Origin of the sequence: Streptomyces albospinus, assembly GCF_014648695.1 — a bacterium.
Classification (GTDB): domain Bacteria; phylum Actinomycetota; class Actinomycetes; order Streptomycetales; family Streptomycetaceae; genus Streptomyces; species Streptomyces albospinus.
Window position 1 is genome coordinate 124302 of the sequence record NZ_BMRP01000006.1, and the last position, 57206, is coordinate 181507.

At 72.3% G+C, this 57206-nt stretch carries 50 protein-coding genes and 1 pseudogene; 27 read left to right on the forward strand and 24 right to left on the reverse strand.

The features are described from left to right. Window positions 1-120: 120 nt before the first annotated feature. The 3 genes from IEZ17_RS11200 to IEZ17_RS11210 all read right to left on the reverse strand — a co-directional run bounded on the left by IEZ17_RS11200 (window position 121) and on the right by IEZ17_RS11210 (window position 3882). Complete coding sequence (locus IEZ17_RS11200) at window positions 121-1383, reverse strand: NAD(P)/FAD-dependent oxidoreductase (protein ID WP_189299041.1); 1263 nt, start codon at window positions 1381-1383, stop codon at window positions 121-123. Window positions 1384-1579: 196 nt separating this feature from the next. Then, a complete protein-coding gene (locus IEZ17_RS11205) occupies window positions 1580-2947 on the reverse strand; it encodes a deoxyguanosinetriphosphate triphosphohydrolase (protein WP_189299044.1) in 1368 nt (455 codons plus the stop codon). Continuing rightward, complete coding sequence (locus IEZ17_RS11210) at window positions 2944-3882, reverse strand: sirohydrochlorin chelatase (RefSeq protein WP_189299046.1); 939 nt, start codon at window positions 3880-3882, stop codon at window positions 2944-2946. Before IEZ17_RS11210 ends, IEZ17_RS11205 begins: the two co-directional genes overlap by 4 nt. A 160-nt stretch (window positions 3883-4042) precedes the next feature. On the opposite strand from IEZ17_RS11210, the gene IEZ17_RS11215 reads away from it, so the two are divergent. Next, window positions 4043-6187: a molybdopterin oxidoreductase family protein gene (locus IEZ17_RS11215; RefSeq protein WP_189299048.1), complete on the forward strand. Its 2145-nt coding sequence runs from the start codon at window positions 4043-4045 to the stop codon at window positions 6185-6187. A 36-nt stretch (window positions 6188-6223) separates the two neighbouring features. On the opposite strand, the gene IEZ17_RS11220 is transcribed toward IEZ17_RS11215, so the two are convergent. Both IEZ17_RS11220 and IEZ17_RS11225 read right to left on the reverse strand, forming a co-directional pair. After that, window positions 6224-7234 carry an adenosine deaminase gene (locus tag IEZ17_RS11220; protein ID WP_373299786.1) on the reverse strand — a complete coding sequence of 337 codons (1011 nt, stop codon included), beginning with the start codon at window positions 7232-7234 and terminating at the stop codon, window positions 6224-6226. A 95-nt stretch (window positions 7235-7329) separates the two neighbouring features. Further along, a complete protein-coding gene (locus IEZ17_RS11225; protein ID WP_189299052.1) occupies window positions 7330-7791 on the reverse strand; it encodes a gamma-glutamylcyclotransferase family protein in 462 nt (153 codons plus the stop codon). 202 nt (window positions 7792-7993) lie between these two features. On the opposite strand from IEZ17_RS11225, the gene IEZ17_RS11230 reads away from it, so the two are divergent. Then, window positions 7994-8701, forward strand: coding sequence for a SanA/YdcF family protein (locus IEZ17_RS11230; RefSeq protein ID WP_189299054.1), 708 nt, complete (start codon window positions 7994-7996; stop codon window positions 8699-8701). A 45-nt stretch (window positions 8702-8746) separates the two neighbouring features. On the opposite strand, the gene IEZ17_RS11235 is transcribed toward IEZ17_RS11230, so the two are convergent. Both IEZ17_RS11235 and cutA read right to left on the reverse strand, forming a co-directional pair. Continuing rightward, a complete protein-coding gene (locus IEZ17_RS11235; RefSeq protein ID WP_189299056.1) occupies window positions 8747-10099 on the reverse strand; it encodes a trypsin-like serine peptidase in 1353 nt (450 codons plus the stop codon). A 1-nt stretch (window position 10100) separates the two neighbouring features. Then, window positions 10101-10475, reverse strand: coding sequence for a divalent-cation tolerance protein CutA (cutA, locus tag IEZ17_RS11240; protein ID WP_189299058.1), 375 nt, complete (start codon window positions 10473-10475; stop codon window positions 10101-10103). 444 nt (window positions 10476-10919) lie between these two features. On the opposite strand from cutA, the gene IEZ17_RS11245 reads away from it, so the two are divergent. Both IEZ17_RS11245 and IEZ17_RS11250 read left to right on the forward strand, forming a co-directional pair. Next, entirely contained in the window at window positions 10920-11285 is a 366-nt protein-coding gene (locus IEZ17_RS11245; RefSeq protein ID WP_189299060.1) for a cupin domain-containing protein, read from the forward strand. Window positions 11286-11362: 77 nt separating this feature from the next. Continuing rightward, entirely contained in the window at window positions 11363-12190 is an 828-nt protein-coding gene (locus tag IEZ17_RS11250; protein WP_189299062.1) for a class I SAM-dependent methyltransferase, read from the forward strand. Window positions 12191-12292: 102 nt separating this feature from the next. Here the strand turns inward: IEZ17_RS11250 and IEZ17_RS11255 are convergent, their stop codons facing one another. Continuing rightward, complete coding sequence (locus IEZ17_RS11255; RefSeq protein ID WP_189299064.1) at window positions 12293-13081, reverse strand: sulfite exporter TauE/SafE family protein; 789 nt, start codon at window positions 13079-13081, stop codon at window positions 12293-12295. A 76-nt stretch (window positions 13082-13157) separates the two neighbouring features. Between IEZ17_RS11255 and IEZ17_RS11260 the strand changes: the two genes are divergently transcribed. Next, window positions 13158-14060 carry an aldo/keto reductase gene (locus IEZ17_RS11260; protein WP_189299066.1) on the forward strand — a complete coding sequence of 301 codons (903 nt, stop codon included), beginning with the start codon at window positions 13158-13160 and terminating at the stop codon, window positions 14058-14060. A gap of 25 nt (window positions 14061-14085) precedes the next feature. On the opposite strand, the gene IEZ17_RS11265 is transcribed toward IEZ17_RS11260, so the two are convergent. Further along, window positions 14086-14451: a hypothetical protein gene (locus IEZ17_RS11265; protein WP_229852153.1), complete on the reverse strand. Its 366-nt coding sequence runs from the start codon at window positions 14449-14451 to the stop codon at window positions 14086-14088. A 166-nt stretch (window positions 14452-14617) separates the two neighbouring features. Between IEZ17_RS11265 and IEZ17_RS11270 the strand changes: the two genes are divergently transcribed. The 4 genes from IEZ17_RS11270 to IEZ17_RS11285 all read left to right on the forward strand — a co-directional run bounded on the left by IEZ17_RS11270 (window position 14618) and on the right by IEZ17_RS11285 (window position 19002). Beyond that, the gene (locus tag IEZ17_RS11270) at window positions 14618-15478 is read left to right on the forward strand and encodes a helix-turn-helix domain-containing protein (RefSeq protein ID WP_189299068.1); all 861 of its coding nucleotides are present in this window, start codon (window positions 14618-14620) and stop codon (window positions 15476-15478) included. Continuing rightward, window positions 15475-15762, forward strand: a complete 288-nt coding sequence (locus IEZ17_RS11275) for a DUF397 domain-containing protein (protein ID WP_189299070.1) — start codon at window positions 15475-15477, stop codon at window positions 15760-15762. The genes IEZ17_RS11270 and IEZ17_RS11275 overlap by 4 nt, the downstream gene beginning before the upstream one ends. Window positions 15763-15771: 9 nt before the next feature. Next, window positions 15772-16959, forward strand: coding sequence for a M20 metallopeptidase family protein (locus IEZ17_RS11280; protein WP_189299072.1), 1188 nt, complete (start codon window positions 15772-15774; stop codon window positions 16957-16959). 90 nt (window positions 16960-17049) lie between these two features. Continuing rightward, the gene (locus tag IEZ17_RS11285) at window positions 17050-19002 is read left to right on the forward strand and encodes a glycoside hydrolase (RefSeq protein ID WP_189299074.1); all 1953 of its coding nucleotides are present in this window, start codon (window positions 17050-17052) and stop codon (window positions 19000-19002) included. Between the two features lie 80 nt (window positions 19003-19082). Here IEZ17_RS11285 and IEZ17_RS11290 read toward each other — a convergent pair whose 3' ends face one another. After that, window positions 19083-19739 (reverse strand): response regulator, encoded by a 657-nt coding sequence (locus IEZ17_RS11290; protein ID WP_189299076.1) that lies wholly within the window; start codon window positions 19737-19739, stop codon window positions 19083-19085. Between the two features lie 43 nt (window positions 19740-19782). After that, a complete protein-coding gene (locus IEZ17_RS11295; RefSeq protein ID WP_189299078.1) occupies window positions 19783-21111 on the reverse strand; it encodes a sensor histidine kinase in 1329 nt (442 codons plus the stop codon). A gap of 310 nt (window positions 21112-21421) precedes the next feature. Here IEZ17_RS11295 and IEZ17_RS11300 point away from each other — a divergent pair, with 310 nt between their 5' ends. The 6 genes from IEZ17_RS11300 (at window position 21422) to IEZ17_RS11325 (ending at window position 27842) form a co-directional block, all read left to right on the forward strand. Further along, window positions 21422-22789: an NAD(P)/FAD-dependent oxidoreductase gene (locus IEZ17_RS11300; protein WP_189299079.1), complete on the forward strand. Its 1368-nt coding sequence runs from the start codon at window positions 21422-21424 to the stop codon at window positions 22787-22789. Window positions 22790-22791: 2 nt separating this feature from the next. Beyond that, a complete protein-coding gene (nirB, locus tag IEZ17_RS11305; protein WP_189299081.1) occupies window positions 22792-25419 on the forward strand; it encodes a nitrite reductase large subunit NirB in 2628 nt (875 codons plus the stop codon). Beyond that, window positions 25416-25817, forward strand: coding sequence for a nitrite reductase small subunit NirD (nirD, locus tag IEZ17_RS11310; RefSeq protein WP_189299083.1), 402 nt, complete (start codon window positions 25416-25418; stop codon window positions 25815-25817). The genes nirB and nirD overlap by 4 nt, the downstream gene beginning before the upstream one ends. A gap of 140 nt (window positions 25818-25957) precedes the next feature. Next, on the forward strand, window positions 25958-26452 hold the full coding sequence (locus tag IEZ17_RS11315; protein ID WP_189299085.1) for an SRPBCC family protein: 495 nt from the start codon (window positions 25958-25960) through the stop codon (window positions 26450-26452). After that, on the forward strand, window positions 26449-26847 hold the full coding sequence (locus tag IEZ17_RS11320; RefSeq protein WP_189299086.1) for an ArsR/SmtB family transcription factor: 399 nt from the start codon (window positions 26449-26451) through the stop codon (window positions 26845-26847). Before IEZ17_RS11315 ends, IEZ17_RS11320 begins: the two co-directional genes overlap by 4 nt. 50 nt (window positions 26848-26897) lie before the next feature. Beyond that, on the forward strand, window positions 26898-27842 hold the full coding sequence (locus tag IEZ17_RS11325) for an oxidoreductase (RefSeq protein ID WP_189299088.1): 945 nt from the start codon (window positions 26898-26900) through the stop codon (window positions 27840-27842). 53 nt (window positions 27843-27895) lie between these two features. Here IEZ17_RS11325 and IEZ17_RS11330 read toward each other — a convergent pair whose 3' ends face one another. Then, on the reverse strand, window positions 27896-28528 hold the full coding sequence (locus tag IEZ17_RS11330) for a hypothetical protein (protein WP_308427629.1): 633 nt from the start codon (window positions 28526-28528) through the stop codon (window positions 27896-27898). Window positions 28529-28822: 294 nt separating this feature from the next. On the opposite strand from IEZ17_RS11330, the gene IEZ17_RS11335 reads away from it, so the two are divergent. Continuing rightward, window positions 28823-30715, forward strand: coding sequence for an APC family permease (locus IEZ17_RS11335; RefSeq protein ID WP_189299090.1), 1893 nt, complete (start codon window positions 28823-28825; stop codon window positions 30713-30715). 53 nt (window positions 30716-30768) lie between these two features. Here IEZ17_RS11335 and IEZ17_RS11340 read toward each other — a convergent pair whose 3' ends face one another. Further along, complete coding sequence (locus IEZ17_RS11340; RefSeq protein WP_229852154.1) at window positions 30769-31191, reverse strand: ATP-binding protein; 423 nt, start codon at window positions 31189-31191, stop codon at window positions 30769-30771. 180 nt (window positions 31192-31371) lie between these two features. Between IEZ17_RS11340 and IEZ17_RS11345 the strand changes: the two genes are divergently transcribed. From IEZ17_RS11345 to IEZ17_RS11360, 4 genes and pseudogenes are all read left to right on the forward strand, one after another. Further along, window positions 31372-32631: an ABC transporter substrate-binding protein gene (locus IEZ17_RS11345; RefSeq protein WP_189299094.1), complete on the forward strand. Its 1260-nt coding sequence runs from the start codon at window positions 31372-31374 to the stop codon at window positions 32629-32631. Between the two features lie 17 nt (window positions 32632-32648). Continuing rightward, window positions 32649-33587, forward strand: coding sequence for a carbohydrate ABC transporter permease (locus IEZ17_RS11350; RefSeq protein ID WP_189299096.1), 939 nt, complete (start codon window positions 32649-32651; stop codon window positions 33585-33587). A gap of 5 nt (window positions 33588-33592) precedes the next feature. Continuing rightward, window positions 33593-34429 (forward strand): carbohydrate ABC transporter permease, encoded by an 837-nt coding sequence (locus tag IEZ17_RS11355; protein ID WP_189299098.1) that lies wholly within the window; start codon window positions 33593-33595, stop codon window positions 34427-34429. 368 nt (window positions 34430-34797) lie between these two features. Beyond that, a pseudogene (locus IEZ17_RS11360) lies at window positions 34798-35741 on the forward strand (TauD/TfdA dioxygenase family protein); the annotation flags it as partial. Window positions 35742-35971: 230 nt separating this feature from the next. Here the strand turns inward: IEZ17_RS11360 and IEZ17_RS11365 are convergent. The 6 genes from IEZ17_RS11365 to IEZ17_RS42250 form a co-directional block, all read right to left on the reverse strand. Beyond that, on the reverse strand, window positions 35972-36844 hold the full coding sequence (locus IEZ17_RS11365) for an ArsR/SmtB family transcription factor (RefSeq protein ID WP_189299100.1): 873 nt from the start codon (window positions 36842-36844) through the stop codon (window positions 35972-35974). Window positions 36845-37372: 528 nt separating this feature from the next. Next, window positions 37373-37495, reverse strand: coding sequence for an integrase (locus IEZ17_RS11370; protein ID WP_229852155.1), 123 nt, complete (start codon window positions 37493-37495; stop codon window positions 37373-37375). Between the two features lie 224 nt (window positions 37496-37719). Further along, window positions 37720-38484 (reverse strand): radical SAM protein, encoded by a 765-nt coding sequence (locus IEZ17_RS11375; RefSeq protein ID WP_189299104.1) that lies wholly within the window; start codon window positions 38482-38484, stop codon window positions 37720-37722. A gap of 55 nt (window positions 38485-38539) precedes the next feature. Further along, window positions 38540-39076 (reverse strand): class IV adenylate cyclase, encoded by a 537-nt coding sequence (locus IEZ17_RS11380; RefSeq protein ID WP_189299106.1) that lies wholly within the window; start codon window positions 39074-39076, stop codon window positions 38540-38542. A gap of 251 nt (window positions 39077-39327) precedes the next feature. Continuing rightward, a complete protein-coding gene (locus tag IEZ17_RS11385; RefSeq protein WP_189299108.1) occupies window positions 39328-39564 on the reverse strand; it encodes a hypothetical protein in 237 nt (78 codons plus the stop codon). Beyond that, a complete protein-coding gene (locus IEZ17_RS42250; protein WP_229852157.1) occupies window positions 39537-39860 on the reverse strand; it encodes a hypothetical protein in 324 nt (107 codons plus the stop codon). The genes IEZ17_RS11385 and IEZ17_RS42250 overlap by 28 nt, the downstream gene beginning before the upstream one ends. Here IEZ17_RS42250 and IEZ17_RS11395 point away from each other — a divergent pair. Continuing rightward, a complete protein-coding gene (locus IEZ17_RS11395; protein WP_229852159.1) occupies window positions 39859-41025 on the forward strand; it encodes an NsdA family TPR-like regulatory protein in 1167 nt (388 codons plus the stop codon). The genes IEZ17_RS42250 and IEZ17_RS11395 overlap by 2 nt on opposite strands. A 10-nt stretch (window positions 41026-41035) precedes the next feature. Further along, window positions 41036-41602: a GNAT family N-acetyltransferase gene (locus IEZ17_RS11400; protein ID WP_189299110.1), complete on the forward strand. Its 567-nt coding sequence runs from the start codon at window positions 41036-41038 to the stop codon at window positions 41600-41602. 337 nt (window positions 41603-41939) lie between these two features. Here IEZ17_RS11400 and ppdK read toward each other — a convergent pair whose 3' ends face one another. Next, complete coding sequence (ppdK, locus tag IEZ17_RS11405; protein WP_189299112.1) at window positions 41940-44633, reverse strand: pyruvate, phosphate dikinase; 2694 nt, start codon at window positions 44631-44633, stop codon at window positions 41940-41942. 719 nt (window positions 44634-45352) lie between these two features. After that, window positions 45353-46735 (reverse strand): MFS transporter, encoded by a 1383-nt coding sequence (locus IEZ17_RS11410; RefSeq protein ID WP_268249816.1) that lies wholly within the window; start codon window positions 46733-46735, stop codon window positions 45353-45355. A gap of 295 nt (window positions 46736-47030) precedes the next feature. On the opposite strand from IEZ17_RS11410, the gene IEZ17_RS11415 reads away from it, so the two are divergent. Next, entirely contained in the window at window positions 47031-47960 is a 930-nt protein-coding gene (locus IEZ17_RS11415) for a helix-turn-helix transcriptional regulator (protein ID WP_189299116.1), read from the forward strand. 12 nt (window positions 47961-47972) lie between these two features. Here the strand turns inward: IEZ17_RS11415 and IEZ17_RS11420 are convergent, their stop codons facing one another. Together IEZ17_RS11420 and dusB are read right to left on the reverse strand one after the other, a co-directional pair. After that, window positions 47973-48545 carry a MarR family winged helix-turn-helix transcriptional regulator gene (locus IEZ17_RS11420; RefSeq protein ID WP_189299118.1) on the reverse strand — a complete coding sequence of 191 codons (573 nt, stop codon included), beginning with the start codon at window positions 48543-48545 and terminating at the stop codon, window positions 47973-47975. 171 nt (window positions 48546-48716) lie between these two features. Further along, on the reverse strand, window positions 48717-49853 hold the full coding sequence (dusB, locus tag IEZ17_RS11425) for a tRNA dihydrouridine synthase DusB (protein WP_189299120.1): 1137 nt from the start codon (window positions 49851-49853) through the stop codon (window positions 48717-48719). A gap of 64 nt (window positions 49854-49917) precedes the next feature. Here dusB and IEZ17_RS11430 point away from each other — a divergent pair, with 64 nt between their 5' ends. Next, window positions 49918-51375, forward strand: coding sequence for an MFS transporter (locus tag IEZ17_RS11430; protein ID WP_189299122.1), 1458 nt, complete (start codon window positions 49918-49920; stop codon window positions 51373-51375). 52 nt (window positions 51376-51427) lie between these two features. Here the strand turns inward: IEZ17_RS11430 and IEZ17_RS11435 are convergent, their stop codons facing one another. After that, window positions 51428-52384: a helix-turn-helix transcriptional regulator gene (locus IEZ17_RS11435; RefSeq protein WP_189299124.1), complete on the reverse strand. Its 957-nt coding sequence runs from the start codon at window positions 52382-52384 to the stop codon at window positions 51428-51430. Window positions 52385-52485: 101 nt separating this feature from the next. Between IEZ17_RS11435 and IEZ17_RS11440 the strand changes: the two genes are divergently transcribed. From IEZ17_RS11440 to IEZ17_RS11450, 3 genes are all read left to right on the forward strand, one after another. Beyond that, window positions 52486-53940 (forward strand): MFS transporter, encoded by a 1455-nt coding sequence (locus tag IEZ17_RS11440; protein ID WP_189299126.1) that lies wholly within the window; start codon window positions 52486-52488, stop codon window positions 53938-53940. Between the two features lie 163 nt (window positions 53941-54103). Then, window positions 54104-55108 carry an aldo/keto reductase gene (locus tag IEZ17_RS11445; RefSeq protein WP_189299128.1) on the forward strand — a complete coding sequence of 335 codons (1005 nt, stop codon included), beginning with the start codon at window positions 54104-54106 and terminating at the stop codon, window positions 55106-55108. 1177 nt (window positions 55109-56285) lie between these two features. Next, a complete protein-coding gene (locus IEZ17_RS11450; RefSeq protein ID WP_189299130.1) occupies window positions 56286-56867 on the forward strand; it encodes a TetR/AcrR family transcriptional regulator in 582 nt (193 codons plus the stop codon). Window positions 56868-57206: the final 339 nt, after the last annotated feature.

Below are 57206 nucleotides of genomic sequence, written 5' to 3' on the forward strand. Positions count from 1 at the left end.
GTCGAGGTCATGGTCGAGGGTGGCGGCCGGGGCGCGCCGGTGCCGCAGCCGCCGGGGCGGGCGCCGCCGGCGGGCCCAGGGGCATACGGCACCAGTGGGCCCACGGGGCGTCCCGGCGCACTACGGGAGGAGCGACTCCAGGGGAACGGACGGGTCCGCCAGCTTGCCCGGGTCCAACGGGGCGCCGGAGCGGATCAGTTGCTGGACGGTGCCGGTGACGTCCCAGACGTTGACGTTCATGCCCGCCAGCAGGCGTCCCTCGCTGAGCCAGAAGGCGATGAACTCCCGCTTGCCGACGTCGCCGCGGCAGACGACCTGGTCGTACGAGCCGGGCGGGGCGTAGCCGGAGTACTCCATGCCGAGGTCGTACTGGTCGGAGAAGAAGTACGGGATGCGGTCGTAGCTGACGTCCTGGCCGAGCATGGCGCGGGCCGCGGCGGGGCCGCCGTTGAGGGCGTTGGCCCAGTGCTCGACGCGGAGCCGGGTGTCGAGCAGCGGGTGGTCGGCGGCGGCGACGTCGCCGGCGGCGTAGATGTACGGGTCGGAGGTGCGCAGCGCGGCGTCGACGGCGATGCCGCCGCCGTCGGCGCGGTCGACGACGTCGAGGCCGGCCTGTTCGGCGAGGGCGGTGCGCGGGGCGGCGCCGATGGCGGCGAGCACGTCGTGGGCGGGGTGCTCCTCGCCGTCGTCGGTGCGGACGGCCAGCACCATGCCGTCGTGGCCGACGATTTCGGTGAAGCGGGCGCCGAAGTGGAAGCGGACGCCGTGTTCGCGGTGCAGGTCGGTGAAGAGTGCGCCGAGTTCGGGTCCGATGATGCCGTGCAGCGGGGTCGGCTGGGGCTCGACGATGGTGACCTCGGCGCCGTAGGAGCGGGCGGCGGCGGCGACTTCGAGGCCGATCCAGCCGGCGCCGGCGATGACCAGGTGGCCGTTGTCGCGGCCCAGGGAGGCCAGCACGCCGCGCAGCCGTTCGGCGTGCGCGAGGCGGCGCAGGTGGTGCACGCCGGCGAGTCCGGTTCCGGGGATGTCGAGGCGGCGCGGTTCGGCGCCGGTGGCCAGCAGCAGTTTGTCGTAGGCGATGAGGGTGCCGTCGCCCAGCCGCACGGTCTTGGCCGCGGGGTCCAGGTGGACGGCGGGCTGGCCGAGATGGAGTTCGATCTGGGCCTGGGCGTAGAAGGCTGGTTCATGGACGAACACGCTGTCCCGCTCGTCCTTGCCGAGCAGGTACCCCTTGGAGAGCGGGGGCCGCTCGTAGGGGTGGTCGCGCTCGTCGCAGATGAGGATCACCCGGCCGGTGAACCCCTCCGCGCGGAGAGTCTCCGCGGCCTTCGCTCCGGCCAGGCCACCCCCGACGATGACGAACGTCTGGTGTGCGTCGACCACTTGCTTCCTCCTCGTTGCGGTGCCGTACGTCCGCGTCCGCGTCCGTAAACGCCCCCGTTGATGCCCCCCGTTGGTGCTCCCTGCGGTGCGTGCCCCCCGTTGTTCCGCGCGTTCGTGTGCGCTGCCCCGTGCGAATCGTCGTGGACGAGCGTCCCGCACGGAGCGTGATGGGGGAAGAGGGGCTGCCCCCCTAGGGTCACCCTGGGTTGCCCCAACCGTTACCAGGGGGACGGGTGAGACGGGCGTGAAGAGAGCGTGCGGAGGCGTCCGTGAGGGCCGCGATCTGGTCGATGACGGCGCGCATCCGGGCGGTGTCGTCGGCAGCCGCGGCGAACAGCGAACGGAACTGCGGGTCAAGGCCGTCGGGGGCGCGGGCCAGCAGCGCCTCGGCGAGTTCGGCGATGACCACGCGCTGGTCGGCGCGGAGGGCTTCCTGGTCGGGGCGCTGAATGACGTACCGGTCGGCGACCGCTTTGAGAACGGCGCATTCCAGCCGGGTTTCGGCCGGAACCACCAGCTCCGCCGCGTAGCGGGTGAGCCGCCCGGCCCCGTGCCGGGCCCGGGTCGCGCCCTCGGCGGCCTGGCAGAACCGGCCGATCAGCTGGCTGGTGGCGTCCTTGAGGCGGGCCTGGGCGAGCGCCGTGCCGTCGTAGCCGTGCGGCCACCACTCCTGGTCGAGGAGGCGGTCCAGGGCGGCGGCCAGTTCCGCCTCGCCGGCGCCGGGGGCGTAGCGCTCGGCGGCCACCGCGAAGATCTCGGCGCGTTCGGCGTCGGCGAGCAGGACGTTGGGGTCGAGGTGCCCGGCGTGCAGCCCGTCCTCGACGTCGTGCACCGAGTAGGCGACGTCGTCGGACCAGTCCATGACCTGTGCCTCGAAGCTGCGCGCGGCGGGCGGTGCGCCCGCGCGGAACCATGCGTAGACCGGCCGGTCGTCCTCGTAGACGCCGAACTTCGGGGAGCCGGGGTCGTCGGGGTGCCCGCCGCGCGGCCAGGGGTACTTGGTGGCGGCGTCGAGGGCGGCGCGGGTGAGGTTGAGGCCGACGCTGACCGGGCGGCCGTCCGCGGCGGGCACGAACCGCTTGGGCTCCAGCCGGGCCAGCAGCCGCAGCGACTGGGCGTTGCCCTCGAAGCCGCCGCAGGGCGCGGCGACCTCGTTGAGGGCCTGTTCGCCGTTGTGGCCGAAGGGCGGGTGGCCGAGGTCGTGCGCCAGGCAGGCGGTCTCCACCAGGTCCGGGTCGCAGCCGAGGGCGGCGCCCAGTTCCCGGCCGACCTGGGCGCACTCCAGGGAGTGCGTCAGCCGGGTGCGCGGGCTGGCGTCCCAGGCGTGGGTGTGGGTGCCGGGTGTGACGACCTGGGTCTTGCCGGCGAGCCGGCGCAGCGCGGCGGAGTGCAGGACCCGGGCGCGGTCGCGCTGGAAGGCGGTGCGGCCGGGGCGTTTGTCCGGTTCGGGGACCCAGCGGGCGGCGTCGGCCGCGGTGTAGCCAGGTGTTGCCGAGTGCGGTGCCGCGTGCGGAGCGGGGGTCGCCTCCGGGGGCGGCGGGGTGGCCGGTGATGTGCCCGTCATACAGCGACGGTAGCCGCCCTGATGCCCTCGGTGCCGGATCCGGTACGCGCGCTGAGCGCCTGGTCGTAGCGGTGCAGGACGAGCCTGGCCAGCGCGGTGTGGTCGCCCAGGGGTGCGGCGGCGGGCCCGGGGGCGGTCGCCGCGCACTGGTCGGCGAACCGGCCGGGGGCGGTGAAGCAGGCGGCGACGGCTATCCGGCCGGGGGCGTGGCCGCGGGTGGTGAGCGTCCGTATCGCCTCGGGGACGGTGGGGGCGGCGGCGGAGGCGAAGGCGGGGAGGACGGGGATGCCGCCGAGGCGGGCGGAGAGCAGCCGGGCGGTGCGGGCGGTGTCCTCGGCGGAGCGGGGCGCGCGGGAGCCGGCGGCGGCCAGCACGACGGCGCTGCGGGCCCGGGGGCGGGCGGGGAAGCCGGCCTCCAGGAGGCGGCCGTGCAGCGCCTCGGCGAGGAGGGGGTGCCCGCCCAGGGGCGCGGCGATCCGGCCGGTGAGGTGTCCGGCTGCGGCGAGCGCGGCCGGCAGGTCGCGGGTGACGTGGTGGCCGCGGGTGAGGAGCAGCGGGACGAGCACGACCTCGCCGCGCAGTCCGGCGAGGGTGTCGGTGAGCAGCGGCCGGTCGAGTTCGATGTGGCCGAGGTGTACGGGCAGGCCGGGGCGGAGGGCGCGGACGCGGGCGAGGAGGGCCCGGACGGTGGGGGCGGCCTGGGGGTGGCGGCTGCCGTGGGCGACGGCCACGAGGGTCGGCGCGGTCCCGGTGGCCTCGGGCGCGGGGCGGGTCCCGGTGGGGCGCCGGAAGCCGTGCAGGCGGACCGTGCACAGCCGGCTGCTGAGCTGGTCGGTGATCGCGGACGCGAGCTCGGCCGCGCCCACGGGGGCGGCGGGCGGGGTGGCGGGGTCATGCGGATCCGGAACGGGGTGGTGCGGTGTCGGCGCCGTCATGGGCCGAGCCTGGCAAGCGTTCGTTGCGGTTCCGTTTCCCCGGTGGTAACTCCGTGTGCCGCCGGATCTCCGCCGGCCGTGCGCCCCGTGGGAGGTCTCCGCCGCCCGCCCGAAACAGAGCCGATCCGTGCCCGTAACAGGCCCGTACCACGCTGGCGGCATGGACGCCGCGACAGTTGAGACCCACTGCCCGTACTGCGCCCTCCAATGCGGTATGGGTCTGCGGCCCGTCGGCCGGACGGCCGGGCCCGCCGTGGAGGTCGTCGAACGGACCGCCTTCCCCGTGAACCGGGGCGCCCTGTGCGGCAAGGGCCGTACCGCCCCCGAGCTGCTCACCCCGGGTGCGCGGCTGTCCTCCCCCCTGGTGCGGGACGCCGCCACCGGGGAGCTGGTGCCGGCCGGCTGGGACGAGGCCCTGGACCGGGTCGCGGAGGGGCTGCGACGGGCCGGTGCGGCGTACGGGCGGGACGCGGTCGGGGTGTTCGGCGGCGGCGGGCTGACCAACGAGAAGGCGTACACGCTCGGCAAGTTCGCGCGGGTGGTGCTCGGCACCTCGCAGATCGACTACAACGGCCGGTTCTGCATGTCGTCGGCCGCAGCGGCGCACGGCCGGGCGTTCGGGCTGGACCGCGGGCTGCCGTTCCCGCTGGCAGATGTGGCGCGCACCGGGTGCGTCATCCTGGTCGGTTCCAACCTGGCCGAGACGATGCCGCCGGCGCTGCGCTATCTGACCGAGCTGAAGGAGAACGGCGGCCGGCTGATCGTCGTCGACCCGCGCCGCACCCGCACCGCCGAGCAGGCCGATCTGCATCTCGCGCCGCGGCCGGGCACGGATCTGGCGCTGGCGCTGGGGCTGCTGCACCTGGTGGTGGCCCAGGGCCGTACCGACGAGGAGTTCATCGCGGAGCGCACCAGCGGCTGGCCGGAGGCGCGGGCCGCCGTGATGGCGCACTGGCCGGAAATGGTGGAACGCATCACGGGCATACCGGTGCCCCAACTCCGCGCGGCGGTCCGGATGTTCTGCGACGCCCCGTCCTCGATGGTGCTGACGGCGCGCGGCCCGGAGCAGCAGGCGAAGGGCACCGACACCGTGGGGGCGTGGATCAACCTGTGCCTGGCGACCGGGCGGGCGGGCCGGGAGCTGTCCGGTTACGGCTGCCTGACCGGCCAGGGCAACGGCCAGGGGGGACGCGAACACGGCCAGAAGGCCGACCAGTTGCCCGGCTACCGCAAGCTGGACGATCCGGCGGCGCGCCGCCATGTGGCGCAGGTGTGGGGCGTCGAGCCGGACTCGCTCCCGGGTCCGGGGCGCAGCGCGTACGAGCTGTTGGAGGCGCTGGGCGGCGACATCCGGGCGCTGCTGCTGATGGGTTCCAACCCGGTCGTCTCCGCGCCGCGCGCCGCCCATGTGGAGGGGCGGATCCGGTCGCTGGACTTCCTGGCGGTGGCGGACGTGGTGCTGTCCGAGACGGCTCAACTGGCCGATGTGGTGCTGCCGGTCGCCCAGTGGGCGGAGGAGACCGGCACCACGACCAACCTGGAGGGCCGGGTGCTGCTGCGCCGCCGCGCCCTGGACCCGCCGCCCGGGGTCCGTACGGACCTGGAGGTGCTCGGCGGGCTCGCGGCGCGGCTGGGGCACGCCAAGGGCTTTCCGAGCGACCCGGAGGAGGTCTTCGACGAGCTGCGGCGCGCGTCGGCGGGCGGGCCGGCGGACTACTCGGGGATCTCCTACGGGCGGATCGCGGCGGAGGACGGGGTGTTCTGGCCGTGCCCGGCGGAGCCGGTGTCCGGTGGCCGCGGGGAGCCGGCGGGCGCCGCGGAGGCGCCGCCGGTCCCGCACCCCGGGACCCCGCGCCTCTTCCTCGACCGGTTCGCGACGCCCGACGGCCGGGCCCGGTTCGTCCCCGTGGCGCACCGTCCGGCGGCCGAGGAGACCGACGCCGCGTACCCGGTGGTGCTGACCACCGGGCGGGTGCTGGCCCAGTACCAGTCGGGCGCGCAGACCCGCCGGGTGGCCGAGCTGAACGCCGCCGAACCCGGCCCGTACGTCCAGCTCCATCCGCAGCTGGCGGACCGGCTGGGCGTCGCGGACGGCGAGCCGGTGGCGGTGGTCTCCCGGCGCGGCCGGGCGGTCGCGCCGGCCCGGGTGAGCGGGGCGATCCGCCCGGACACGGTGTTCATGCCGTTCCACTGGGCGGGCGAGGGCCGGGCCAACTCCCTGACCAATCCGGCGCTCGACCCGGTGTCCCGGATGCCGGAGTTCAAGGTGTGCGCGGTGCGGCTGGAGCGGGTGGCGCCGGCGTGACCCCGGCCCGCCCGCCCCAACCGGCCTGACGCTCCGTCAGAACGTGTCGAGCTCCTTCAGGTACGCCGCCCGCGTCTCCTCGTCCAGGAAGGAGGCGAGGAAGGAGTTGCGGGCCAGCGTCCGCAGCGTCTCCTCGTCCAGCCCCAGGGCGTCCCGTACGGCGGTGAAGTTGTCGTCCGCGTAGCCGCCGAAGTAGGCCGGGTCGTCGGAGTTGACGGTCACCAGCAGCCCCGCGTCCAGCATCGCGGGCAACGGGTGGTCGGCGAGGTCGTCGACCACCCGCAACCGGACGTTGGAGAGCGGGCAGACGGTCAGCGGAACGCGGTCGGCCACCAGGCGGGCCACCAGCCGCTCGTCCTCAAGGCAGCGCACCCCGTGGTCGATCCGGTCGACGCCGAGGAGGTCCAGCGCCTCCCAGACGTACGCGGCCGGGCCCTCCTCCCCCGCGTGGGCCACGCACTTGAGCCCGGCCTGCCGCGCCAGCTCGTAGACCTCCCGGAACTTCGACGGCGGGTGCCCGACCTCGGCCGAGTCCAGGCCGACGGCGGTGATCCGGTCGAGGTACGGGCGGGCCGCCTCGAAGGTCTCCAGGGCCGAGTCGGCGCTCTCGTCCCGCAGGAAGCACATGATCAGCCGGGTGGTGATGCCGTGGTTCTCCTCGGCGGCGTCCAGGGCGCGGGACAGCCCGCGGACGACGGTCCCGATGGGGACGCCGCGGGCGGTGTGCGCCTGCGGGTCGAAGAAGATCTCGGCGTGCCGGACGCCCTGCTCCTTGGCGCGCGCCAGATAGGCGTCGGCCAGGTCGGCGAAGTCGTCCTCGGTGCGAAGGACCGCCATCAGCGCGTAGTAGAGGTTCAGGAAGGACTGGAGGTCGCTGAAGGAGTAGGCGCGGCGGAGGTCGTCCTCGGTGGCGTACGGCAGGGTGACGCCGTTGCGTTCGGCGAGCGCGAAGGCCAGTCCGGGCTCCAGGGTGCCCTCGATGTGGAGATGCAGTTCGGCCTTGGGGAGGGGGCGGTGGGCGGGGGCACTCGGGGAGTTGGAAGGCACTCGGGTCACACCTGTTCTGCTCTGCGGGAGGCCCGCTCCGGGGTACCGGAAGCACCGGTTCCGCGATACGGGAGGAGTCGTCAGGTTATCTGTGGCTATCCGGGGTTTCCTGCCGGGTGTCCGGGACGCCCGGTCCAGTCGCCGCCCGCCATCGGCGTCCCGGTGGCCCGCAGCCGGGCGGCCAGCGGTTCTGCCGCCAGGTAGACCCAGGCCCGTACGGTCCCGCCGTCCGCGCGGACCGCCTCGACGGCCACCCGCTCGTAGAGGTTGCGGCCGCTCCCCGCGGCGCCGGGGGTGTAGCCCTCCAGCCGGTCCAGCGCGGCGCGCACCTCCTCGTAATCGGCGGCGCGCGGCAGCACCAGCGCGCCGTGCACGACCGCGTCGGCGGGTCCGGCGACGGCGTACGGGTATCCAGGGCCCTCGTAGAGCAGCGCCCCGCCGATGCGGGCCGGCTCCTCGGAGGCGGTCCGGCCGCGCAGCGTCCGGGCGTGGTTGGCCTCGCCGGGGCGCAGTGTCCCGTAGACGAAGAACGGCAGGCGCTCGTCCTCGATGGTCATCGGCGGCGGTCCTCTCCACGCTGGCGAACGGAGACCCGGCCACGGCGTCATGGCCTCTGACGACATCGTCCCCCTTGCTGCAACCGCGCCGGCCCGCCGCACGTCGCAGCCTGCGACATCGCCCACGGGCGGCAGGCCACGGACGGGGGCGGGAATGCGGGAGCGGCGGGCAGAACTGCCGGGGCTCATACGGCGCGTACGGATGGCGGGTATCCGGGCGGTGCGGGGCGTGCGCGCACCGCGGTGGCTGCCGCGCCCGCGGATCCCGCGGACCCGGCGCGGGCAACGGCGCGCGTTCCAGGCGCTCGTGGTGCTCACCGTGCTCGCCCTGGCGCCCGCGACCTGGCTGAACGCCACCGCGGGCCCGCGTGTCCGCTCCGTCGCGGCGGCGCCCGCCGCCCCCGTGGCCGTGGTCTTCGGCGCCGGCCTGTGGAACGGCGAGCCGTCCCCGTATCTCGCCCACCGGCTGGACGCCGCGGTGCGGCTCTACGGCCGCGGTACCGTCCGCGCCATCCTGGTCACCGGCGACAACAGCCGGCACGACTACGACGAACCGGACGCGATGCGCGGCTACCTGGTGCGGCACGGCATCCCGGCCCGCAGGATCGTCAGCGACTACGCGGGCTTCGACACCTGGAACTCCTGCACCCGCGCGCACCGCGTCTTCGGCGTGGACCGGGCGGTGCTGGTCAGCCAGGGCTTCCACATCCGGCGCGCGCTGGCACTGTGCAGGGCGGCCGGCATCGAGTCGTACGGGGTCGGGGTCGCCGCCGACCACGACGTGACCTGGGCGTACGGCGGCGTGCGGGAGATCTTCGCGGCGGGGAAGGCGGCGGCGGACGCGCTGCTGCGGCCCGATCCGCAGTTCCTCGGCCCGAAGGAGAAGGGCCTGACGGAGGCGCTGCACTGACGGCACACGCCTCCGGTCACGGCCCCGCCCCCGACCTGGGGGCCCCTAGAGGAGCCCCCCACCTCCGTCCGAACCCTGCGCGTTCGGCCCGCTCGACCCGCTCTGCGAGCCGTCCGCGCTCGGCGAACCCTGCGAGTCGTCCGTGCTCGGCACGTTCTGCGCGCTGTCCGTACTCGGCGACCCCTGCGCGTTGTCCGCATTCGGAGAGTTCTGCGCGCTGTCCGTACTCGGAGAGTTCTGCGCGCTGTCCGTACTCGGAGAGTTCTGCGCGTTGTCCGTGTTCGACGAGCCCTGCGCGTTGTCCGTGCCCGGCCCGCCGTGAGCGCTCTGCTGGCTCTGCCCGCTGTGCTGGCCCGGTGTGCTCTGCGCGCGCTGTGCCTTCTGCGCGCTCTGCTCACTCTGTGCGCTCTCCTTGACGGCGCGGTTGTAGAGGCTGCGGATCTCCTTCCCGAAGTACGGGCTGTAGGAGACCCGGTCGTTGTGCGGCCCGCTGGGGCCGCCGCCGTTGACACCGCCGATGACGCCGATGAGCCGGCCGGTCCGGGTGTGCTCGTCGAAGTTGGCCAGCCAGGGGCTGCCGGAGGTGCCGCCGAAGAACCCGCCGCAGTCGAGGCGGAGTTCGCGGGTGCCGGACAGGCGGCTGGTGCGGGCGTCGCAGCGTACGGCGCGGTCCGCCGGGTCGCTGTGCGCGCTGGGGTAGCCGATGACGCTGACCTGGTTGCGGTAACCGGGCGTCTCGGTCAGGACGTTGCCGCTGGTGACGGACTCGATCATCCGCCCGTTGTCGTCCGGGGCGACGGTGGCGAACGCGAAGTCGAGGTCGGCGCCGGCCCCGCTGGTGCCGCGGTCCGAGTACGCGAAGGTGTCTTCGATGGCCCACACCCCGTAGGGCTGGGAGTCCGCACCCGACTGGTACTGCGGGACGAACGCGGCGCGGGCGCCCGGGTTGCAGTGCCCGGCGGTGAGGAGCAGGTTGCCGTGCGGGCTGTGCACCACACTGGCGGTGCAGTGGTGCTCGCGCGCCTCCCCGTCGACGGAGAACAGCACGCCGACGGACGGGATGCCGTCGAAGTGCCGGGCGGTCGGAGCGATTTGCGGCGAGGCGTCGCTCTGCTGGCTGTCGCCCTCGGGCGGTGCGGCATCGGCCATCCGCTGCGGTGTCCAGTAGGCGGCGGCGTCCTTGCTGGTCCAGGTGGCGTGCGGGCGGGACTGGTGGCCGTGGGACACCTGGCCGCCGGGGCCGGGGTCGGCCGCATGACTCTCGGGGGACGCGGCGAGGCACAGGGTCATCCCCAGGGCGAGCGTCGCCACCCTCCCCCACCGGCAGCGCAGCCGCCGGCGGTGCACAACGGCGGCTCCCGCCGCAACGGCCTTCGACATAGGGGCTGGTAGTGCCACGTCAGCTCGTCTCCTCTGCGACCCAGGCGAGATAGCCGGCGCCGCCGTGCGTGACCGGAGTGGCGATGATCTCCGGAGTCTCGTAGTCGTGAGCGGCGAGGAGGTAGGTCTCCAGCGCCGCGTACCGCGCGCTCGCCGTCTTGAACAGCACCTGCCACTCCTGGTTGGTCTCCACGGCGCCGTTCCAGCGGAAGACCGAGGTCACCGGCGCGCTGATCTGCGCACAGGCGGCGAGCCTCGCCTCGATCGCACCGCGCGCCAGCCGCTCGGCCTTCTGCTCGCTGTCGATGGTCGTCATGACGGTCAGAAAACGCGCCGGCTGCCCGGCAGGAGCCGGCACGGCAGGCGGTTGGTTCAGGGCGGTCGGGTCGGCCACGGTCACGCACCCTTCGCGGTCGGGGTGGGGGGTAGTACCAGTACGAAGCACATGCGATCCTCGACGCTCATTCCTCGGCGTCCTGTGTCCACTGTTCGATCCTTTGTCGCCGATCTCCGGTCGCGAGTCATTGATCTCCGGTCATCGGTCGTCGGTCGCCCCCGTCCCGTCGCCGGGCGTCGACCTCCGGGCATCGTCCTCCGGGCATCGATCTTCAGCCATCGATCTTTCTATCTTTCGATCAAGGATCGCCTCGCATCGTACGGATCTTGATGATCAACTGGCGCGCGGCGGGCCGCTACCCGCGCCCAAGCACCCGGACGCCCCATTCCCGTTCGTATCCGCCGACCCCGCGCCCGAACGCCCCGGTTGCGCCCTGCGGGTCAGGGACAACGATGGAGAGGGGAGTCCCCGCCGCCGGCCCGCACTCGAAAGGCGAGCGCCATGGAGAATCTCGAAACCCTCATCCGCGACCAACTCGACGACGCCCGCGCCTCCGCGCACGGACGCAGCGCTCACCTGTTCCTGCACGACGGCCCGCTGCGCCAGACCGTGATCGCGCTGCTGGCCGGCACCTCGCTGGACGAGCACAACGCGCCTCCGGCGGCCAGCCTCCACGTGCTGCGCGGCCGGGTCCGGCTGACCTGGGCCGGCGGCGGCCAGGTGCTGATCGCCGGGCAGGTCACGGCGATTCCGCACACCCGGCACGGCCTGGCGGCCCTCGACGACTCGGTGGTGCTGCTGACCGCCGTGACGGCGGTGCGCGAACCGGCGCCGGGAGTTCCCGCGGGCGCGGCGGCCCGGGGCTGACGCCGGACACCGCCAGGGCACGGCCGTCCGCCATTTTCACTCTTCACATTTTTCTGAATGTTCCGTACCATCGAATCATGACCGCCACGAAACCGAAGGTGCAGCTGACCGGGGTGAAGGAGACCCTCCTCGCCACGCTCTACGGCCGCGCGGTCGACAGCCGCGCGAAGAAGCCGATACTCGGCGACGCCATGGCGGTCGACACCGTGCGCCGCCTCGACTACGACTTCCGCAGGCTCCGGATGGGCGCCGGCGCCGCGGCCGGAGTCGCCCTCCGCGCCCGGCAGTTGGACGTGTGGACGGCCCGCTTCCTCGCCCGGCACGAGGACGAGGAAGCGGCGGTGGTGCATCTGGGCTGCGGCCTCGACACCCGCATCTACCGCCTCGACCCCGGCCCCGGGGTGCGCTGGTACGACGTCGACTTCCCGGAGGTCATAGACCTGCGCCGGCAGCTCTATCCGGAGCGCCCCGGACACACCGAGATACCGACGTCCGTCACGGCCCCGGACTGGATGGACGAGCTCCCGTGCGACCGGCCGACGATGATCGTCGCCGAGGGCCTGCTGATGTACCTCACCGAGGGGGACGTCACCGCGCTCCTCCGCCGCCTGATGGCCCACGCCCCCAGCGGCGAGCTGGCCTTCGACGCCTTCAGCCCGTTCGCCGTCCGCGCGGCGCGCCTCAACTCCGTCATCGTCAAGACGGGCTCGACGCTCCACTGGGGCACGGACGCGGGCGGTATATCCCGGCTGAGCCCCCGGCTGGAGATCGTCGAGAACGTCAGCGCCATGGACCTGCCGGGGATCGAGAAGCTGCCCGCCGTCTACCGCGCGGCGGCCCGGGTCGCGGCGCGGATCCCCGGCGGCCTGCGGGACATGTCGCGGCTCTACAACTGCCGGTTCTGAAACCGCCGCCGTTGCCGCTGTTGCAGGGCCGCCGCAACCGGGACCGCCGCCGTGTCACGCCGGGGCATCGGCGGGCTCGCGCCCGGGCGACGGTGGGAGGCGTCAGGCCGCCAGCCACTGGTCGTAGACCAGCTTGCAGAGAAGAGCGACAACGACGATGACGAGCACACCGCGCACGAACCCGGCGCCACGCTTGAGGGCCATCCTGGCGCCGACCGTGCCGCCGACGAGGTTGAACAGGGCCAGCAGCGCACCCAGTTGCCACAGCACGGTGCCCTGGATGGCGAACATCGTCAGCGCGCCGATGTTGGTGCAGACGTTGATGACCTTGGCGGTGGCGGAGGAGGTGACCAGGTCCATGTGGAGGAGCGCGGCCAGCGCGATAACGAGGAAGGCGCCGGTGCCGGGGCCGATCAGCCCGTCGTAGAAGCCGATTCCCAGGCCCGCGACGAGGATGGCCGCCAGTACGCGCCGCCGGGTCACCGGGCCCGAGGGCGCGGGGGCGGTGCCGAAGGCCGGGCGGAAGAGGACGAAGGCGAGGACACCCAGGAGGACGGCCATGATCAGCGGGCGGAGCACCGCGCTGTTGATACCGGCCGCGAAGAACGCCCCGGTCAGCGATCCGGCGAGCGCGGCGGCGCCGATCCGCAGGGCGATGCCGAAGTCGATCGGCGCCTTGCGGACATAGGTCACGGCGGCTGCGGAGGTGCCGACGATGGCGGTGGACTTGTTGGTGCCGAGGACGAACGCGGCGGGCGTATGTGGAAGGCCGACCAGCAGCGCCGGGAGCAGCAGCAGCCCGCCGCCGCCCACCACCGCATCGATCCAGCCTGCGGCGAGGGCGGCCAGGCAGAGCAGGGTCAGCGTGAAGAGCGATATGTCAGGAGGCACCTGGTGATCTTATGAAGGGGGCGCGGCTCCGGACCTCGGATTATTGCTGTCCGGGATGCCGCCTAGGCTCCGGTCCATGGATACGGAAGAGAATGTGTCTCCTGTGTCTCCGGAACCGGAGTTCGCGATCGGGGGGAGCCTGACCGTGCGGCGGCTGGGGTTCGGCACCGGCGGGCTCGTCGGTCCCGGGTACTGGGGCCCGCGCCATGACGACCCGCGGCAAGCCGTCGCACTGCTGCGCCGGGCCGTCGAGCGCGGGGTGACGCTGATCGACACCGCCGACAACTACGGTCCGGACATCGCCGAGGAGTTGGTGGCGCAGGCGCTGCACCCGTATCCGGACGACCTGGTGATCGCGACCAAGGGCGGGGTGGTGCGCACGGGACCGGACCTCTGGCATATCGCCGGGCGGCCGGAGGAGCTGCGCGCCATGTGCGACGCGAGCCTGCGGCGGCTGCGCACGGACACCATCGATCTGTACCAGCTGCACCGGCTGGACCCCGAGGTGCCGATGGCCGACCAGCTGGGCACCCTGCGGGAGCTCCAACAGGCCGGGAAGATCCGGCACATCGGGCTGGACAGCATCGGGGCGGCGGAACTCGCACGGGCGCAGGAGCTGGCCCCGATCGCGTCGGTGCAGAACCGCTACAACCTCCTGGACCGCGCCTCGGAGGACGTACTGGAGCTGTGCGAGAAGGGAGGGACGGCGTTTCTGCCGTGGTTCCCACTGGGGAACGGGGCGCTGACGGGGGAAGCGGGCGAGGTGGTCGCCGCGGTCGCCGCCGGGCACGGCGCGACCACGGGGCAGATCGCGCTGGCCTGGCTGCTGCACCGCTCCCCCGTCCTGCTGCCGACACCCGGTACGGGCTCGCCCGCCCATCTGGACGAGAACCTGGACGCGGTACGGATCGCGCTCACGGAAGAGGAGTTGGCGCGGCTCGACGCGGTGGCGGAGGGCCCGGACGTGCGGACGCGGTGACGGGCGCCCACCGTCGCCTACCCTCCTACCGCCCCTTGCGGCGGCAGACCTCACACGGGAACGGGCACGGCTTCACGGCCTCCCCCGCGGGCACGTGGACCACGGCGGGCGGCGGCTTCGGCAGCCGGGCGCCCCGGCTCTTCGCGATCCGGTGCACCTCAGCGAGCGAGTCCGTCAACTCCACGGTCAGCAGCTGGAGTTCCCCGGACGTCCAGGCACGCCCGGCGAGCACGCGCCGTGACTCGTCGATGAGGTCGGCGGCCGAGTCGAGTTGTGCCGCCTCGATGCTGTCGGCGATACGGGACACGGGTCCGGTGCCGTCGCCCACGACGAAACAGGCCTTGCCGTCCGCACTCGACCACGGCAGAAGCCGCGCGGTAGCGTCGGTCATGTCGTCAACCTCCAGGGGGTTGGTGGCCACGCCCCCGGACCGGTCGCGCGGTCGCGGGGGTCCTGGCTTTGCGTACGGGGTGTAGCCATTCGGTCACGCTGACAACGCAACAGGCAATAGAGTGGGGTCACTTAAACGGCAGTGCTTACATCAACTGCCTGCGGCGATGCTGACCGCGACCACAGAACGAGAGGTCACAGCATTGGACGAGACGAACCCACGCGAACACTTCAATCCGCTCCAACGCTTCGGACTCGACGTCAAGCGGGTTCGCCTGGGGCGCAAGCTCACGCAGAAGCGCTTAGGCGAGGCCACGGGCTACTCCTATGCGTACGTCAGCATGGTGGAGTCCGGGAAGGTGAAGGCCAGCGAGAAGTTCGCCGACGGCTGCGATCTCGCGTTCGGGACGAACGGGCTCTTCGCGGGCATGCTGCGAAGGATCGACGAAGGGGACCACCCGTCGTGGTTCGTCCCGTACCTGGATCTGGAGCGGAAGGCGACGCGGATACTGGCCTACTCGACGAACCTCGTAACAGGCATCGTGCAGACGGCGGACTACGCAAGGGCCGTCTTCCGCGTAGCCAACCCACGGGCAAGTGCGGACGGGATCGAGGACAAGGTTGCCGCGCGACTACGGCGACGTGAGGTGTTCGAGCGGGACACACCCCCGCGCCTGTGGGTCATCCTTCATGAGGCGTGTCTGCGAACCGTCGTCGGGAGTGCCGACGTCATGGCAGGGCAGCTCGACTACCTGCTGACGGTGGCTGCATCACCGCAAGTGGAACTCCAAGTCATGCCGTTCCCGGCGGGTATTCCGGCCACGTCCACGATGCCCTTCGTCGTGTTGCGCTTCTTGGACTCCCCCACCGTGTTGTACACGGAGACCCGGGTAGGTGGCAGGATGCATGATTCCGCACAAACGGTCGACGCCGCCCTGGATGATTTCGATCTGCTCAGGGCGCACGCGTTGGCCCCGGACCAATCACTGGCTCTGATCAAGAAACTGCTGAAGGAGTACCAAGCATGAGCCCCGACTTGGATCTCACCGCCGCCACGTGGATCAAGTCGTCCTACAGCGAAGGCAACGGCGGGGAGTGCATCGAGTTCACCCGAGACTTCGCCTGGATCAAGTCCTCCTACAGCGAAGGCAACGGCGGAGACTGCATCGAGTTCTCCCCCGCCCACTCCACAACCCACGGCGTCGTCCCCGTCCGCGACAGCAAGGTTCCGGACGGGCCCGCGATCGTGGTTTCCGCGGCGAGGTGGTCCTCGTTCGTCGCCGCGGTCAAGAACGGCGGGCTCCCTGGGTAAGGAGCCCCTATGAACCTTCGTGACGACGCCCGCGCGCTCTCCGACGACCTCGTACAGCTGCGCCGTTCGCTGCACCGGATCCCCGAGACCGGACTGGATCTGCCCCGTACGCAGGAGGCCGTACTGGCCGAACTGGACGGGCTGCCCCTGGAGTTGAGCACGGGTGACGGGCTCAGCTCGGTGACGGCGGTGTTGCGCGGCGCGGCGCCGGGGCCGACCGTGCTGCTGCGCGGTGACATGGACGCGCTGCCGGTCGCCGAGCGCACCGGGCTCGACTTCGCCGCCGACAACGGCCGGATGCACGCGTGCGGCCACGATCTGCACACGACCATGCTGACCGGCGCGGCCAGGCTGCTCGCCGCGCACCGCGACCGGCTCGCGGGCGATGTGCTGTTCATGTTCCAGCCCGGCGAGGAGGGTTACGACGGCGCCCGGCACATGCTGGCCGAGGGGCTGCTGGACGCGGCCGGGCAGCGGCCGGTGGCGGCGTACGCCATCCATGTGCTGTCCGCGGGGGTGCCGAGCGGCGTGTTCGGGACCCGGGGCGGGCCGGCGCTGTCGGCGTCGAACGTGCTGCGGGTGACCGTACGGGGCGAGGGCGGGCACGGGTCGATGCCGCACCGCGCCAAGGACCCGGTGCAGGCCGGGTGCGCGATGGTGACCGCGTTGCAGGCGTGGATCACCCGTACCTTCGACGTGTTCGACCCGGTGATCCTGACCGTGGGCACGTTCCATGCCGGGACGAAGCAGAACGTCATCCCGGACACCGCGGTCTTCGAGGCGACGGTGCGCAGCTTCTCGGACCGGGCGCAGGCGCGGGTCAAGGACGGCACCGTGGAGGTGTGCCGGGGGATCGCCGCGGCCTACGGGGTGGGCGTGGACGCGGAGTTCAGCGAGGTGTATCCGATCACCGTCAACGACGACGCGGCGGCGGACTTCGCGGCGGACACCGTGCGCGAGGTGCTCGGCGAGGAGCGGTACGCGCCGATGCGGCAGCCGCTCCAGGGATCGGAGGACTTCTCGCGGGTGCTGGCGGAGGTGCCCGGCGCGATGCTGGTCCTGGGTGCTCCGCCGGCCGGTGCCGACCCGGAGCGGAGCGCCAACAACCATTCCCCGCTGGCCGAGTTCGACGATGCGGTGCTGGCCGACGGGGCGGCGGTGTACGCGGAGCTGGCGGCGCGGCGGCTGGCCGTGTGACGGGAGTGACGGAACTGCCGCCCACCGCCCGGTGGCCGGGCTCCGGTGGCTTCTTAGAAGGTTCTTAAAGCCGGTCACTATTCAAAGGGCATGGCATCCACACTCACCCGAGCGGTCGCCGCGTCGCTGGCGCTGACCGCCTCCGCGTTCGCGCTCGCCGGCTGCGGCAGCGCCACGGCCGGGACGGTCCAGGGCAGTCGTCTCGAACTCCCCGTCGCCGGCGGTACCGCCGTCGTCGACACCGCGTCGCTGGCGGTCACCGCGCGCACCAAGGACGGGACGCAGCTGGTGCTGTCCGAGGCGGCAAGCGGCCTCGGACAGCCCGGCCCGGTGACCCGTACGAGCGGAACGGCTCACTGGAGCTATCCGGCCAAGGGGCTTTCGGTCACGGCGAGTTCGGAACGGGGGCGGCTGCACATCCGGATCCGGTCGGAGCACGACGCGTCGGTCAGCTGGCCGGTGACCGGCACCGACCGGGCCGCGTCCGATGTGCAGCTGCCGCGCGGCGAAGGGCTGGACATCCCCGTACGGGACGCGTTCTGGAACGGGCCGAAGGGCGGGCTGGTCGGCAACACCGTCGACGTGGGCGGGGATCTGGCGCTGCCGCTGTGGGGCTGGTCCGGCGGGCGGCACGGCGTCAGCTATCTGACGCCCACCGACATCGGTACGACGCTGAAGTTCGCCTCCACCGGGGGGCGACTGCGCGCCACCGCGGCACACGACTTCAGCTCCGGTGACGGGACGGGCGACTACGACGTCTCGTTCTCCCTGACCGACGGCAACCCGGTGGCCCCGGCCGCCGACTACCGCTCCTACCTCTCCCAGCACGGGCAACTGGGCAGCCTGCGCGAGAAGATCAGGAAGAACCCGGCCAACGCGAAGCTGCTGGGCGCGTTCCACGCGTACCTGTGGGGCGAGGCGCGGACCGCGGCCGGTGTGGAGAAGCTGAAGAAGCTGGGCGTGGACCGGATGTGGCTCGGGTATGACTCCGGGCCGGACCCGATGAAGGCCGATGCCGTCCAGGCCGCGAAGAAGGCGGGGTATCTCGTCGGGCCGTACGACACGTTCGCCAACGGGCAGGATCCGAAGACGGCGGACAGCCCCACGTCGGCGTGGCCGGACAAGGTCTACCCGGACTTCTGCGTGCGGAAGGCGGACGGGACGCCGCAGAAGGGCTTCGGGGGCCGGGGCTGCTATCTGAGCTCGCGCGCCTTCGAGAAGGCCGAGCCTTCCAAGCACTATCTGGCCGACCGTACGCGGAAGATGACCTCCAACGGGGCGGACAGCTACTTCCTGGACGTGGACGCGACCGGCGAGGTGTTCCGCGACCACGGCGCGGGCCACGAGATGACCAAGGCGGGGGACCGGGAGAACCGGCTCGCCCGGATGCGGCGGATCGCCAGGGGCCTCGTCCTGGGATCGGAGTCGGCGCAGCCGTGGGCGAACTCGGTGCTGGCCTTCGACCACGGCTCGGGGACACCGGTCGCCGACGGGATCTGGAAGCTGGAGCGGGACAAGGAGAAGTGGGGCGGCTACTTCCCGCAGAACGCCCCGAAGAACGCCTTCATGCCGGTGTCGCTGCCGGCGGACCTGGCCACCGCGATGTACGACCCGAAGTACCGGGTGCCGCTGTACGAGACGGCGCTGCACGAGTCGCTGGTCAACGTGGAGCGGTGGGAGCTGTCGTACGACAAGCTGCCGGACCAGAAGACCACCCGGGCGCTGCTGGCGATGCTGAACAACACCCCGCTGAACTTCGCGCTCAACGGTCCGTCGCTGGAGAAGGACGGGAAGGAACTCGCCGCTCTCCAGAAGTACTTCGCGCCGCTGCACCGCGCGGCGGGCACCGAGAAGATGACGTCGTTCCGGTGGCTGACCGGCGACCGGAGCGTGCAGCGGACGGTGTTCGGGGACGGGGCGCTGACCGTCACCGCGAACTTCGGCAGCACGGCGCACGACGGGCTGCCGGGCGGCTGTGTGGACGCCCGGCTGCGGGGTGACGCGCAGCCGCGGCGGCTGTGCCCGGCGCAGGTCGACAGCTGAGTTCCCACATTCCCGCATTCCGGCATGAGATCAACAGCTGAGTTTCAGCCGGTGCGTTGAGGGGGGCGGTCCTCCGGTGGCTACGGCCGGCGGGCCGCCTCCAGGTAGCGGAGCACCGCCAGCACCCGGCGGTGGTCCGTCTCCGAGGGCGGGAGGCCGAGCTTGCCGAAGATGTTGGCGATGTGCTTCTCGACCGCCCGCCCGGTGACGGTCAGCGAGGCGGCGATGGAGTGGTTGGTGCGGCCCTGGGCCATCAGCGACAGCACCTCGCGCTCGCGCGGGGTGAGCGCGTCCAGGGAGCGGGCCCGGCGGCTCGCGCCGAAGAGGTGGCCGACGACTTCCGGGTCCAGGGCGGTGCCGCCGTCCGCCACCCGCTCCAGGGCGTCGACGAACTCGCCGATGTCCACCACCCGTTCCTTGAGCAGATAGCCGACGCCCGCGAAGCCCGCGCCGAACAGCCGGTCGGCGTAGGCGGTCTCCACGTACTGGGAGAAGATCAGCACGCCGGTACCGGGGTGGTCCCGGCGGAGCGTGACGGCGGCCCGCAGGCCCTCGTCCCGGTGGCCGGGCGGCAGCCGGATGTCGATCACCGCGGCGTCCGGCCGGTGTTCGGCGACCGCGGCGAGCAGCGCCTCGGCGTCGCCGACGGCCGCCGCGACGTGCACCTCGCGCAGCTCCAGCAGCTGCACGAGGCCGTCGCGCAGGATCGCGGAGTCCTCGGCAATGACGACGCGCATGGTTCCTGCCTTTTGATGGTCGGGCCTTTGGTGGTCGGGCCTCTCAGCGGTCGGGCCGCTGATCCGGGCGGTGGGCCGGGTACGGGAGCCGGACCGCGACAACGCTAGGCCCTCCGGCCGGGCTGTCGCAGGTCAGCGTGCCGTCGACGGTGCGGATCCGGCCGAGCAGCCCGGTCAGCCCGCTGCCCGCGCCGACCACCGCCCCACCGCGCCCGTCGTCCCGTACGGACAGCAGCAGCCCGTCCGCGGTGCCGTGCACCTCGATGGCCACCTCCGCCGCCCCGCTGTGCTTGACGGCGTTGGCGAGCAGTTCGGCGGCGCAGAAGTAGGCGATGGACTCCAGCGCGGGGCTGGGCCGTTGGCCGATCCGCGTACGGAGCGCCACCGGCAGCGGGGCGTCCGCCGCGAGGGTGGCCAGCGCGCTCGCCAGCCCCTCGTCCAGGACCGGCGGATGGATGCCGCGGACGAGATGCCGCAGATCGGCGACGGCCTGGGTCGCGTTGTCCTGGGCGCGCGCCACGACGGCCAGCAGCCGGTCCCGGTCGGCGTCCTTGGTGAGCAGTTCGCGGATCAGCGTGAGGTGCATGCCGAGGCCGACGAGGCGGGCCTGGGTGCCGTCGTGCAGATCGCGTTCGATGCGGCGCAGGGTGGCCGCGGCGTCGTCGACGGCCTGCGCCCGAGTCTCCTCCAGCGTGCGGATCCGGGCGTCCGCGGCGCTCGGCCCGAGCAGCGCTCGCAGCAGCATCCGGTGCGGCGCGCCCGCCCGGCGCACCAGCCAGGGCGCGCCGAGCACCAGCAGCGCCCCCACGGCGACCACCAGCAGCCACCTGGGCCAGCTGTCGAACTCCACACCGTGGATCTGGAGCCCCACCTTCCGCACGGAACCGTCCGCGCCCCGGAGGGTGACATGGTTCCAGCGCCGCAGCACGGGGTGGGCGACGGCCAGCAGTCCGTATACATAGCCGAGGACGACGGCGAGCAGCGGGGGCAGCGCGGTCAGCGGTGCGAGCAGCGCACACCCCACCGCGCGCCACCCGGCCCGGTCGCCGAGGACCGCCCGCCGCCAGCCGAACACCCCGGGCTCCCGCCGCCGTCCGGCCGGCTCGATCGCCTCCCCCAGCAGCCGCCGCACCAGCGCCCGTTGGGCATCTCCCAGCGCCACCGCGCCCCGTACACTCAGGGCGATCAGCCACGGCCCGAGCGCCGTCCACGACAGCACCGCCCCCAGCCCCAGCCCGGCCACCACCAGCACCGCTCCCGGCAGCGCGAGCACCGGCGCCAGCAGCGCGCACAGCAGTGCGCACAGCGCGGGCGGCGTGAAGGGGGCGAGGACGACCGTGCGGATCGGGGGCCGCGGGCGGGTGCGGGGCATGGGGTCAACGTAGGGCCTGTCCGGTGGGTCACAGGGCCTGTTCCACGGGTCAGGGGCGGTCGGGCCCCGGCCGCCGGGGCACCGCGGCTGGCGGGGAGAGCGCAGCCGTCGGCCGTCGTCGTGGCGGCCGTCACAGCAGCCCGCCCCGCGGCCACCGCGACCGCCCTTCCGGCACCCCGGGACCCCTGACCAGGGATTTCGGCGGCCCCCGGCGCCTCACACCGCCGCCCGCCGCCCGCTGAGCGCAGCGTTCCGCCGGGGAAACAGAGGGGATGCGGGCGGGTAACAGGCGCGCCGCAGGCTGACCGGCATGACCTCGACAACGCGGGAGCGAACGACGCCACGGGTGGTGGTGATCGGCGGCGGCATGGCCGGAGCCCGGCTCGTGCGGCAGCTGACCGCCGCGCGGCCCGGCGGCGCCGGCACCGCCCCCGGCGCCCTCACCGTCATCGGCGAGGAGCCGTCCGCGCCGTACAACCGCGTACTGCTCGCCGAGGTACTCGCCGGCCGCTATGCGCCGCAGGTCATCGAACTGCCCGCGCCCGGCGCCGGGGTGGACTGGCGCAGCGGCGTACGGGCGGTGGCGATCGACCGGGACGCGCGCCTGGTGCGGTGCGACGACGGCGGGGAGATCGGGTACGACGCGCTGGTGCTGGCCACCGGCGCCAACCCGGTACTGCCGCCGCTGCGCGGGCTGTTCGCCCCGGGGCGGCAGGATCTGCCGGACGGGGTGCATCCGTTCCGGACGCTGGACGACTGCCGAGCGCTGGCCGCGGCGGCCCGGCCCGGCGGACCGGCCGTGGTGATCGGCGGCGGGCTGCTCGGCGTATCGGCGGCCCGTGCGCTGGCGGCGCGCGGTGCGCAGGTCGTACTGGCGCACCAGGGCGAGCACTTGATGGAGCATCAGCTCGATCCGGGGGCCGCGGAGCTGCTGCGCGACCACCTCACCGCGCTCGGCATCGAGGTGCACACGGAGTGCCGGGTCCGCGGGATCGAGACCGCCGTGCCGGACGCGGCGCGGCCCGGCACCCGCCGGGTCCGGGCGGTCGAGCTGGCGGACGGCTTCCGGCTCGACGCCGAACTCGTCGTGCTGGCCTGCGGCGTGCGCCCGCGCACCGGGCTCGCGGTGGCCGCCGGGCTGGACGTCGGCCTGGGCATCCGCGTCGACGACTCGCTCCGCACCTCCGATCCCCGCATCCACGCCGTCGGCGACTGCGCCGAGCACCGGGGGACGGTCTACGGCCTGGCGGGCGCCGCCCAGGAGCAGGCCGATGCGCTCGCCCGCGTCCTGGCCGCTCCCGGAGCGCCCGCGCCGGCCGGCACCGCACCGGAGCCCGACCCCGCCGCCCCGGCCTATACGGGCACCCGCCTGCTGACCCGGCTGACCCTCGCCGCCGGGGGCGCCCCCGCCACCGGATCCGCCCCCACCGGGTCCGCCCCCTTCGACCTGGCCTCCTTCGGCCGGACCACCCCGCTCCCCGGCGACGACGTCATACGCCTCGCGGACGCCACCCGCACCGCCTACCGGAAGGTCGTCGTCCGCGGCGACCGGCTGGTCGGCGGCATCCTCCTCGGCGATCTCGGCACTGTCGGCGCGCTCGCCCGTACCTGGGAGGGCGACGAACAGCTCCCCGCAGCTCCGCTGCTCCACCTGCTCACCACCGACGGAGGCTTCTGATCATGGCCGCACCCGCCACCCCGGCAACGCCCGGCACCCACGACACCGCCCGCCCCACCATCGTCCTCGTCGGACACGGCATGGTCGGCCAGCGCTTCCTGGAGGAGCTGGCCGAGCGCGGGGTCACCGGGCGGGCGCGGGTGGTCGTGCTGTGCGAGGAGCCCCGCCCCGCGTACGACCGCGTCCAGCTGACCTCGTACTTCGCCGGGCGCACCCCGGACGACCTGAGCCTGACCGCGCCGGACTTCATGGCGCGGCACGGCATCGAGCTGCACATCGGCGATCCGGCCGAGGCGATCGACCGGGAGTCCCGCACCGTCACCGCCCGCTCCGGGCTGACCGTCCGCTACGACACCCTGGTGCTCGCCACCGGCTCGTACCCGTTCGTGCCGCCGGTGCCGGGCAAGGACAGCGCCGGGTGCTTCGTCTACCGCACCATCGAGGACCTGCTCGCCATCGAGGACTACGCCAGGACCGCCGGGTCCGGCGTCGTCGTCGGCGGCGGACTGCTCGGCCTGGAGGCGGCCGGTGCGCTCAAGGGGCTCGGACTGCGCACCCACATCGTGGAGTTCAACCCGCGGCTGATGGCCCTCCAGGTCGACGAGGGCGGCGGCAGCGCGCTGCGCCGCACCGTCGAGGAGATGGGCCTGGAGGTGCACACCGGCGTCGGCGGCAAGGAGATCACCGCGGACGAGGACGGCGCGGTGACCGGCATGGAGCTGTCCGACGGGTCCCGGATAGCGACGGACCTGGTGATCTTCTCGGCCGGCGTCCGGCCCCGCGACCAGCTCGCCCGGGACTGCGGGCTGGCGGTCGGCGAGCGCGGCGGCATCGTCGTCGACGAGCAGTGCCGGACCAGCGACCCGGCGGTGCACGCCATCGGCGAGTGCGCGCTGGCCGCCGACGGCCGGGTCTACGGCCTGGTGGCGCCCGGTTACGACATGGCCCGGACGGCGGCCGACGCCATCGCCGGGAAGGACAGCGGCTTCACCGGCGCCGACCTGTCCACCAAGCTCAAGCTGCTCGGCGTCGACGTGGCGTCCTTCGGCGACGCGCACGGCACCACGGAGGGCTGCCTGGACGTCGTCTACGCGGACTCCCGCAGCGGCGTCTACAAGAAGCTGGTGATCGGCGCGGACGGCACGCTGCTGGGCGGGGTGCTGGTCGGCGACGCCGAGTCGTACGGGATGCTGCGCCCGCTGACCGGGAGCGTGCCGCCGGTGGCGCCGGAGCAGCTGGTGCTGCCCGCCGGGGCCGGTGCGCCCGCCGCGCTCGGCCCGTCCGCGCTCCCCGACGACGCGGTGGTCTGCAACTGTCACAACGTCACCAAGGGCGCGATCCGTTCGGCGGTCACCGAGCACGAGTGCACCACCGTCCCGCAGGTCAAGAAGTGCACCAAGGCCGGCACCGGCTGCGGCTCCTGCGTCAAGGCGCTCACCACCCTCGTCAACGACGAGCTGGCGGCCGGCGGCGTCGCCGTCGACACCGGCCTGTGCGGCTGCTTCCCGCACACCCGCGCCGAGCTCTACGAGATCGTCCGCACCCTGCGGCTGACCAGCTACGCCGAACTCCTCGAATCGCACGGCCGCCCCGAGGCCCGGTCCGGCGACGGCTGCGAGGTCTGCAAGCCCACCGTCGGCTCGATCATCGCGTCGCTGGCCCCCGCGGTCGGCGCCGACGGGTACGTGCTGCACGGCGAACAGGCCGCCCTCCAGGACACCAACGACCACTTCCTCGCCAACCTCCAGCGCAACGGCTCGTACTCGATCGTGCCGCGCATCCCCGGCGGTGAGATCACCCCGGAGAAGCTGATCGTCATCGGCGAGGTGGCCCGCGACTTCGGCCTCTACACGAAGATCACCGGCGGTCAGCGGATCGACCTCTTCGGCGCCCGGGTCGACCAACTCCCGGTGATCTGGTCCCGCTTGGTCGACGCCGGCTTCGAGTCCGGGCACGCCTACGGGAAGGCGCTGCGGACCGTGAAGTCCTGCGTCGGGCAGACCTGGTGCCGCTACGGCGTGCAGGACTCGGTCCGGATGGCGATCGACCTGGAGCTGCGCTACCGGGGCCTGCGCTCGCCGCACAAGCTGAAGTCCGCGGTCTCCGGGTGCGCGCGGGAGTGCGCCGAGGCCCGCGGCAAGGACTTCGGCGTCATCGCCACCTCCAACGGCTGGAACCTCTACGTCGGCGGCAACGGCGGCGCCGACCCGCGCCACGCCGACCTGCTCGCCCAGGACCTGTCCGACGCCGAACTGGTCCGGCTCATCGACCGGTTCCTGATGTTCTACATCCGCACCGCGGACCGCCTGGAGCGCACCTCGGCGTGGCTGGAGCGGATCGAGGGCGGCCTGGACCACGTACGCGACGTCGTCGTCCACGACTCGCTGGGGCTGTGCGACGAACTGGAGGCCCTGATGGCCGCCCATGTCGCCCACTACCGCGACGAATGGGCCGAGACCCTCGCCGACCCGGACCGGCTGGCCCGCTTCGTCTCCTTCGTCAACGCGCCCGGCACCCCCGATCCGTCCGTCCGCTTCGTACCGGAGCGCGACCAGATGAAGCCGGATCCGGCGCTGCTGGCCGGTCCGACCCTGCCCGTTCGCACCCTGGAAGGGACCTCCGCCCGATGACCACCGCCACCGCCGCTTCCCCCGCGGCCACCACCGCCGCCCCTTCCCCGCTGGTCGAGATCCTCGGCCCCGAGGGCTGGCTCGCCGTCTGCGCCCTCGGCGACCTGATCCCTGGGCGCGGCGTCGCCGCCCTGCTCCCGGACGGGTCCCAGGCGGCCGTGTTCGTGGACCGCGGCGGCCGGACGTACGCGATCGGCAACCAGGACCCGTTCACCGGCGCGCAGGTCCTCTCCCGCGGCCTGACCGGCTCCGCCGCGGACCGGCCGTTCGTGGCGTCGCCGCTGCTCAAGCAGCGCTTCGACCTGGAGACCGGGGAGTGCCTGGACGATCCGTCGGCCTCGGTCCCGGTGTACCGCGTACGGATGGACGGCGCGGCGGACGGCGGCCGGGACGACTGACGACCACTCCGGGGCGGGAGCGGCCTACCCGACCCTGCCCCGGGGCATCAATGCGCAACCCATGGGTTGCACCTCCCACCCCGACATGCAACCATCGAGTTGCACGTAAGGCACACCAGAGCGGGCGGGAGGCCCTTCCCATGACCACGCACAGCGAACCCACCGGACACCCCGGCGACCCCGAGCGGAACCGCATCGAGCGGGAGATCACCATCGACGCCCCCGTGGAGCGCGTCTGGGCGGTGCTCACCGAGCCCGAGCACGTCGGCTCGTGGTTCGGCCAGGGCAAGCCGACCCCGGTCGATCTGCGGCCCGGCGGGATCATGCACCTCGACCACGGCCAGTACGGGCAGTTCGACACCACGATCGTGACGGTCGACCCGCCGCACCACTTCTCGTACCGCTGGGCCAGCGGCTACCCCGGCCAGGTGGCGACCGAGGACAACTCCACCCTCGTCGAGTTCACCCTCACCCCGGAGGGCGGCGGCACCCGGCTGCGGGTGACCGAGACCGGCTTCGCCTCCCTCGTCATCCCCGAGGAGCGCGAGCCCTTCGCCTCGTACGAGAGCCACAGCGAGGGCTGGACCGGGCAGGCGAAGAACATCAAGCAGTACGCGGAGCGGCTCGCGGCATGACGGACGACAGGGGGCGGGACCGGGAGACGGGATCCGCGGGCGGGCCGGACGCCGGCGCGGACGCCGCGACGGAGGTGTTCGCCGCGCTCGCGGATCCCACCCGGCGCCGGATACTCGACGCCCTCGCCGCCCACGGCGAGGCGACCGCCACGGTCCTGGCGGCGGAACTCCCGGTCAGCCGGCAGGCCGTCGTCAAACACCTCGGCGTCCTGGACCGGGCCGGGCTGGTCGCCGGCCGCCGGGCGGGCCGGGAGGCGCGCTACCACGTCGTTCCCGAGCGGCTGGGGATCACCGCCCGGTGGATGGACCGGATCGCCGCCGACTGGGACAGCCGCCTCGCGGCGATCAAGCGACTGGCCGAGGCGGGCGGCGGCGACCCCGGGAGCGCCCCCTGACGCGTGCACCCCGGGGCGTACGCTGGTGTCCCCCTACCGAGGAGTACGGCGTGACCCGGTGGAACACCAGCCACATCCCCGACCAGACCGGCCGCTCGGCGGTCGTCACGGGCGCCAACAGCGGTATCGGCTACGTCACCGCCCGCGAACTGGCCCGGCGCGGCGCCCGGGTCGTCCTGGCCTGCCGCAGCACCGAGCGCGGCGCCGCCGCCCTGGACCGGCTGCGCTCCGAAGTCCCCGCCGCCGAGGCGGAGTTCCGGCGGCTCGACCTGGCCGACCTGTCCTCCGTACGGGACTTCGCCGCCGGGCTGGACGACTTCGACGGCGACCGGCTCGGGCTGCTCATCAACAACGCCGGCGTGATGGCGCTGCCGCACCGCACCACCGCCGACGGCTTCGAGATGCAGTTCGGCACCAACCACCTCGGCCACTTCGCGCTGACCGGGCTGCTGCTGCCCAAGCTGCTGGCCACGCCCGGGGCCCGGGTCGTCACCGTCTCCAGCATGCTGCACGCCCTGGCGAACGTGGACCTCGGCGACCTCAACAGCGAGCGCTCCTACGGCCGCTGGACGGCCTACGCGCGCTCCAAGAGCGCCAACCTCCTCTTCACCCGCGAGCTGTCCACGCGGCTGGCCGCGGCCGGTTCGGCGGTCGTCGCCGCCACCGCGCACCCCGGCTACGCGGCCACCAACCTCCAGACGGCGGGCGTCAAGATGGAGGGCCGCAGGGCAGCCGAGCGCGCCATCGACCTGGGCACCCGCCTCATCGGCCAGCCCGCGGACGGCGGGGCGCTGGGCACCCTCTGCGCGGCCACCGCCCCGCACATGCGGCCGGACTCCTTCATCGGCCCGCGCAGCGGCCTCCGCGGCGCCCCGGCCCGCTGCTTCCGCGCCCCGTGGACGGCGAACGGCGGCACCGCCGCGGCGCTGTGGGCGGCGTCGGAGCAACTCACCGGCGTGCGCTACGACTTCGCGGTACCGGCCGCGACGCGCTGACCGGGGCGGCGCACCGCCCGACGGGGGCTCGCGCCATGGCAGCAGGCGGGGCGCTACGGCAGCAGGCCCGACGCCTCGAACACCGCCCGCGCGCCCGCGCCGTCGATCCGGTCCGCCAGCTCCTGGAGCGGGCCGGCACCGCACCGCAGCAGCCCGCGCTCGCGGGAGAGGCGGACGCCCTGGTCGAGCAGGTGCCACAGCAGCGGGTTCGCGGTCAGCGTCCGGGTGTCGATCTCGACCCGGCCGCCCAGTGCGTCCCGCAGCACCAGCCGCGGGGCCACTCCGTCGCTGCGGCGGACGAGCACCAGCAGATCGGTGTGCACCCGCTGGGTGCGCAGCAGCCCCCGGGAGGCCAGCCAGTGCGGGCCGGCCGTCACCCGTGCCGGGTAGAGGACCGCGAACAGCACCAGCGCGACGGACGTCCAGCACACTCCCCGACCGGGAGTGAGCGTGCCGTTGGCGAGGTCGACCAGCTGCATGACGGCAAGGAGTCCGGCCGCCCAGCCGAGTGCCGCCCGCAGCTCCGGACGCCAGGCGCGGTCGCCGGCGACCGCCGCCCCAGGGCGCAGCGCGGGTGGCGGAATCGCCGATCGTGCGCTCCGTGGCCCACCGGCCGCTCCTCCCGCATCGTCGCCACCGTCCCTGTCCTTCGCGGAGTCGGGCCCCGGGCCCCGTCGCCGTCCCATGGGCCAGAAGCTAGAGCGACGGCCCCGGCGCGGTACCGGGGTTGACACAGCACTGACACCGGATCCGCGAACCTTGACGCCGCCCTGACGCACCATTGACGCGGAGGTCATTCGGACGTCATACGCGGACCGCAGATTGCCATGACGCCGGTCACATTTCACCCCCGCCCACGTCAAAAACCCGTGAAGATCCCGGCACCGCACGCCAAGGCCCCGCCAAGGCCGCTCGCCGCCCGTCGACGTGCCCCGCACGCTGGGCTGGTCCCGACATGCCGCACGGAGGTACGACGAACGATGTCGACGGTGTCCCAGCCCGCAAACCGGCCCGACCAACCGCCGGATCCGGCGGGCCACACCGCCGGCACCGCCCCGCGAACCGCCGACGGCCCCGACCCGGCCGCCGACCGCCACCGCCTCACCGCCCTCCAGGGCGTGGCCGCCCTCTCCCTCGACGCGATGGCCTCCGTCGCGTACGGGCCCGAGTCGATCGTGCTGGTGCTGGCCGCCGCGGGCGCCCACGGACTGGGCTTCACCCTCCCGGTCACCCTCGCCATCGCCGCCCTGCTCGCCGTCCTGGTGGCCTCCTACCGCCAGGTCATCGCCGCCTTCCCCAACGGCGGCGGCTCCTACGCGGTCGCCCGCACCCACCTGGGCCGGCGCACCGCCCTGGTGGCCGCCGCCTCCCTCATCCTCGACTACGTCCTCAACGTCGCCGTCTCGGTGACCGCGGGCGTCGCGGCGCTCACCTCCGCCTTCCCCGCCCTCTACGCCGACCGCATGTGGATCTGCCTCGCCGTGCTGGTCCTGGTCACCGGCATCAACCTGCGCGGCATCGTCGACTCGGCGAAGGCGTTCCTGCTCCCCACCGCCGTCTTCATCGCCGCCATCCTGGCCATGGTGGTCGTCGGCCTGTTCCGGGACGCCCCGGCCTCCGCCCTCACCGCCCAGGGCCACGCCTCCGTCCTCGCCCACAACGCCACCGCCGTCGGCGCGCTGCTGCTCCTGAAGGCGTTCGCATCCGGCTGCTCGGCGCTGACCGGAGTCGAGGCGGTCGCCAACGCCGTGCCGTCCTTCCGTGCCCCGCGCGCCAAGCGCGCCCAGCGCACCGAGGTCGCCCTCGGCGCCCTCCTCGGCGTGATGCTGATCGGCCTCTCCGTGCTCATCGGCCGCTTCCACCTCCAGCCCGTCGACGGCGTCACCGTCCTCGCCCAGCTCGCGGACGCCTCGCTCGGCCACAACTGGGCCTTCTACGTGGTCCAGTTCGCCACCATGGTGCTGCTCGCCCTCGCCGCGAACACCTCCTTCGGCGGCCTGCCGGTCCTGATGGGCCTGCTCGCCCGCGACAACTACCTGCCGCACGTCTTCGGCCTCAAGGCCGACCGCCAGGTCCACCGCCACGGCGTCCTGGCCCTGGCGGCGGTCTCCGCGGCGCTGCTGGTCTTCTCCGGCGGCGACGTCAACACCCTCGTCCCGCTCTTCTCCATCGGCGTGTTCGTCGGCTTCAGCATCTGCCAGGTCGGCATGGTCCGCCACTGGTGGCTGGAACGTTCCGCCGGCTGGCGCGGCAAGGCCCTCCTCAACGGCTTCGGCGCGGTGCTCACCACCGCTGCGGCGATCGTCGTCACCGCCACCAAGTTCACCGAGGGCGCCTGGCTGATCGTCATCGCGCTGCCGCTGCTCGTCGTCGCCTTCGAAGCCGTCCACCGCGCCTACGACCGGATCGGCGCCCGCCTCGGCCTGGGCCGCGTCCCCGAACCCCCGCGCCGCGCCCACTCCCTGGTAGTCGTCCCGGTCTCCCACCTCTCCCGCCTCACCAGCGAGGCCCTCAACGCGGCGGTCTCCCTGGGCGACGAGGTGGTGGCCGTCACCGTCACCTACGCCAACCCCGACGACCGCCCCGCCGCCGAGGCCCTGCGCCGCGACTGGGAACTCTGGAACCCCGGCGTGGACCTCCTCGAACTCCCCTCCACGACCCGCTCCATCGGCCGCCCGATCGCCGACTACGTACGGCACCTGACGGAGCATCACCCAGGGACCCGGGTCACCGTCCTCATCCCCGAGGCCGAACCCGCCCACCTGTGGCAGCGCCTCCTCCAGAACCAGCGCGGCGCCGTCGTCGCCCACGCGGTCCGGCGCGACACCGACGCGGTCATCTGCCGACTGCGGTTCCGCCTGGCGACGGCGTAGCGGGAGAGCGCGCGGGCGGCGGCCGGACCGGCCGGAGCCGCCGCCCGGCGCGATCAGACTCTCCGCGCCGCCAGCTCGCACCAGACCGTCTTGCCGACTCCCAGCACGCGCACGCCCCAGCGGTCCGAGAACGCCCCGACCAGCCGCAGTCCGCGCCCGTGCAGGACCCGGGGCCCGGGATCCCCCACGCACGGCAGCCGCTCGCCCCGCGCGTCCGTCACCGCGATCCGGAGCACGGCCGCGGTCAGCGTCAGCCGCACGCGGACGTGCCGGCCGCGCACCCTGCCGTGCACCAGCGCATTGGTCACCAGCTCGGACACCAACAGCCGTACGTCCTCGGCCAGTTCGTCCTGCCTCCACTCGCCCGCCAGCCGGGCCGCGCGATTCCGTGCCAGGGCGATGCTCTCGGGATGCGCCGGATAGGTGCGGACGTCCTCGTGGAGGACCGCTTCTGCCGGGTTGTGCGGAGCGAGCACGGTCGACCACCTCCGGTCAGGACAGCACGCACAGGCCATTCAAGCACTTTCGCGCCGCTGCGCCACCGGCGCGTTACGGACCGTGGGGGCACGCGAAGTGAGGCTGCGTCAGCCACGCCGGACGAACCGGTTCGTACGGATGCAATGCGCGCGTCACGCCGGTGCGGCAAAGTACATGCCATGACGGAGATCGGCAGACGGCGGCTGCTCGCCGCCGGAGGTGGCGTGGCGCTCGCCGGGGCGCTGGCAGCGGCGTGCGGGTCCAACACCGGCCGCGGCGGCGGCGGTTCGGGTCCGGCACTGAGCCAGTGGTACCACCAGTACGGGGAGCCGGGCACGCAGCAGGCGGTGAAGCGGTACGCCGCGGCGTACAAGAAGGCGGACGTCACCGTGCAGTGGCGGCCCGGGGACTACGACCGGCAGACCGCGGCGGCGCTGCTGACCGACTCCGGGCCCGATGTGTTCGAGGTCAACGGGCCGCTGCTGGACCAGATCCAGGGCGGTCAGGTGGCCGATCTGACCGATGTCGTCGCACCGGTCAGAAGCGACTTCAACCAGGCCGTGCTGGCGCCGAAGATCTGGCAGGACAAGATCTGGGGCATCCCGCAGACCGTCGACACACAGCTCCTGTACTACCGCAAGAGCCTGCTGAAGGACGCCGGGGTGCAACCGCCGCAGACGGTTGACGCGTTGGTGGACGCGGCGAAGAAGCTCACCACGAGCAAGGTCAAGGGGCTCTTCCTCGGCAATGACGGCGGCGTGGGGGTGCTCGGCGGAACGCCCTTGTTCGCCGCCGGACTCAGCCTGATCGGCGAGGACGGCAAGGTCGGGTTCGACGACCCGGCCGCCGCCCGGGTGCTGGCGAAGATCCGGCAGCTGTACGCCGACAAGTCCTTGCTGCTGGGCGCGCCCACCGACTGGTCCGATCCGGCGGCGTTCGTGCAGGGGCTGACCGCGATGCAGTGGTCGGGACTGTGGGCACTGCCGCAGATCAAGAAGGCGCTGGGGGACGACTTCGGGGTGCTGCCGTTCCCGAAGGACGGGACGGGCGGCAGGCCGTCGGTGCCGGTGGGGGCGTATGCGTCGGCGGTGAGCGCGCGCAGCCGGCACAAGGCGGCGGCCACGGCGTTCGCGAAGTGGCTGTGGGTGGACCGCACGGACTTCCAGCAGGATTTCGCGCTGTCGTACGGATTCCATATCCCGGCCCGGTTGTCGCTCGCGAAGCAGGCCGGGCAGTTGCAGGACGGTGCGGCGGCGGATGCGGTGCGGTTCGCGACGGAGCACGGTTATGCCGAGCCGCTGCTGTGGACCACCGCGGACCGCAATGCGTATCAGGATGCGCTGAGCAGGATCATCAAGGACGGGGCGAATCCGGAGAGCGAGCTGAAGGCCGTGGTGCGGAAGGTCGACGCCGAACTCCAGCGGGTCAAGAAAAAGTGACGAAAAGCGACCACCAGATGCGTGATGACACCGCGGCGACCCTGCCGGCCCGGCTGCTCGGTCCGCAGCGGCGGAATCTGTGGTTCTGGGTATTCGTCGGGCCGTTCGCCATCGGCCTGGCACTCTTCACCTACGTACCGCTCCTCTGGAGCGTCTACCTCAGCTTCTTCAACGCGCACAACACCGTGAATCCGACGGACTTCGTCGGCCTGGGAAATTACACCGCGATGCTGAGCGACGACGCCTTCCTCAGCAGCCTGGGCACCTTCCTGCTCTTCACCGCATTCATCGTGCCGGCCACCTACGCACTCTCCCTCTCCCTCGCCCTGATGGTCAACCGGCTGCGTTTCGCCCAGGCTTTCTTCCGCTCCGTGTTCTTTCTCCCCACCGCCTGCTCGTACGTCGTGGCGTCGCTGATCTGGAAGCTGTCGATCTTCAACGGGGTGCGGTTCGGGCTGGCGAACACCGTGCTCGGCTGGTTCGGGGTGGACCAGACGGCCTGGCTCTCCACCACCAGCCCGCCGTGGTACTGGCTGGTCATCGTGACGGTACGGCTGTGGCTGCAAGCCGGCTTCTACATGATTCTGTTCCTAGCCGGACTCCAGCGCATTTCCCCGCAGTTGTACGAGGCGGCAGCGATGGACGGCGCCCGGCCCGGCTGGCAGGTATTCCGGCACATCACCTTTCCCCAGCTGCGCGCCACCTCGGTCGCCGTCGTGCTGCTCCTGGTCATCAACGCATTCCAGGCGTTCGACGAGTTCTACAACCTGCTGAGCGATGCCCGGGGTTATCCGCCATACGCCCGTCCGCCGCTGGTCTACCTCTACTACACCGCACTCGGCCGGGATCAGAATCTGGGGCTGGGCAGTGCGGGCGCGGTGATTCTGGCGCTGATCATCGCGATGGCGACCGTCGTCCAGGCGCGCTGGTTCGGCCTCGGCCGCAAGGAGGACTGAGCGAAATGCAGGATGCGCTGACCCGAGCCGGACGGGCACTGCGAGCGGTACTTCTGGTGGCCTTGGCCCTCCTCTTCCTCATTCCGTTCTACTTGCTGGTACGCAACGGACTGGCCGGCGAATCGGATATCACCGCGCCCAACTGGACCTTCTTCCCGGACCGGTTCCACTGGTCGAATCTGACCGAGGTCTTCACCGACCCGAATCTGCCCATGGCACGGGCGCTGCTCAACTCGTCGCTGATCGCGGTGTCGACGACGATCGGCACGGTCGTCCTGGCCTCCCTCGCCGGCTACGGCCTGGCCCGTATCCCGTACCGCCATTCCTCCGTGGTCTTCTACGCGATTCTGGGCACGCTGATGGTCCCGGCGGCGGTGACCTTCGTCCCCAGCTTCGTCCTGGTGTCGACCCTCGGCTGGATCTCGACGCTCCGGGGCCTGGTGATCCCGACGCTCTTCAGCGCCTTCGCGTGCTTCGTCTTCCGGCAGTACTTCCTGGGCTTCCCACAGGAGTTGGAGGATGCCGCACGGGTGGACGGGCTCGGATACTGGCGGACGTACTGGCGCATCGTGGTGCCCAACGCCCGGCCGGTCTTCGCGGCGGTCGGCACGATCGTCTTCATCGGGGCCTGGAACGCGTTCCTGTGGCCGCTGGTGATCGGCCAGGACCGGTCGGCGTGGACGGTGCAGGTCGCGCTCTCCACCTTCACCACCGCGCAGAACCTCAACCTGCACGAGCTGTTCGTGGCGGCCGGCGTCTCCATCGTCCCACTGGTCGTCGTGTTCCTGCTGCTCCAGCGGTACATCGTCGCGGGCGTCGAGCGCAGCGGGATCGACGACTGACCGCGGATCCGGGCATCCGGCCGGTACGCCGCGGGGACCGGCGCCCGACACCGTATGCGGTACGGCGTGTGGCACGAGCACGTACTCGGTCTCCCGTGAGGCGGAGCCGCGCGACCGCGGCCCCCACGGCGAGTGCGCGCCCCGCGGCCTGAGCTTTCTGCGCCGCCGCGGCCGGGTGGGCTCTCCCCCCGGCCCGCTGTCCCCGTACGTCCTGAGGCCCCCGACCACGGGCAACGACGACCGGCACCCGCACCCGACGCCCGCCGTCCCCCACCCCTCCCTCCCTTCATGGACGACGCCCCCGCCCCCACGGCCCCCCACCGCCCAACTGCCCCACCTCCCCCCACCTCACGCCCCAGGAGGACCAGTTGACGACCCACCCCGCACACCCCCTCGCCGACTCCCCCGCCCTGCGTCCGCACCGCGTCCCCGCCGACGGGATCCACGAGGGCCACCGGATCCTGCGCCGGACGCCGGACGGCTGGGACGACCGGCCGCACGAGCCCTTCGAGGCCGTCCCGCAGGCCGCCGCCATCGGGGCCGAGATCCGCGGGCTCGATCCGTCGCGCCCGCTGTCCGGCGCGCTGCGGGCGGAGCTGAACCGGGCACTGCTGGAGTGGAAGGTGCTGTTCTTCCGCAGACAGCACCTGCCCTCCACCGCGCAAGGCCAATTCGCCGCCAATTGGGGGGAGTTGGAGACCAGCCCGCTACTGGCGCGCGGCGACTCGAAGGAGGTGGCGCGGTTTGACAAGACGGCCGGCGGCGTGCATACGTTCGAGAGCGTATGGCACACGGACGTAACCTTCCGCGAACGCCCCGCAATGGCGGCGGTGTTGCAGCTGCGCGAGGTCCCGGCGCGGGGCGGGGACGCCATGTGGGCCGATATGGCTGCCGCGTACGACAATTTGCCGGTGGAAATCCGGGAGCGGATCGATGGCGCACGGGCGGTGCACGACTATCTCCCGGGCTTCTCCCGTTTCCGCTCCCCCGCTCAACTCGCCCCGTTCCAGGCTGCGTTCCGTCCAGTGGAGCATCCGGTGGTGCGCCGGCACCGGAGACCGGGCGGCGCATGCTGGTCGTCGACGCGTCGTTCACGACCAGGATCGTGGGACTGGCGGAGGAGGGGAGCGACCTGCTGCTGCGGGTGCTGTTCCAGCAGGCGCAGGTACCGGAGTTCCCGGTGCGGTTCCGCTGGCAGGCCGGTGACCTCGCGTTCTGGGACAACCGTGCCACCCAGCACCACGCGGTGTTCGACTACGGCACGCAGCGGCGGGTGGCCGAACGGGTGGCCATCGCGGGGGATCGTCCGTATGAGGGGGTTCCCCTAGGGGACGGGCACGCCCCTTGCGGGCCCTCTACCCGGCGGGCGGCCCGACGAGACTCGGGAAACCCCTGAGAGAACCCGGACCGGACCCGGAGCTGGGCCCGGACGGCATCCGACACCGGAGCGACCCGAGCCCGGCCAGGACCCAGCACCAGCCCGAACTGCCCCCACCCCCGACCCACTCCCGCTCTCCCCCCACCCCCGCTCCCACCCCTCCCCTACGCCTCCACCGCCGTCGTCCCCTCGGGCGTCGGTCCGCCGGCCGTCTGCTCGGCCGGTCGGGCGCCGCGGAGGAGGGCTGCGCCGAGCGGCGTCAGGGTGTGCAGCACCGCGTTGCCCTGGCGCAGGGTGACGAGGAGGCCGGCGTCACGGAGGACGGTGGCGTGCTGGCTGGCAGAGGCCAGGGAGACGTCGACGCGGCGGGCCAGTTCGCTGGTGGTGCAGCCGACGCCTATACCGTGCAGGATCGCCGAGCGGGTCTGGCCCACGAGGCGGCCCAGGGAGCGGTCGGGCGGCACCGGCGGGGTCAACCGCGGAGCCTGGTGCTCGACCGGGTAGACGAGGACGGGCGTCAGGTCCGGGTTGTAGAAGGTGACCGGGGTGCGGCGGCAGAAGTACGAGGGGAGCAGAAGCAGGCCGCGGCCCGCCAGGTGGAGGTCGCGTTCGACGGGATAGTCGGCCTCCAGGACGGGCGGGCGCCAGCGCATCATCGGCGGGAGGGACGCCAGCAGGCGGTCGGCGCCGCCGTCCAGGAGCGCCCGGCCGCGGGCGGCGCGGTCGGCCTCTATACGGCCCTGGACGCGCGGCCAGTACGGAGCCACCGCCGCCTCGTAGTAGCGCCTGAGTATCCCGGCAAGCCGGCTCAGCGCGCGGGTCTCGCCGTCCGCCATGTCCCGTATCCACGCGGGGAGCGGGCGGCCGGCGGCGGGCGCCAGCCGGGAGAGCTCGTCGTGCAGGCGGGCGGCGGGCGTCTCCCGCAGCGCGGCAAGCGCCTCGTCCATGCCGAGCAGGCCCTCGGCGGGCGTCAGGAAATCAGGGAAATAGCCGCGGGTGGGCACCAGCGGTGCCAGCAGACGCGTTTCGCCATTCAACTTTCCGCGCGTTTCCGATCGCCATTTCCCGAACGCCGAATCGTCGCGCCTGTCACGTAGTCGATGAAAGCTGAGGACTGTCTCCCACAGTGCGTCGGGGCGTGCGGCTATCCGCACGCGGGCCAGATCGAGTCCACTGAAATGGACGCGTAACACCGAACCCCCACCCTTGGTTTCCGAAGTCGGCCCCCGGCACGCCTGAGTATGCACGCAAACACGTGCGGTCACCATGCCCTTTTGGCCAGAGTTGAAAAGGGTCGCGCCGGCGGGGGCCCGACGGGAATGCTGTACTCAATTCAACGGCGGTGCGAACGGCACGGATTGCTCGATCCCGTGGGGGGTGATGGGCAAACAACCGGCCGGCCGCGGACCGTTGAAGGCCGCCTCCCACGCCGACTGGGAGGGCGGCAGCTCCCGAGGGGGGAGTCCGGAGAAAGCGAGGGCGGCACCTCCGCACAGGTGCCGCCCTCGTAGGGTTGACCTGCGCAGATGTCGAACTCATGGGCGAGTAAGGCACCCTGGGGCACATCAGGCCAGAACCGCGTCGATGATGTCCGCGGTGTCGTCCTCGTCGTCCTTCCACAGATGCGCACAGAGATCCCACGTGATCGAGGGCTTCGCGTGGCCGAGGAGCCGCTGAACCTTCTTCATCGTAGCGCCGTGTGTGATCCACACGGACGGGCCCACCATTGCCGACCCCACCGGGGCTGCTTCCACGCACCGCCCGGCACCCACCGCCCGGGCCACCGAGCGCGTGGCCGCCGCCGACACCGGGACGAGACCACCTCCCATTGCTCGCACCGCAGGCCGAAGGACGCCGGGAGGGAGCCCGACCAACCAAGGCCGTTCCGGGCTCCGGTCCACGTACGTCTCTGTCAGTGGGGCACTGCGGCCGACCTGTGGAGAGCGGTGAGCCGGGCCGCTTCCTCCTCGCGGAAGTCACGGACTTCGGCGCACCGCTGGCTCATCACGAACTCGCCCAGCGTCAGGCACAGGTCCATGCGCTGAATGCAGACGCCGACCATGAAGGGGCCGTTCTGCGCCCGGTACATGCGCACGCCGTAGTACCCCTCCGTCGTGGCGGCGAGAGCGTCCGGCTTCCGCGCCGCCAGCTTCGGTGAAGCGAGGCGCGGCGCCTGGACGGCGGCGAGTTCCTCGGGCGTCGTTCCGAAAACAGACAGGTTGATCCGGTCGAGCCCGGCCGCCGCACACTCGGGCAGAACGGCCGCTCCATTCTCGCCGTTGCTGGTGAGTCCCACCGTCAGGCCGAGGCGGCGCGCGATGCGGACGAGCGCCGGCAACTCCGGGTGCAGAGTGGGCTCCCCGCCCGTGAAGTGAACCTCGGTCGTCGGGAGGCTGCCGCGCACTGCCGCCAGGGCCGAGGCGAAGTCCGAATCGGCCTTGATCCGCTCCGGAAGGAAGCTTGCACTGTTCGTTGAGAGGTAGATCGAGACCCGACCGGAGCGACCGGGCGTTCCCGTGAACTGCCCGGCTTCGCGGCCTAGGTTGTCCGTCGTGACGGGGGTGCCTTCGTTGTGGCAGAAGGTGCAGGCGAGTCCACACGCGTCAATGATCTTGACGCGCAAGGTCCGGTCCGGCACTACCGTGACCGGTAAGTGGTTCGCGTCGCTGTCGGTCATAGTTGCCTCCTAGCCGGCGGGGCCTGGTGACCCCGCCGGCGCGCAGTGGAGAGGTCTACGTGAACCGGAGTTCGCTGATCGAGTCGAGGTCCATCCCGTACCGAGCGAACACCTTCGTCGTGTTCTGGCTGGTCAGGCCGGTTCTCGGAATGGAAAGGCGCTCGGCGGCGGCCCACACCTGTTCTTCGGTGTCGCCCTCGATCTCCAGATAGGGCGGGATGCGCGGCCACTCGTCGATCTCCAACCGCACACCGTCCAGCAGCCAGGACGACCGCCGGTTCTCCTGATAGCCGCGGTGCGTAAGCCCCATGAGCCCGAGCAACACGTGCGTGTCCTCGAACGAGCCGACCGTCGTTTCGGTCTCCCGCGTGCCGTCGATCTCGTCCGAGCTGATCGTCTTCACACACAGGGTCACCGCGCCGCCGGAGTCCCGCAGCCGCACCCAACGGCCCTCCACCGGGGGGACGGTGTCGTAGACGTACCGGCGCATAAGACGCTCGCCTTGGAAACTGCCCCCGGCCACCTTGATGCGCTCGGCCATGGCATCCGGATCGATGCCCAGCGCTTTCACTTCGTACTCGATGGTGTGCATATATCTCCCTTTGGTGTGCCGCGTGCTGTACGTGAGAGCGTGAGCCCGCCAGGGGCGTTACGTGTTGCGGTCGCGTCCGTCTCGCTGAGTTGCGTCGCGGCGGCTCTGTCTGCGCTCGTCACGTCCAACCTCATGCATGAGGGCCTAGCACAGGGGGCTTCCTGGCCACTGAACCCGATCCGGCGAGCGGCAGCTGTGACAGCCTTGACGGTGGGACGGACGAGGGCTTTCCGGTGTGGTGTGATGCGGCGTCAGCGCAGCATCGGCGGGACGCCGGGCCCGCGGGCGACCGCGGCTGCGGACCGGTCCCGGCGGGGCACATCCCAAGCATCCACCTGCTTGGCCACCCAACCGTCCCTTATGGAGGCGTACGAGCGGGCCAGCGAGGCGGCGGACTCGCCCTCGTTGTACCGGGCGATCACGTTTTCTCGATTGGCAATGAACTTGTTGCGCGCTTCGGTCAGCTCTTCTCGGGAACGACGGGGCACGGCTCCTCCTCAAGCGGTCCCATGGCGCTCACCTCGACGCACCACTCCAACCCGCCGCCCGGCGGGCGCAGCCACACGCAGGACGGCTGCTCGTGGTGGAGCACGTAGGGCTGTCCGATCCCGTGGACGACGGCCTCGCACGCCTGGACGGTGTCAAGCACGCGAGCCCCGATGGAGATCCACTTCGGCATGCCCGCGGGGCGCTCACCGGATGCTTCACGACCGGCGGTTCCTTCGTCGCCGTCATCCCGTTGCAGGTTCTTCTGCTCGACGTACGTGGGGGTGCATCTGCTCATGCCTGACCTCCTCGATTCCTGCCGCGTTCGGCAGCTGCGCCGCTGGGAATGCGAGACCCCTCCCCCGCTGCCCCATCCGAGTCAACAGACCGTCCTGGAAGCAATGTTCGAGGTCCCCCTCTACGAGATGGGGTTCGATGTTCCAGACCATCGCGTGTGGGTGTCCGCGCCGATCGGCGATCCTGGAGGGGTGAATCGGAGGACGTTCGTCGCCGACGCCGGTGTTCTTGCCGCAACGGCTCTGGTGTCCGCTCGGTCAGGACCTCGGATCGGCGTCGGTGACCTCGGCCGGCTGCGCGAGCGACTCGACGGTCTGTACCAGACGGACCACAGCGAGGGCAGCGTGCCGGCCATGACCACAGCGCGCCGGATCGAGAACGAGATCACCGGAGCGCTCAGCGCAGCTTCGTACACCGGCCGCGTCGGTCGCGAGCTTCAGACGATGCTGGCCGAGCTGCACGGGCACCGAGCTTGGTACGGCTACGACGGCGGGCGGATCGCCGAGGGGCGAGCGGCATGCATGGAAGCGCTGGCCGCGGCCCAGCTCGTCGACAGCCCTCTCCTTCACGTCTCCGTCCTGGAAACGCTCGTGCTGCTCGCCATCAGGGCCGAACGGGCATGGGAGGCCGCGAGCGCGGTCGAGAACGCCTACCGCCTCGCGCAACGCGCCGGCGCCGGGCACACCGTGCACCTCGTGATCGCGCTGCGTGCCGCCAACGTGGCTACCCATGTGGGAGACCTGTCCGGAGCGCGCCGTGCCTTGAGCCGTGCCGTCAGCCACCAAGGCCGAGTCGATGCGGACACTGAGGTACCCAACTGGGCCCAGTTCGTCGGACCGTTCGAGGTGGACTACGCCACGGCAGACATGTATGTCCGGGCGGAGCAACCCAAGCGCGCCGTTCCCTCTCTGCGTGCTGCGGTGACCGGTATCGGTGGTGAGCTGCTCCGCAACAGCGCCTCGTACCGCGTAAAACTCGCGGGTGTACTGCTTGAAGCGGGGGAAGCCGAGGAGGCATGCGCCGAGATGGCCACCGCACTTCAGGCGTGCGGAGGGATCTCGTCACCGCGTCTGCTGGACAAGATTCGGAAGTTCCAGCACGCCGTCGCCAGAATCGACACGGCCGTCGCCCGCGAGTGTGGCGCCCGCATCCGCGAGACCGTCTGAGGAGCACCACGTGTCCCACCCCGACCCCCTCACCGTCGTACGCCTGGACGGCCCAGCCGCAGAGGAGGCCGAGGGTGACTTCACGCTCGTCTACGCCGAGGTATTCGCCGAGCCGCCCTACTGCGAGACCGGGGACGACGTCGTGGCCACCTTTCGGCGCTTCCGCTCCCAGACACGGAAACGCACCTTCCGTGCTGCCCTGGCCCGCACGGCGGACGGCACTCCGGTCGGCATGGCGTACGGCTGTCCCCTGGGACCGAAGACCGGCTGGTGGGACACGCTCACCCAGCCCGTGTCCGAAGAGATGCGCCGCGAGGACGGCCACCGCACCTTCGGCCTGATGGAGCTGGCCGTACGCCTGCCATGGCGCAGGCACGGCATCGCGCACCACCTGCACGAAACGCTCCTCGACGGCATCGATACCGAGCGCGTGGTGCTCAACGTCCATCCGGCGAGTGAGGCAGCGCGGGCGGCCTACCGAGCGTGGGGCTACCGCAAGGTCGGTGATGCCCGCCCGTGGACCGGTGCCGATCTCCACGACGTCATGGTTCTCGACTTGCCCCAGCCGCCGGCGTAGGCCGGCACCTCACCTCACCTCACCGCACCCGCAACAGATAGGCCCCGGCTCGCCGCTCATCGCGGCGGGCCGGGGTGTCGTGTGCCCTGTCTCCGCACCCCCGGGGCACGACCAGGGCACAAGGACCAGGAAACCCCCGGAGAACACCGACCAGCACTGCGCGTGGTTTTCGCAGGTCAAAGCCGTGATCCAAGAGTTCCCGCAGGCCGCAAGACCGAGGGCGGCACCTCCGCACAGGTGCCGCCCTCGTTGCGGTGCCGGAGCCGACGGGCGGGCATGAGGGTCAAGGTGCCCGGCCGCCGTCTCCGGTGGTTCGTGGGGCGGATGCCCCGTCGGGTCAGCGGCTGTCGCTGCCCTTGGCCTCCGCCGCCGCGCGGCCCGCCTCCAGTCGTGCGACCGGGATGCGGAACGGCGAGCAGGAGACGTAGTCGAGTCCGACCTCGTGGAAGAAGTGGACCGACTCCGGGTCGCCGCCGTGCTCACCGCAGACCCCGAGTTTGAGGTCGGGGCGGGTGGCGCGGCCGGCCGCCGCGGCGTTGCGGACCAGCGAGCCCACGCCGTCCTTGTCGATGGTCTCGAACGGGCTGACGCCGAAGATGCCCTTCTCCAGGTACGCGGTGAAGAAGCTGGCCTCCACGTCGTCGCGGGAGAAGCCCCAGACGGTCTGCGTGAGGTCGTTGGTGCCGAAGGAGAAGAAGTCGGCGGACTCGGCGATCTGGCCGGCCGTCAGCGCGGCGCGGGGCAGCTCGATCATCGTGCCGAGGGTGAGCTTGAGGCTGACGCCGTAGCGCTTCTCGACCTCGGCGATGACCTGTTCGGCCTCCTCGCGGACGATCTCCAGCTCCTGGACGGTGCCCACCAGCGGGATCATGATCTCCGCGCGCGGGTCGCCCTTGGCGTTCTTGCGCTCGGCGGCGGCCTCGGCGATGGCCCGTACCTGCATGGCGAACAGGCCGGGGATGACCAGGCCGAGGCGGACGCCGCGCAGACCCAGCATCGGGTTCTGCTCGTGCAGCTTGTGCACGGCCTGGAGGAGCCGGAGGTCGTTCTCGTTGGCGTCCTTGCGGGCCTCGGCGAGCGCGACCCGGACCGACAGCTCGGTGATGTCGGGCAGGAACTCGTGCAGCGGCGGGTCCAGCAGCCGGACGGTCACCGGCAGCCCGTCCATCGCCTCGAACAGCTCGATGAAGTCGGTCTTCTGGAGCGGCAGCAGCTCGGTGAGCGCGGCCTCCCGGTCGGCGTCGGTGTCGGCGAGGATCAGGCGCTCGACCATCTCCCGGCGCTCGCCGAGGAACATGTGCTCGGTGCGGCACAGGCCGATGCCCTGGGCACCGAACCGGCGGGCGCGGGCGGCGTCCTCGGCGTTGTCGGCGTTGGCCCGTACGCGCAGCCGGCGCACCCGGTCCGCGTACGCCATGATCCGGTGGACGGCCTTGACCAGCTCGTCGGCGTCCTCGGCGCCGGCGTGCATGCGGCCCTCGAAGTACTCCACGACCGGGGACGGCACGACCGGCACCTCACCCGCGTAGACCTTGCCGGTGGAGCCGTCGATGGAGACCACGTCGCCCTCTTCGACGACGGTCCCGTCCTGGGTCGTCATCCGGCGGGACTTGGTGTCGACCTCCAGCTCCTCGGCGCCGCAGACACAGGTCTTGCCCATGCCGCGGGCGACGACGGCGGCGTGCGAGGTCTTGCCGCCGCGGGAGGTGAGGATGCCCTCGGCGGCGATCATGCCGTTGAGGTCGTCGGGGTTGGTCTCGCGGCGGATCAGGATGACCTTCTCGCCGGACCGGGACCACTTGACGGCGGTGTACGAGTCGAAGACGGCCTTGCCGACGGCGGCGCCCGGGGAGGCGGCGATGCCGCGGCCGAGCAGGTCGGACTTCGCGCTCAGGTCGAAGCGGGGGAACATCAGCTGGGCCAGCTGCGCGCCGGTGACCCGCTGGAGCGCCTCGGCCTCGTCGATCAGGCCCTGGTCGACGAGCTGGGTGGCGATCCGGAACGCGGCGCCGGCGGTGCGCTTGCCGACCCGGGTCTGGAGCATCCACAGCTTGCCGCGCTCGATGGTGAACTCGATGTCGCACAGGTCCTTGTAGTGCGTTTCGAGCGTCTCCATGATCTGCATCAGCTCGTCGTACGACGCCTTGTCGATGTTCTCGAGGTCGGCGAGCGGGACGGTGTTGCGGATGCCGGCGACGACGTCCTCGCCCTGCGCGTTCTGGAGGTAGTCGCCGTAGACGCCCTGCTGGCCGCTGGCCGGGTCGCGGGTGAAGGCGACGCCGGTGCCGGAGTCGGGGCCGAGGTTGCCGAAGACCATGGAGCAGACGTTGACGGCCGTGCCGAGGTCGCCGGGGATGCGCTCCTGGCGGCGGTAGAGCTTGGCGCGGTCGGTGTTCCACGAGTCGAAGACGGCCCTTATGGCCAGGTCCATCTGCTCGCGGGCGTCCTGCGGGAAGTCCCGCCCGGTCTCCTTGGCGACGATCTGCTTGAACTGCTCGACCAGCGCGCGGAGATCGGCGGCGTCCAGGTCGACGTCGACGGTGACGCCCTTGTCCCGCTTGGCCTCCTCCAGCGCCTCCTCGAAGAGCTCGCCGTCGACGCCCAGCACGGTCTTGCCGAACATCTGGATGAGGCGGCGGTACGAGTCCCACGCGAACCGCTCGTCGCCGGCCTGAGCGGCGAGGCCGGAAACCGACGCATCCGAGAGGCCGATGTTGAGGACGGTGTCCATCATGCCGGGCATCGAGAACTTCGCCCCGGAACGCACGGATACGAGCAGCGGGTCGTCGGCCTGGCCGAGCTTCTTGCCCATCTGCTGCTCAAGCGCATTGAGGTGCTCGGAGACCTCGGCACGGAGTGCCGCCGGTTCGGTGCCGCTCTCCAGGTAGACCTTGCAGGCTTCGGTGGTGATCGTGAAGCCCGGAGGGACGGGAAGTCCCAGGTTGGTCATCTCCGCGAGGTTGGCGCCCTTGCCACCGAGGAGGTCCTTGAGGTCCTTGTTGCCCTCGGTGAAGTCGTAGACGAACTTCACGGAAGAAGACTGGCTTACGTGGGGATCTTGTGTTTCCGGCACGGGTCTGACTCCTCGCCGACGGGCTGCCCTGACGGCGAGGAACATACCCAGATCGAAGGCGTATGGGTACGTCCACTTGGTCGACATACGTGCGTAACCCGACGTCCGCCAGTAGATCGAAAGTGATCATGGGGGTTTGCCGTTGTTTACTTCCTGAATGGATGGTTGCGGTGTGCAGTCGACAGGGCGATGAAGTTCTACGCAGTGCAACGAATGGATTGAGGAGTTGAACAGATGGCGGATGGCACCCGGTGCCACCATTGCGAGAGGTGGAGTCCGACTCCTAGCGCTCATCTGAGCGGGACCCTTATCAGGGGTGGCGAGAATCACGCGCTCATGTGTGACCGGGTCCCATCATTTGGACCCGCTTCGGCTAGTTGATCAAGGGATGCGTCGGCCGGTGTGCGCGCCCGTTCCCGTACGGCCGGACGATCCGCACGCAATTCGGCCACCCACCGCTCCCGTTCGGCCCCGGCGCCGGTCGCGACCCCGCAGCCGACCCGGCGCGCAGCACGGCGCCGCCGCGACGCACGCGCGCCACGGCGGCCGGCGCCGGTTCCGCCCCGATCCCGGCGTTCCGGCGCGCCACCGGCCGGGGAGCGCCGGACGCCGGTATCAGGCCATAGTTCCCCGGCTGCGGGAACGCCACCTCGGCACCCCGTGTCGTATACCGGGCCTCACTCCCCTCCCTCGGCGGCGGCACCTCGCCGGCACAGCAGCGGGAGCAGTGCCAGGGCGCCGAGCAGGGCGCCGGCCGTCACCGGGAGGGCGGTCGCGTAGAGGGCCTGCGCCGAGGCGGCGGCGGCCGGCCGGCCGGGGTGGTCGGCGCGGGCCAGGAAGACGCTGCCGTACGCCGCCACCCCCACCACCTGGGCGATCTGCGGGACGGTGGTCAGCACCCCGCTGGCGTCCGCGGCGTCCGCCGGGACGATCCGGGACAGCGCGAGGGTCAGCAGCGGGCTGGTGGTGTAGCCGAGGCCGAGCCCCCAGACGAGTTGGAGCAGCGGCAGTGCGCAACCGCCCGCGCCGCCCGTCCGCAGGGCCAGCCCGATGCCGAGGTAGCCGGCCGCGGCGAGGGTGCAGGCGGCGGCGATCAGCGGCAGCTGCCAACGGGCGGGCAGCTTCTGCCAGGTGAGGCTGCCGGTGGCGACGCCGAGGGCCAGCGGCACGAAGGCCAGCCCGGCGCGGATCGGGGACTCGCCGAGGCCCGACTGGAGGTGCTGGGAGAGGGAGAAGAGGAACCCCGCGTAGCCCGCCGTGCAGAAGAACAGCGCCGCCGCGCCGTACACCAGGTGCGGGGAGCGCAGCACCCGGCCGGGCACCAGCGGTGCGCCGCCGCGCCGGGCCACCGCCCGCTCGACGAGGACGAACACCCCGAGGACCGGGGCCGCGGCGATCAGGCAGACCGCGGTCCACCGCGGCCAGTGCTGCTCGTGACCCAGCACCAGCGGTACGACCAGCAGCAGGAGCGCGGCGGTCAGCGTGACCAGTCCGGGCAGGTCCGGGCCCCCGGACGGGCGCGGCAGGGCGGGCGGCAGCAGCCGCACCGCGGCGGCCAGCAGCGCCAGCCCGACGGGCACGTTCAGCAGGAAGACCGGGCGCCAGCCGGTGCCGCACAGATCGGCGCTGACCAGCAGCCCGCCGGCGACCTGGCCGACCACGACGGCCACCGCGATCACCGCCGCGTACAGGCTCAACGCCCGTGCCCTGGCCCGCCCTTCGAAGGCCAGCTGGATGAGGCTGTAGATCTGCGGCACCATCAGCCCGGCCCCGAGGCCCTGCACCACGCGGGCGCCGATCAGTGCCCCGGCGTCCGGCGCCAGTCCGCAGCCGGCCGACGCCAGCGTGAACAGGGCCAGCCCGGTCAGGAACACGCTGCGGAAACCGTGCCGGGCACCGAGCCGGGCGCCGGTGATCAGCAGCGCCGCATAGGAGATCGTGTAGCCGGAGACGATCAACTGGAGTGCGGAGCCGGAGGCGTGGAGGCCGGTCCGCATCGTCGGGGTGGCGACATTGACGACGGTCGCGTCCAGCAGCGCCATGAATACCGCGCCGAGGATGACGACAAGGAGTCCCGTATTGCCGGCTGTTCCGCCGCCTGCCCTTCCACTCGCCCTTCCACTCGCCCTTCCACTCGCCTTTGTTCTCGCTTTTCCGGCGGTGCGGTGGTGCCGGCGCTTCCCGGGCGCCGGCCGCGCCCCACAGGCGAAATCCGCGGCACGGGAAGTCCGTTCATCGGTGATCTCGTTCATGGCAGCGATGGTCACGACCGGCGCATTCCGGTACCAGAGATCCAGTGATCCTGGTACCGGCGGTATCTGGCACCGGCCGGCGGGCGTCCCGCATGATGGGCCGGTGTCAGCGACCACCCGTTCCGCATCCGCCGCAGCCGCCCGGCGCGGTGAACTCGCCGCGTTCCTGCGGCTCCGCCGGGAGCGCATCACCCCCCAGGACGTGGGCCTGCCCGGCGGTCCGCGGCGGCGTACTCCGGGCCTGCGCCGGGAGGAGGTCGCCGAGCGCGCGGGCGTCGGCGTGGCCTGGTACACCTGGCTGGAACAGGGCCGGGCGATCAACCCGAGCGTCCAGGTGCTGGACGCCATCGCCGGTGCGCTGCTGCTCGGCCCGGCGGAGCGCGAACATCTGCGCCGGCTCGCGGACGTCCCCGGAGCCGCCGGCTCCGCCGAATCCCCCGCGGCGGAGATTCCGGTTCCGCCCGGCGCAAAGGCGCTGCACACCATTCTGGATTCGCTGAACCCGCTTCCGGCGGGCCTGGTCGGCGCCCGCTATGACGTCCTGGCATTCAACGACGCCTATGCCGCACTGGATCCCCGGATGGTGCTGCTGCCACCACCGGAACGGAATGTGCTGTGGCGGCTTTTCACCGCGGAAAGGGAATCCCAGCCGCTGGTCGACTGGGAGCGCGAGGTCTCTTTCATGGTGGGCCACTTGCGCGCCGAATTCGGCCGCCGGCTCCAGGACCCGCAATGGCAGGCGTATATCCGTAGACTCTCCGCGGCCAGCCCGCTGTTCGCGGAGATGTGGGCCCGGCACGATGTCCTGGCGCCGGCCACCCACCGCAAGGCCTTCCGTACGGTCGACGGCCGCGAGGTGACGATCACCGCGACGGGTTTCACCCCGGCCGAGGCGCCCGGCACCAAGTTGTGGATCTATACGCCGGACGGCCCGGACGCGGAGCGGGTACTCGGCGAGCTGCTCGCGCGCTACCGGCGGTTGGGGGCGGCCGGGCTGGTGGCCGCGGGCGCGCCCGGCCGGCCGGGCGGCTGACCGCCGGACCGGCTACGCCTTCGCCCGCCGCCCGCTCCTGCGCGGTGCCGGGTCCGCCCCGTCCAGCAGTTCCAGCCGCCGCTCCGCGCCGCGGGTCTCCACCTGGGTGACGATCCGCCGCAGCAGCTCCGCCAGGGTCAGCGCCTCGTCGTCCGTGAGCTCCTCGGTCACGAACGCCTCCTCGGCGTGGAACTCCGGGAAGGTCCGGGCCATCAGCGCCTCGCCCTCGGGCGTGAGGGAGAGCAGCGCGAGCCGGCCGTCGGTGGGATGCGGGGTGCGTGCCACGAGGCCGCGGGACTGGAGGGTGCGGGCGACGCCGGTGAGGGTGCCCTTGGAGATGCCGGCCTCCTCGGCGACCCGGCGGGTCTCCCAGGCGCCCCGGATCCACACCACCCACAGCACGACGAACGAGGTCCAGGTCAGGTCGGCACCGCGCAGCACCGAGTTCTCGAAGTGCTGCCGCACGGACGCCGCGGCGCGGTAGAGGCTCGCGACCGCGGCCATCCGCTCGTGCCGGACGGGGCTGTCGCCGAGCCTGGCCCGTACCGCCTGCTCCATGTCCTCGACGGAGCGGTGCCCGCTCACCACGGCATCTCCCTCACCTCTCCCGCACCCGGCCGCCCGACGCGCACGCCGCACGGGGGCACATGGGCTGCACACGGTAACGGGGGCCCGGCCGGACGGCCGCCGGGACATCACGCCGTACACCCGGACGGCGCCACCGCCCCGGGGCCGGCACCCGGATCCCGCCCGCGGTCAGCCGCCGGAGGTGTCCAGCTCCGCTTCCTCGCCGACGCCGGCGCAGTCGTACGGGTCCCGCAGCCAGCCGTCGGGCAGCACCACGCGGTTGTTGCCCGAGGTCCGGCCGCGCGGTCCGTCGGCGCCCTCCGGCCACGGCTGGTCGAGGTCCAACTCGCCCAGCCCGTCCTCCAGTTCGGCGAGCGACGAGCTGATCGCCAGCCGCTTGCGCATCTCCGAGCCGACCGCGAAGCCCTTCAGATACCAGGCGACGTGCTTGCGGAAGTCGATGACGCCGCGGGCCCCGTCGCCGATCCACTCGCCGAGCAGCGCGGCGTGCCGGACCATGACCGCGGCGACCTCGCGGAGGGTCGGCGCGGCGGGCGCGCCGGTGCCCTCGAAGGCAGCGACCAGGTCGCCGAAGAGCCAGGGGCGGCCCAGGCAGCCGCGGCCGACCACGACGCCGTCGCAGCCGGTCTGCCGCATCATCCGCACCGCGTCGTCCGCGGACCAGATGTCGCCGTTGCCGAGCACCGGGATCTCCGGGACATGCTCCTTGAGGCGCGCGATGGCGTCCCAGTCGGCGGTGCCGCCGTAGTGCTGGGCGGCGGTGCGGCCGTGCAGCGCGATGGCGGTCACGCCCTCGTCGACGGCGATCCGGCCGGCGTCGAGGAAGGTGATGTGGTCGTCGTCGATTCCCTTGCGCATCTTCATCGTGACGGGCAGGTCACCGGCACCGCTGACCGCCTCGCGCAGGATGGCGCGGAGCAGGTTCCGCTTGTAGGGGAGGGCGGAGCCGCCGCCCTTGCGGGTCACCTTCGGGACCGGGCAGCCGAAATTCAGGTCGATGTGGTCGGCCAGGTCCTCCTCCGCGATCATGCGGACGGCCTTGCCGACGGTGGCCGGGTCGACGCCGTACAGCTGGATCGAGCGCGGCTGCTCGCTCGCGTCGAAGTGGATCAGCTGCATGGTCTTCTCGTTGCGCTCGACCAGCGCCCGGGTGGTGATCATCTCGCTGACGAAGAGGCCCTTGCCGCCGCTGAACTCCCGGCACAGCGTCCGGAACGGGGCGTTGGTGATCCCGGCCATGGGCGCGAGCACCACGGGGGGCTGCACCGTGTGCGGGCCGATTTGCAGCGAAGTCATGGACCCCATTGTCCCGCACCCGGCGAGTTGCCCCGCCGGGTACGCCCGACGGGGATCGTTGTAGCGTTCAACCATGTCCGTCGTCAGCCGCCGTCGCCGTCTGCTGGTCCTGGCGATCTGCTGCCTGAGCCTGCTGATCGTCAGCCTCGACAACACCGTCCTCAACGTCGCGCTGCCGACCATGCAGCACGAGCTGGGCGCCTCCGTCTCCGGGATGCAGTGGACGATCGACGCCTACACCCTGGTCCTGGCGTCGCTGCTGATGCTGTCCGGCTCGACCGCGGACCGCCTCGGCCGCCGCCGGATCTTCACCGTCGGGCTGGTGGTCTTCGCGATCGGGTCGCTGCTGTGCAGTCTGGCGCCCGGCCTGGAGTGGCTGGTGGTCTTCCGGATGGTGCAGGCGGTCGGCGGGTCGATGCTCACCCCCGTCGCGATGTCGATCATCACCAACACCTTCACCGACCCCCGGGAGCGGGCCCGCGCCATCGGGGTGTGGGGCGGCGTGGTCGGCATCAGCATGGCGGCCGGGCCGGTGATCGGCGGGCTGCTGGTGCAGAGCGTCGGCTGGCGGTCGATCTTCTGGATCAACGTGCCGATCGGCGCCCTGGCGCTGTTCCTCACCCTGCGGTACGTCCCGGAGTCCCGCGCCCCCAGGCCCCGCCGGGTGGACGTGGTGGGGCAGCTGCTGGTGATCGCGCTGCTCGGCTCCCTGACGTACGCGATCATCCAGGCCCCGGAGACCGGCTGGACCTCCGCGGAGATCCTGTCGTTCGTGCTGGTGGCGGCGGCCTCCCTGGCGTCCCTCGTCGGCTACGAGCGCCGGCGCCGCGAACCCCTCATCGACCTGCGGTTCTTCCACAGTGTCCCGTTCAGCGGCGCCACCGTCACAGCGGTCTGCGCCTTCGCCGCACTCGGCGGCTTCCTCTTCGTCAACACCCTCTACCTCCAGAACATCCGCGGACTGTCCGCCCCGGACGCCGGCCTCTACATGCTCCCGATGGCCGGGATGACCCTCGTCTTCGCACCGCTCTCCGGACGGCTGGTCGCCGGCCGCGGCCCCCGGCTGCCGCTGCTGCTCGCCGGTACGGCGACGGCCGCCAGCGGTCTGCTCTTCGCCGCGTTCGACGCCGAGTCGGTCACCGCCCTGCTGTTCACCGGCTACGTCCTCTTCGGCATCGGATTCGGCCTGGTCAACGCCCCTATCACCAATACCGCGGTGTCCGGTATGCCGCGCGCGCAGGCCGGGGTGGCGGCGGCGGTGGCCTCCACCAGCCGGCAGGTCGGGCAGTCGCTGGGCGTCGCGGTGATCGGCGCCGTCCTGGCCGGCGGAGCACATCTCGGCGCCACCCGCGCCGCCTTCCTCGCGGCCGGCCGCCCCGCCTGGTGGATCGTCACCGGCTGCGGCGCCGGGATCCTCCTCCTCGGCGCCCTGACCACCGGCCGCTGGGCACGCGCCACCGCCCGGCGCACCGCGGCGCTCTTCGAGGACGAGACGGCCCGCGGGCAGCGCCGGGCGGGCGCGGAATCGTAGCCCGCGGGCAGCGCCGGGCGGGCGCCGAGTCTCGGCCCGCGGCCCCGCCCGGTCACTCCTGGCCGAACGCCAGCTTCTCCAGTTGCTCCAGCCGCTCCCGGGACACGTCGTCGACCGGGGTGTACGCCAGTACCTTCGGCCCGGGATTCGGCCCCGTCCACAGATTCGTGCCGGTCAGCTGGAGGAGGCCGACCTTCGGGTGCCGGAAGACCTTGAGGGCGCTCGCCGGGCGCTCGACCTCGTGCTGCGCCCAGATCTCGCGGAACTCCGGCGACGCCTCGGTCAGCCGCGTCACCAGCGCCTTCCACGCCGGCTCCGCGACGTGCTCGGCCATCGAGGCGCGGAACTTGGCGGTCATGGTCCGGACCGTGGCCTCCCGGTCGGCGAGCGTGGCCCGCCACCCGGGGTGGGTGAACGCCAGCCACATGCAGTTGCGGTCCTCCTCGGGCAGCGCGTCGAGGTCGCACATCAGCTGCCCGTACGTGCTGTTGTAGGCGAGGATGTCGAACCGGCTGTTCTGCACCACCGCGGGGAACGGCGCGAGCTGGTGCAGGATCTGACGCAACGCCAGCGGAACGCCCGTGCACTCCTTGCCCGGCAGCGGGTCGATCGCCCCGGCGAGCGCGAAGAGATGGCTGCGCTCGGCGCGGTCCAGCAGCAGCGCGCGGGCCACCGCGTCCAGCACCTGCGGCGAGACGTGGATGTCCCGGCCCTGTTCGAGCCAGGTGTACCAGGTCACGCCGACCGCGCCGAGATGCGCGACCTCCTCGCGGCGCAGCCCGGGGGTGCGCCGCCGGCTGCCACGCGGCAGGCCGACCTGCTCCGGGGTGATCCGCTCCCGCCGGCTGCGCAGGAACGCGGCCAACTCCGCCCGCCGGATGGCGTCGCCGGCCCGCGGGGCTGCGCCGCCACCGCCACCTGTGGCACCCTGCCGTACCGTCACATCCGCGGCGCCGCCCGGTCCGGTCGGCCCCGCCGCCACTGCCACATCGGTCGCATCCACGCTCATGCACCCAGCCTGCCGCAGAGCCCAGCCGGTTGCCAGGTAGCGCTGATACCAGGATAAGGACACTCTGGTACCCCTCTGAGCCAGCCGCGATCGTCTAGTGCGTGACCGAAACCCAGATACAGCGCACCACACCGGCGGCACCCACCCCGGCTGCCCGGCACCGTACGGCACCCACCCCGCTGCTGACCCCCCTGGGCCTGCTGACCGTCCTCCTGGGCGCGGCCCTTCCGATGATCGACTTCTTTATCGTCAACGTCGCCCTGCCGACCATCGACCACGACCTGCACGCGGGTCCCGCACTGCTGGAAATGGTCGTCGCCGGCTACGGCGTCGCCTACGCCACGATGCTCGTGCTCGGCGGACGGCTCGGCGACATCGCCGGCCGACGCCGGCTGTTCCTCTGGGGCCTGGCCACCTTCGGTCTCACCTCGCTCGCCTGCGGACTGGCTCCCGACGCCTGGACACTGGTGATCGCCCGGGTCGCCCAGGGCGCGGCAGCCGCCCTGCTGCTGCCGCAGGTACTGGCCACCATCCAGGCCACCACCACCGGCAAGCGGCGCGCCAAGGCCGTCAGCCTCTACGGCGGCACGGCCGGCGTCTCCAGCGCCGTCGGCCAGGTGCTCGGCGGGCTGCTGGTCTCGGTCGACCTGGCCGGCACCGGCTGGCGGGCGGTGTTCCTGGTGAACGTCCCGATCGCCGTGGTGGCCTGGCTACTTGCGGCCCGTACGGTCCCCGAGACCCGGTCCCCGCACCCCAGCCGCGTCGACGGCCCCGGCACCGCGCTGCTCGCCACCTCCCTGATCGCCCTGCTGCTGCCGCTCACCGAGGGCCGCGCCGCCGGCTGGCCCGTGTGGTCCTGGCTGCTGCTGGCGGTCTTCCCGTTCTCGGCCGCCGCGTTCATCGCCGTCGAGCGCCGCGCCGAGCGGTCCGGCCGCACCCCCCTCGTGCCGCCGTCCCTCCTCCGCATCCCCTCCGTCCACAGCGGCCTGTCCATGATGATCCCGTTCTCGGTCGGCTTCGGCGGCTTCATGTTCGTGGTGGCGGTGGCTCTCCAGACCGGCCTCCGCTACGGCCCGCTCGCCGCCGGCATCTCGCTCGCCCCGCTCTGCCTCGCCTTCTTCCTCGCCTCGCTGGCCGGGCCGCGGCTGGTGCAGCGCTTCGGCCGGCGGGTGGTGATCACCGGCTCGCTGATCCAGGGCGCCGGGCTGCTCGCCCTGGCCCTGACCGTCCACGCCGGCTGGCCGCACATCTCGGTCATGGAGCTGGCACCGAGCATGACGATGCTGGGCATCGGGCAGGGCATGCTGCTGCCGGTCGTGGTGCGGATCGTGCTGAGCGAGCTGCCGGTGGCACAGGCGGGCGTGGGCGGCGGCGTCATGGTCACCACGCAGCAGTCCGGTCTCGCCCTCGGCGTGGCCACGCTGGGCACCCTCTTCCTCGCCCTGCTCCCCTCCGCCGGCATCCGCGACGCCCTGCTCGCCGCCGTGCTGACCCAGCTCCTGATCGTCCTGGGCACGACCCTGCTCGGCTTCCGCCTCCCCCGCACCCTGAGCTGAGGCCCGAGCCGCGCCCTTCCACCACGGCCCGCTCCCCACCCCCCACCACCCACCCTCACCCTTACGACTGACAAATATTGAAATCTGTCAGCCGTCATGTCATGGTGAATACACGGCTGCACACCAGCCACCCACCGCCCCTCCCTCCCCTCAGGAGCACGCCGTGCAGACCCGCACCCTCGGCACCACCGGCCCGCAGACCTCCGCCCTCGGCCTCGGCTGCATGGGCATGTCCGCCCTCTACGGCGACAGCGACCGCGCCGAATCCCTCGCCACCATCCACGCCGCCCTCGACGCCGGCATCACCCTCCTCGACACCGGCGACTTCTACGGCATGGGCCACAACGAACTCCTCATCAACGAAGCCCTGCGGACGGCCCCCGCCGCCGCCCGCGAAAAGGCCCTGACCAGCGTCAAGTTCGGCGCCCTGCGCACCGTCGAGGGCGGCTTCAGCGGCTATGACGGCCGGCCCGCCGCGGTGAAGAACTTCGCCGCGTACTCCCTCCAGCGCCTGGGCACCGACCACATCGACATCTACCGGATCGCCCGTGTCGACCCCGACGTCCCGATCGAGGAGACCGTCGGCGCCATCGCCGAGCTGGTCGCGGCCGGCCACGTCCGCCACATCGGCCTCTCCGAGGTGGGCGCGGACACCCTGCGCCGGGCCGCCGCCGTCGCCCCGATCGCCGACCTCCAGATCGAGTACTCCCTCATCTCCCGCGGCATCGAGGACGCGATCCTCCCCACCGCCCGCGAACTGGGCATCGGCATCACCGCCTACGGAGTGCTCTCCCGCGGCCTGATCAGCGGCCACTTCACCCGTGACCGCAAGCTCGCCGCCAACGACTTCCGCGGGATGTCACCGCGCTTCCAGGGCGACAACCTGGACCGCAACCTCGACCTCGTGGACGCACTCCGCAAGATCGCCGACCAGAAGGGCATCTCGGTCGCCCAGACCGCCATCGCCTGGGTTCTCTCCCGCGGCGAGGACATCGTCCCCCTGGTCGGCGCCCGCCGCCGCGACCGCCTCACCGAGGCCCTCGGCGCCCTGGACGTCACCCTGGACGCCGCCGACCTGACCGCCATCGAGCAGGCCATCCCCGCCGGCGCCGCCGCAGGCGACCGCTACCCGGCAGTCCAGATGGCCCACTTGGACAGCGAACACTGACAACAGAGAGGAGCGACACCCGCCGACCGACACCCGCCGAGCGGCGACCGACGAGCGGCGACCGACGAGCGACGGCAAGCGCCGTACCACCGAGCCCCCCACGGAGCGCCAGGCTGGGGCACCTCCCCAGACCCGACCGCCCCGCCCGGCAGTCGCTTGAGCTCTCGACACCCGGCGCTGCGAGGCTTCGCCGAGCGGCAAGCGGCAAGCGGCAAGCGGCAAGCGGCAAGCGGCAACGAGACATGGCAGGAAACGGGTGGGCTCCGGAACCAGGCGGAAGGGAAAGGGACTTCGGTCGACGTGGGGCTATGGCTATAGCTACGGGGCGAGGGAGAGGCCATGGGGTCACGCCGACGCCCGCCGATCGCACACCGCTCACGGTCCCACCGGCCAGGCATCAGCTGAGGGTTGCCGAGGGCCCAGTAAGCGAGCCGCTGGCCGATGGCCGTCGGCGATCCCGCACTCGGCGCGCCTGCCGGCTGAGGATGGCTCGCTCGAAGCTCAGGGCTGGAGTTCGTGCCTGCGACTCCTGTGCCGGGGGCTCCCATGGCCGGAGTTCGTCGGCCGGGGTCCGTACCCGGGGCTCGCGCGGCAGGGCTTGCGCAGCCGGCGTTCGTTGGCTGGGCTTCTTGCCTGGGGCTCCCGTGCCTGGGCTCCCCTGGCTGGAGTTCGCCAGCCGGGGTCCGTGCCGAGGCGCACGCAGGCTCGCGCCACGGCGCAGGCGAGTCCTTGTCGGGGCGTACGCGAGCTCGCGCCGAGGCACACGGAGGCCCTGCCCGGGCGCAGGCGGGCCCGTGTCAGGGCGTACGAGAGCCCGTGCGTCGAGGCACACGCGAGGGGGAGGGGTGGGGGGAGGGGGAGGCCCCCGGGGAGAGCGGATCGCGGGTACCGTCCATAGAGAGCCGAGACGCGCGACCCCCCGGCCGGGCACCAGCCAGGTACCCGCCACCGGACACCCGTCGGTTGCCCACCATCAGGCGTCCGTCGAGTGCCCACCATCAGGCCTCCGTCGGTTGCCCACCACCAGGCCTCCGTCGGTTGCCCACCACCGGACACCCGTCGGCTGCCCACCACCGGGCGCCCACCGGTTGCCCACCGCCGTCTCTGTCCCCACGTCCCTGCCACCGCCACCCCTGCCGTCCCGCCCCGCCCCCTCCCCGAAAGGCCGGCCCGTTCCATGCCCCCCGAGACGTTGACCCCCGAGCGCATCCTCGAAGCCACCGAGGAGGTGCTGCGCCGTTACGGCCCGGCCAAGGCCACGGTGGTGGACGTCGCGCGCGCCCTGGGCGTCAGCCACGGCAGCGTCTACCGCCACTTCCGTACGAAGACGGCGTTGCGGGAGGCGGTCACGGCGCGCTGGCTGGACCGTACGAGCGAGCAGCTGGCAGCCATCGTCACGGACGGGGGTCCGGCCGACGACCGGCTGGGCCGCTGGCTCGCCGCCCTCTTCGAGGCGAAGCGGCACAAGGCCGGTGACGACCCCGAACTCTTCGCCACGTATATGACGTTGATCGGTGAGAGCGGCGGTGTCGTCGACCGGCATGTCACCGACCTCGAATCCCAGCTCGCCACGATCATCGAGGCCGGCGTCGCCGAGGGCACCTTCCGCGCCCCCTCCCCCGCCACCACCGCCCATGCCGTCTTCGCCGCCACCGGCCGTTTCCACGACCCCTGTTACGCCGCGGAGTGGTCCCGCCCGGAGATCACCGCCGACTTCGAGGCGGTCCGCGATCTGGTGATGCGGGGGCTGCGGGGCTAGACCCTGCGGTCGAAGTCCCGCCTGTCACCAACCGTCTGGCACGCCGCTCGCCGTACCGGACGCCGCCCCCCAGCACGCCCCCTCGCCGTACCGGCCGCCGCCCCCAGCACGCCAGCACACCCAGCCCCAGTACACCCAGTCCCCCGTACGCCCAGTCCCCCGTACGCCCAGCACAAGGGTCATCTCCTCGGACACCCACCACAAGGGCCGTGGCCCGGCGCGGCGGGAGCACACGCCGGATGCCGCCCGGGCCGCGTTTCGGGCGGACGGCGGGAGTTCGGCGGCAGGGCCCAGGACGCCGCCCGCGCTCCCGGTGCGTGCCCTGTAGACGCAAAACGC

Bases quoted from the DNA above. Each gene is read 5' to 3' on its own strand.
- IEZ17_RS11205 (WP_189299044.1), bottom strand. From the start codon at position 2,947: ATGACGGGCACATCACCGGCCACCCCGCCGCCCCCGGAGGCGACCCCC.
- IEZ17_RS11210 (WP_189299046.1), bottom strand. From the start codon at position 3,882: ATGACGGCGCCGACACCGCACCACCCCGTTCCGGATCCGCATGACCCC.
- IEZ17_RS11215 (WP_189299048.1), top strand. From the start codon at position 4,043: ATGGACGCCGCGACAGTTGAGACCCACTGCCCGTACTGCGCCCTCCAA.
- IEZ17_RS11225 (WP_189299052.1), bottom strand. From the start codon at position 7,791: ATGACCATCGAGGACGAGCGCCTGCCGTTCTTCGTCTACGGGACACTG.
- IEZ17_RS11230 (WP_189299054.1), top strand. From the start codon at position 7,994: ATGGCGGGTATCCGGGCGGTGCGGGGCGTGCGCGCACCGCGGTGGCTG.
- IEZ17_RS11245 (WP_189299060.1), top strand. From the start codon at position 10,920: ATGGAGAATCTCGAAACCCTCATCCGCGACCAACTCGACGACGCCCGC.
- IEZ17_RS11250 (WP_189299062.1), top strand. From the start codon at position 11,363: ATGACCGCCACGAAACCGAAGGTGCAGCTGACCGGGGTGAAGGAGACC.
- IEZ17_RS11260 (WP_189299066.1), top strand. From the start codon at position 13,158: ATGGATACGGAAGAGAATGTGTCTCCTGTGTCTCCGGAACCGGAGTTC.
- IEZ17_RS11265 (WP_229852153.1), bottom strand. From the start codon at position 14,451: ATGACCGACGCTACCGCGCGGCTTCTGCCGTGGTCGAGTGCGGACGGC.
- IEZ17_RS11270 (WP_189299068.1), top strand. From the start codon at position 14,618: ATGCTGACCGCGACCACAGAACGAGAGGTCACAGCATTGGACGAGACG.
- IEZ17_RS11275 (WP_189299070.1), top strand. From the start codon at position 15,475: ATGAGCCCCGACTTGGATCTCACCGCCGCCACGTGGATCAAGTCGTCC.
- IEZ17_RS11280 (WP_189299072.1), top strand. From the start codon at position 15,772: ATGAACCTTCGTGACGACGCCCGCGCGCTCTCCGACGACCTCGTACAG.
- IEZ17_RS11285 (WP_189299074.1), top strand. From the start codon at position 17,050: ATGGCATCCACACTCACCCGAGCGGTCGCCGCGTCGCTGGCGCTGACC.
- IEZ17_RS11290 (WP_189299076.1), bottom strand. From the start codon at position 19,739: ATGCGCGTCGTCATTGCCGAGGACTCCGCGATCCTGCGCGACGGCCTC.
- IEZ17_RS11295 (WP_189299078.1), bottom strand. From the start codon at position 21,111: ATGCCCCGCACCCGCCCGCGGCCCCCGATCCGCACGGTCGTCCTCGCC.
- IEZ17_RS11300 (WP_189299079.1), top strand. From the start codon at position 21,422: ATGACCTCGACAACGCGGGAGCGAACGACGCCACGGGTGGTGGTGATC.
- nirB (WP_189299081.1), top strand. From the start codon at position 22,792: ATGGCCGCACCCGCCACCCCGGCAACGCCCGGCACCCACGACACCGCC.
- nirD (WP_189299083.1), top strand. From the start codon at position 25,416: ATGACCACCGCCACCGCCGCTTCCCCCGCGGCCACCACCGCCGCCCCT.
- IEZ17_RS11315 (WP_189299085.1), top strand. From the start codon at position 25,958: ATGACCACGCACAGCGAACCCACCGGACACCCCGGCGACCCCGAGCGG.
- IEZ17_RS11320 (WP_189299086.1), top strand. From the start codon at position 26,449: ATGACGGACGACAGGGGGCGGGACCGGGAGACGGGATCCGCGGGCGGG.
- IEZ17_RS11330 (WP_308427629.1), bottom strand. From the start codon at position 28,528: ATGGGACGGCGACGGGGCCCGGGGCCCGACTCCGCGAAGGACAGGGAC.
- IEZ17_RS11335 (WP_189299090.1), top strand. From the start codon at position 28,823: ATGTCGACGGTGTCCCAGCCCGCAAACCGGCCCGACCAACCGCCGGAT.
- IEZ17_RS11345 (WP_189299094.1), top strand. From the start codon at position 31,372: ATGACGGAGATCGGCAGACGGCGGCTGCTCGCCGCCGGAGGTGGCGTG.
- IEZ17_RS11350 (WP_189299096.1), top strand. From the start codon at position 32,649: ATGCGTGATGACACCGCGGCGACCCTGCCGGCCCGGCTGCTCGGTCCG.
- IEZ17_RS11355 (WP_189299098.1), top strand. From the start codon at position 33,593: ATGCAGGATGCGCTGACCCGAGCCGGACGGGCACTGCGAGCGGTACTT.
- IEZ17_RS11370 (WP_229852155.1), bottom strand. From the start codon at position 37,495: ATGAAGAAGGTTCAGCGGCTCCTCGGCCACGCGAAGCCCTCGATCACG.
- IEZ17_RS11375 (WP_189299104.1), bottom strand. From the start codon at position 38,484: ATGACCGACAGCGACGCGAACCACTTACCGGTCACGGTAGTGCCGGAC.
- IEZ17_RS11380 (WP_189299106.1), bottom strand. From the start codon at position 39,076: ATGCACACCATCGAGTACGAAGTGAAAGCGCTGGGCATCGATCCGGAT.
- IEZ17_RS11395 (WP_229852159.1), top strand. From the start codon at position 39,859: ATGCCTGACCTCCTCGATTCCTGCCGCGTTCGGCAGCTGCGCCGCTGG.
- IEZ17_RS42250 (WP_229852157.1), bottom strand. From the start codon at position 39,860: ATGAGCAGATGCACCCCCACGTACGTCGAGCAGAAGAACCTGCAACGG.
- dusB (WP_189299120.1), bottom strand. From the start codon at position 49,853: ATGGGGTCCATGACTTCGCTGCAAATCGGCCCGCACACGGTGCAGCCC.
- IEZ17_RS11430 (WP_189299122.1), top strand. From the start codon at position 49,918: ATGTCCGTCGTCAGCCGCCGTCGCCGTCTGCTGGTCCTGGCGATCTGC.
- IEZ17_RS11435 (WP_189299124.1), bottom strand. From the start codon at position 52,384: ATGAGCGTGGATGCGACCGATGTGGCAGTGGCGGCGGGGCCGACCGGA.
- IEZ17_RS11450 (WP_189299130.1), top strand. From the start codon at position 56,286: ATGCCCCCCGAGACGTTGACCCCCGAGCGCATCCTCGAAGCCACCGAG.